Annotated in this window: 55 protein-coding genes (1 of these 55 running past the window's edge); 24 read left to right on the plus strand and 31 right to left on the minus strand. The window is 62.8% G+C overall.

Features of this window, described 5'->3' with window-relative positions; genetic code table 11:
• A partial coding sequence (locus CKY51_RS14465) for a threonine/serine exporter family protein (RefSeq protein ID WP_170292334.1) occupies positions 1-588 on the minus strand: 588 nt, incomplete at its 3' end.
• Between the two features lie 143 nt (positions 589-731).
• Here CKY51_RS14465 and CKY51_RS14470 point away from each other — a divergent pair.
• The 4 genes from CKY51_RS14470 (at position 732) to CKY51_RS14485 (ending at position 4,339) form a co-directional block, all read left to right on the plus strand.
• Entirely contained in the window at positions 732-1,844 is a 1,113-nt protein-coding gene (locus CKY51_RS14470) for an MlaE family ABC transporter permease (protein ID WP_022971029.1), read from the plus strand.
• Between the two features lie 85 nt (positions 1,845-1,929).
• On the plus strand, positions 1,930-2,769 hold the full coding sequence (locus tag CKY51_RS14475) for an ABC transporter ATP-binding protein (protein WP_022971031.1): 840 nt from the start codon (positions 1,930-1,932) through the stop codon (positions 2,767-2,769).
• A gap of 2 nt (positions 2,770-2,771) precedes the next feature.
• Complete coding sequence (locus CKY51_RS14480) at positions 2,772-3,698, plus strand: MlaD family protein (protein ID WP_022971032.1); 927 nt, start codon at positions 2,772-2,774, stop codon at positions 3,696-3,698.
• A complete protein-coding gene (locus CKY51_RS14485; protein ID WP_022971033.1) occupies positions 3,695-4,339 on the plus strand; it encodes an ABC-type transport auxiliary lipoprotein family protein in 645 nt (214 codons plus the stop codon). Before CKY51_RS14480 ends, CKY51_RS14485 begins: the two co-directional genes overlap by 4 nt.
• A gap of 220 nt (positions 4,340-4,559) precedes the next feature.
• On the opposite strand, the gene CKY51_RS14490 is transcribed toward CKY51_RS14485, so the two are convergent.
• Positions 4,560-5,156, minus strand: a complete 597-nt coding sequence (locus CKY51_RS14490; RefSeq protein WP_022971034.1) for an alpha-ketoglutarate-dependent dioxygenase AlkB family protein — start codon at positions 5,154-5,156, stop codon at positions 4,560-4,562.
• A gap of 116 nt (positions 5,157-5,272) precedes the next feature.
• Here CKY51_RS14490 and CKY51_RS14495 point away from each other — a divergent pair, with 116 nt between their 5' ends.
• Both CKY51_RS14495 and CKY51_RS14500 read left to right on the plus strand, forming a co-directional pair.
• Positions 5,273-6,922 (plus strand): electron transfer flavoprotein-ubiquinone oxidoreductase, encoded by a 1,650-nt coding sequence (locus CKY51_RS14495; protein WP_152249416.1) that lies wholly within the window; start codon positions 5,273-5,275, stop codon positions 6,920-6,922.
• Between the two features lie 7 nt (positions 6,923-6,929).
• Positions 6,930-9,773: a rhamnan synthesis F family protein gene (locus CKY51_RS14500; RefSeq protein ID WP_152249417.1), complete on the plus strand. Its 2,844-nt coding sequence runs from the start codon at positions 6,930-6,932 to the stop codon at positions 9,771-9,773.
• Between the two features lie 6 nt (positions 9,774-9,779).
• Here the strand turns inward: CKY51_RS14500 and CKY51_RS14505 are convergent, their stop codons facing one another.
• Positions 9,780-10,418: a CoA transferase subunit B gene (locus CKY51_RS14505; protein WP_022974473.1), complete on the minus strand. Its 639-nt coding sequence runs from the start codon at positions 10,416-10,418 to the stop codon at positions 9,780-9,782.
• Positions 10,418-11,149, minus strand: coding sequence for a CoA transferase subunit A (locus tag CKY51_RS14510; protein WP_022974474.1), 732 nt, complete (start codon positions 11,147-11,149; stop codon positions 10,418-10,420). Before CKY51_RS14510 ends, CKY51_RS14505 begins: the two co-directional genes overlap by 1 nt.
• A gap of 134 nt (positions 11,150-11,283) precedes the next feature.
• On the opposite strand from CKY51_RS14510, the gene CKY51_RS14515 reads away from it, so the two are divergent.
• Both CKY51_RS14515 and CKY51_RS14520 read left to right on the plus strand, forming a co-directional pair.
• Positions 11,284-12,633 carry a phosphohexomutase domain-containing protein gene (locus tag CKY51_RS14515; RefSeq protein ID WP_022974475.1) on the plus strand — a complete coding sequence of 450 codons (1,350 nt, stop codon included), beginning with the start codon at positions 11,284-11,286 and terminating at the stop codon, positions 12,631-12,633.
• A gap of 34 nt (positions 12,634-12,667) precedes the next feature.
• On the plus strand, positions 12,668-14,071 hold the full coding sequence (locus CKY51_RS14520) for a mannose-1-phosphate guanylyltransferase/mannose-6-phosphate isomerase (RefSeq protein WP_152249418.1): 1,404 nt from the start codon (positions 12,668-12,670) through the stop codon (positions 14,069-14,071).
• Positions 14,072-14,479: 408 nt separating this feature from the next.
• Here CKY51_RS14520 and CKY51_RS14530 read toward each other — a convergent pair whose 3' ends face one another.
• The 5 genes from CKY51_RS14530 to rfbB form a co-directional block, all read right to left on the minus strand.
• A complete protein-coding gene (locus tag CKY51_RS14530; protein ID WP_152249420.1) occupies positions 14,480-15,646 on the minus strand; it encodes a nucleotide sugar dehydrogenase in 1,167 nt (388 codons plus the stop codon).
• 337 nt (positions 15,647-15,983) lie between these two features.
• On the minus strand, positions 15,984-16,883 hold the full coding sequence (gene rfbD / locus CKY51_RS14535) for a dTDP-4-dehydrorhamnose reductase (RefSeq protein WP_022974478.1): 900 nt from the start codon (positions 16,881-16,883) through the stop codon (positions 15,984-15,986).
• The gene (gene rfbC / locus CKY51_RS14540) at positions 16,880-17,437 is read right to left on the minus strand and encodes a dTDP-4-dehydrorhamnose 3,5-epimerase (RefSeq protein ID WP_152249421.1); all 558 of its coding nucleotides are present in this window, start codon (positions 17,435-17,437) and stop codon (positions 16,880-16,882) included. The genes rfbD and rfbC overlap by 4 nt, the downstream gene beginning before the upstream one ends.
• A complete protein-coding gene (gene rfbA, locus CKY51_RS14545; protein WP_152249422.1) occupies positions 17,434-18,321 on the minus strand; it encodes a glucose-1-phosphate thymidylyltransferase RfbA in 888 nt (295 codons plus the stop codon). Before rfbA ends, rfbC begins: the two co-directional genes overlap by 4 nt.
• 53 nt (positions 18,322-18,374) lie before the next feature.
• Positions 18,375-19,430, minus strand: a complete 1,056-nt coding sequence (gene rfbB / locus CKY51_RS14550; protein WP_152249451.1) for a dTDP-glucose 4,6-dehydratase — start codon at positions 19,428-19,430, stop codon at positions 18,375-18,377.
• 213 nt (positions 19,431-19,643) lie between these two features.
• Between rfbB and CKY51_RS14555 the strand changes: the two genes are divergently transcribed.
• From CKY51_RS14555 to CKY51_RS14595, 9 genes are all read left to right on the plus strand, one after another.
• Entirely contained in the window at positions 19,644-20,390 is a 747-nt protein-coding gene (locus CKY51_RS14555) for an electron transfer flavoprotein subunit beta/FixA family protein (RefSeq protein WP_022974322.1), read from the plus strand.
• On the plus strand, positions 20,390-21,334 hold the full coding sequence (locus CKY51_RS14560) for an electron transfer flavoprotein subunit alpha/FixB family protein (RefSeq protein ID WP_152249423.1): 945 nt from the start codon (positions 20,390-20,392) through the stop codon (positions 21,332-21,334). The genes CKY51_RS14555 and CKY51_RS14560 overlap by 1 nt, the downstream gene beginning before the upstream one ends.
• Before the next feature lie 12 nt (positions 21,335-21,346).
• Entirely contained in the window at positions 21,347-22,333 is a 987-nt protein-coding gene (locus tag CKY51_RS14565; RefSeq protein ID WP_022974319.1) for a lysylphosphatidylglycerol synthase transmembrane domain-containing protein, read from the plus strand.
• Between the two features lie 103 nt (positions 22,334-22,436).
• Positions 22,437-23,825: a UbiA family prenyltransferase gene (locus CKY51_RS14570; RefSeq protein WP_152249452.1), complete on the plus strand. Its 1,389-nt coding sequence runs from the start codon at positions 22,437-22,439 to the stop codon at positions 23,823-23,825.
• The gene (locus CKY51_RS14575) at positions 23,825-25,132 is read left to right on the plus strand and encodes an FAD-binding oxidoreductase (protein WP_022974317.1); all 1,308 of its coding nucleotides are present in this window, start codon (positions 23,825-23,827) and stop codon (positions 25,130-25,132) included. The genes CKY51_RS14570 and CKY51_RS14575 overlap by 1 nt, the downstream gene beginning before the upstream one ends.
• Before the next feature lie 2 nt (positions 25,133-25,134).
• A complete protein-coding gene (locus CKY51_RS14580; protein ID WP_031340829.1) occupies positions 25,135-25,863 on the plus strand; it encodes an SDR family oxidoreductase in 729 nt (242 codons plus the stop codon).
• Between the two features lies 1 nt (position 25,864).
• Entirely contained in the window at positions 25,865-26,809 is a 945-nt protein-coding gene (locus CKY51_RS14585) for an NAD-dependent epimerase/dehydratase family protein (RefSeq protein ID WP_152249424.1), read from the plus strand.
• Positions 26,810-26,830: 21 nt separating this feature from the next.
• Positions 26,831-28,126 carry an NAD(P)/FAD-dependent oxidoreductase gene (locus CKY51_RS14590; protein ID WP_152249425.1) on the plus strand — a complete coding sequence of 432 codons (1,296 nt, stop codon included), beginning with the start codon at positions 26,831-26,833 and terminating at the stop codon, positions 28,124-28,126.
• Positions 28,123-28,515, plus strand: coding sequence for a GtrA family protein (locus CKY51_RS14595; RefSeq protein ID WP_152249426.1), 393 nt, complete (start codon positions 28,123-28,125; stop codon positions 28,513-28,515). Before CKY51_RS14590 ends, CKY51_RS14595 begins: the two co-directional genes overlap by 4 nt.
• Positions 28,516-28,611: 96 nt before the next feature.
• Here the strand turns inward: CKY51_RS14595 and CKY51_RS14600 are convergent, their stop codons facing one another.
• The 17 genes from CKY51_RS14600 to CKY51_RS14680 all read right to left on the minus strand — a co-directional run bounded on the left by CKY51_RS14600 (position 28,612) and on the right by CKY51_RS14680 (position 47,519).
• Complete coding sequence (locus CKY51_RS14600; RefSeq protein ID WP_152249427.1) at positions 28,612-30,627, minus strand: hypothetical protein; 2,016 nt, start codon at positions 30,625-30,627, stop codon at positions 28,612-28,614.
• Positions 30,628-30,855: 228 nt separating this feature from the next.
• Positions 30,856-31,743 carry an NAD-dependent epimerase/dehydratase family protein gene (locus CKY51_RS14605; RefSeq protein WP_152249428.1) on the minus strand — a complete coding sequence of 296 codons (888 nt, stop codon included), beginning with the start codon at positions 31,741-31,743 and terminating at the stop codon, positions 30,856-30,858.
• Between the two features lie 81 nt (positions 31,744-31,824).
• Positions 31,825-32,859: a GDP-mannose 4,6-dehydratase gene (gmd, locus tag CKY51_RS14610; RefSeq protein ID WP_211904903.1), complete on the minus strand. Its 1,035-nt coding sequence runs from the start codon at positions 32,857-32,859 to the stop codon at positions 31,825-31,827.
• A 44-nt stretch (positions 32,860-32,903) separates the two neighbouring features.
• Positions 32,904-34,199 (minus strand): glycosyltransferase family 4 protein, encoded by a 1,296-nt coding sequence (locus CKY51_RS14615; protein ID WP_152249430.1) that lies wholly within the window; start codon positions 34,197-34,199, stop codon positions 32,904-32,906.
• A complete protein-coding gene (locus CKY51_RS14620) occupies positions 34,196-35,233 on the minus strand; it encodes a glycosyltransferase family 4 protein (protein WP_152249431.1) in 1,038 nt (345 codons plus the stop codon). Before CKY51_RS14620 ends, CKY51_RS14615 begins: the two co-directional genes overlap by 4 nt.
• Positions 35,230-36,264, minus strand: a complete 1,035-nt coding sequence (locus CKY51_RS14625) for a glycosyltransferase family 4 protein (RefSeq protein WP_152249432.1) — start codon at positions 36,262-36,264, stop codon at positions 35,230-35,232. Before CKY51_RS14625 ends, CKY51_RS14620 begins: the two co-directional genes overlap by 4 nt.
• Before the next feature lie 2 nt (positions 36,265-36,266).
• A complete protein-coding gene (locus CKY51_RS14630; protein WP_152249433.1) occupies positions 36,267-37,397 on the minus strand; it encodes a DegT/DnrJ/EryC1/StrS family aminotransferase in 1,131 nt (376 codons plus the stop codon).
• Between the two features lie 9 nt (positions 37,398-37,406).
• Entirely contained in the window at positions 37,407-38,030 is a 624-nt protein-coding gene (locus CKY51_RS14635; RefSeq protein ID WP_152249434.1) for an acetyltransferase, read from the minus strand.
• Positions 38,027-39,874, minus strand: a complete 1,848-nt coding sequence (locus tag CKY51_RS14640) for an FkbM family methyltransferase (protein ID WP_152249435.1) — start codon at positions 39,872-39,874, stop codon at positions 38,027-38,029. Before CKY51_RS14640 ends, CKY51_RS14635 begins: the two co-directional genes overlap by 4 nt.
• Entirely contained in the window at positions 39,864-40,607 is a 744-nt protein-coding gene (locus CKY51_RS14645; protein WP_152249436.1) for an ABC transporter ATP-binding protein, read from the minus strand. The genes CKY51_RS14640 and CKY51_RS14645 overlap by 11 nt, the downstream gene beginning before the upstream one ends.
• Positions 40,608-40,611: 4 nt before the next feature.
• Complete coding sequence (locus tag CKY51_RS14650) at positions 40,612-41,400, minus strand: ABC transporter permease (protein WP_152249437.1); 789 nt, start codon at positions 41,398-41,400, stop codon at positions 40,612-40,614.
• Entirely contained in the window at positions 41,393-42,823 is a 1,431-nt protein-coding gene (locus CKY51_RS14655; RefSeq protein ID WP_244952543.1) for a glycosyltransferase family 4 protein, read from the minus strand. Before CKY51_RS14655 ends, CKY51_RS14650 begins: the two co-directional genes overlap by 8 nt.
• Before the next feature lie 43 nt (positions 42,824-42,866).
• Positions 42,867-44,054 carry a cystathionine gamma-synthase gene (locus tag CKY51_RS14660; protein ID WP_022973525.1) on the minus strand — a complete coding sequence of 396 codons (1,188 nt, stop codon included), beginning with the start codon at positions 44,052-44,054 and terminating at the stop codon, positions 42,867-42,869.
• Between the two features lie 90 nt (positions 44,055-44,144).
• Positions 44,145-45,515, minus strand: a complete 1,371-nt coding sequence (locus tag CKY51_RS14665; protein WP_152249438.1) for a pyridoxal-phosphate dependent enzyme — start codon at positions 45,513-45,515, stop codon at positions 44,145-44,147.
• Positions 45,516-45,708: 193 nt separating this feature from the next.
• Positions 45,709-45,927 carry an HP1242/YdcH family protein gene (locus tag CKY51_RS14670; protein WP_152249439.1) on the minus strand — a complete coding sequence of 73 codons (219 nt, stop codon included), beginning with the start codon at positions 45,925-45,927 and terminating at the stop codon, positions 45,709-45,711.
• A gap of 327 nt (positions 45,928-46,254) precedes the next feature.
• The gene (locus tag CKY51_RS14675) at positions 46,255-47,139 is read right to left on the minus strand and encodes a coiled-coil domain-containing protein (RefSeq protein ID WP_031340414.1); all 885 of its coding nucleotides are present in this window, start codon (positions 47,137-47,139) and stop codon (positions 46,255-46,257) included.
• On the minus strand, positions 47,136-47,519 hold the full coding sequence (locus tag CKY51_RS14680; RefSeq protein ID WP_038222261.1) for a DUF4398 domain-containing protein: 384 nt from the start codon (positions 47,517-47,519) through the stop codon (positions 47,136-47,138). The genes CKY51_RS14675 and CKY51_RS14680 overlap by 4 nt, the downstream gene beginning before the upstream one ends.
• A 98-nt stretch (positions 47,520-47,617) precedes the next feature.
• Between CKY51_RS14680 and CKY51_RS14685 the strand changes: the two genes are divergently transcribed.
• Positions 47,618-48,751, plus strand: a complete 1,134-nt coding sequence (locus CKY51_RS14685) for a PilT/PilU family type 4a pilus ATPase (protein WP_152249440.1) — start codon at positions 47,618-47,620, stop codon at positions 48,749-48,751.
• Between the two features lie 209 nt (positions 48,752-48,960).
• Here CKY51_RS14685 and maiA read toward each other — a convergent pair whose 3' ends face one another.
• Positions 48,961-49,623 carry a maleylacetoacetate isomerase gene (gene maiA / locus CKY51_RS14690; RefSeq protein WP_022973532.1) on the minus strand — a complete coding sequence of 221 codons (663 nt, stop codon included), beginning with the start codon at positions 49,621-49,623 and terminating at the stop codon, positions 48,961-48,963.
• Between the two features lie 67 nt (positions 49,624-49,690).
• A complete protein-coding gene (locus CKY51_RS14695; RefSeq protein ID WP_031340417.1) occupies positions 49,691-50,680 on the minus strand; it encodes a fumarylacetoacetate hydrolase family protein in 990 nt (329 codons plus the stop codon).
• Between the two features lie 379 nt (positions 50,681-51,059).
• On the opposite strand from CKY51_RS14695, the gene CKY51_RS14705 reads away from it, so the two are divergent.
• The 3 genes from CKY51_RS14705 to CKY51_RS14715 all read left to right on the plus strand — a co-directional run bounded on the left by CKY51_RS14705 (position 51,060) and on the right by CKY51_RS14715 (position 53,574).
• Positions 51,060-52,433 carry a DEAD/DEAH box helicase gene (locus CKY51_RS14705; protein ID WP_031340419.1) on the plus strand — a complete coding sequence of 458 codons (1,374 nt, stop codon included), beginning with the start codon at positions 51,060-51,062 and terminating at the stop codon, positions 52,431-52,433.
• A gap of 225 nt (positions 52,434-52,658) precedes the next feature.
• On the plus strand, positions 52,659-53,012 hold the full coding sequence (queD, locus tag CKY51_RS14710) for a 6-carboxytetrahydropterin synthase QueD (protein WP_022973535.1): 354 nt from the start codon (positions 52,659-52,661) through the stop codon (positions 53,010-53,012).
• Positions 53,013-53,202: 190 nt separating this feature from the next.
• Positions 53,203-53,574: a phasin family protein gene (locus CKY51_RS14715; RefSeq protein ID WP_022973536.1), complete on the plus strand. Its 372-nt coding sequence runs from the start codon at positions 53,203-53,205 to the stop codon at positions 53,572-53,574.
• Between the two features lie 125 nt (positions 53,575-53,699).
• Here the strand turns inward: CKY51_RS14715 and bioD are convergent, their stop codons facing one another.
• Complete coding sequence (gene bioD, locus CKY51_RS14720; protein WP_022973537.1) at positions 53,700-54,377, minus strand: dethiobiotin synthase; 678 nt, start codon at positions 54,375-54,377, stop codon at positions 53,700-53,702.
• A 113-nt stretch (positions 54,378-54,490) separates the two neighbouring features.
• Here bioD and CKY51_RS14725 point away from each other — a divergent pair, with 113 nt between their 5' ends.
• Both CKY51_RS14725 and CKY51_RS14730 read left to right on the plus strand, forming a co-directional pair.
• Positions 54,491-54,973 (plus strand): GAF domain-containing protein, encoded by a 483-nt coding sequence (locus CKY51_RS14725; protein ID WP_022973538.1) that lies wholly within the window; start codon positions 54,491-54,493, stop codon positions 54,971-54,973.
• Positions 54,970-55,365: a TfoX/Sxy family protein gene (locus CKY51_RS14730; protein WP_022973539.1), complete on the plus strand. Its 396-nt coding sequence runs from the start codon at positions 54,970-54,972 to the stop codon at positions 55,363-55,365. The genes CKY51_RS14725 and CKY51_RS14730 overlap by 4 nt, the downstream gene beginning before the upstream one ends.
• Before the next feature lie 84 nt (positions 55,366-55,449).
• On the opposite strand, the gene gph is transcribed toward CKY51_RS14730, so the two are convergent.
• Positions 55,450-56,100, minus strand: a complete 651-nt coding sequence (gene gph / locus CKY51_RS14735; protein WP_022973540.1) for a phosphoglycolate phosphatase — start codon at positions 56,098-56,100, stop codon at positions 55,450-55,452.
• 133 nt (positions 56,101-56,233) lie between these two features.
• Positions 56,234-57,313, minus strand: a complete 1,080-nt coding sequence (gene dinB / locus CKY51_RS14740) for a DNA polymerase IV (protein WP_022973541.1) — start codon at positions 57,311-57,313, stop codon at positions 56,234-56,236.
• 334 nt (positions 57,314-57,647) lie between these two features.
• On the opposite strand from dinB, the gene fabA reads away from it, so the two are divergent.
• Positions 57,648-57,671: the start of a 3-hydroxyacyl-[acyl-carrier-protein] dehydratase FabA gene (gene fabA / locus CKY51_RS14745; protein ID WP_022973542.1), read on the plus strand. It continues 492 nt past the right edge of the window; only the first 24 of its 516 coding nucleotides appear in the window; it begins with the start codon at positions 57,648-57,650; the stop codon falls past the right edge of the window.

The following is a 57,671-nucleotide window of genomic DNA, read 5'->3' on the forward strand; positions in this document are numbered from 1 at the left end:
GGTGGCCACCACCCCGGCGAGCAGCCCCGCCAGCGCCTCGCCCGCCTCCTTGGTCGCCGGCCGCCGGTCGGTCAGCTGGGTCAGCAGCCCGATCGACATGCCGATGGCGCCAGCCGTGCCGATGTCCAGCCACGGCAGCTTCCACAACCCGGCCACGCCCGCAGCGGCCAGGCCGAACGCCAGCGTCTGCATGGTCTTGCCGCGGCGCTCGGTTTCCCGATCCAGCCGCCGCAGCGCGGTATGTCCCTGGGCGATGCTCATGCGGCCGTTGGCCACGCTATCGGCGACGTAATCGGCCACGCTCAATTTGTAGAGGTCGTTCTCGCCCGGCGCCAGGCGAATGACCCGGGTGATATCGCTGGAGCCGATCGACTTGGTGGGGTCGCTGAAACTGAGGATGATGCCGGTGGGGTTGGACCAGGGCTCGCAGTCCAGGCCCAATTTTTGCGCCAGGGCGACAACTGCCGCTTCCAGCCGCTGCGCGGTGGTCCCGTACGAATGCAGGCGCCCGGCGATCTCCGAGACGAACGCGACACGCTGGGCATAGGTGGCAGTGGCCGAAGGCTGAACGACAGTGGCGGCGGACATGCGGGGCGGGATCGGCCAGTGGAACGCCACGGGGGCGAGGCCGCCAGTGTATGCCGCTGCGGCCATTCCGGCGCGCCATCCGGTGTCCAGCATCATGCGCTCACGCGCGCCACTGTATGCTGGCGCGACCTATAGGCCGCCTCATGATCAAATCGCAACCGCCTCGCCTAGAACAAGATCCGCAGGATCACGCCCAGGTGCGTCTCGCCGGCAGTTGGGTGCTCGCCACCGCCCTGCCGCAGGCGGAGCTGCTGCAGGCCGTCCCCGATGGGGTGCGACGCATCGACGCGCGCGGCATCCAGCAACTGGATTCGGCCGGCGTGCTGCAGTTGCTGCGCTTTGCCGGGCGCATGGGGCTGAAGGAAGACGCGATCGACTTCCGCGATGAACACCAGGCCCTGGTGTGCACCATCGAGGAACTCAACGACGAGCGCCCCAAGCCCAAGCGCGATTACGGCTTCGTGGCGGCGTTGGATCGCCTTGGCCGGGCGACGCACCGGGTCGGTCAGGACATCCTGGAACTGAACAGCTTTCTGGGCGAGAACCTGGTCAAGATCATGCGACTGATCCACGAGCCGCGTCGCTTCCGCCTGACCTCGACCGTGCATCACATGGAACAGGTCGGCCTGGACGCGGTGCCGCTGGTGGTGCTGCTGTCGTATCTGGTCGGTGCGGTGATCGCCTTTCTCGGCTCGACGATCCTGCGCGACTTCGGCGCAGAGATCTACGTGGTCGAGCTGGTCTCCATTGCCTTCCTGCGCGAATTTGCGGTGCTGTTGACCGCCATCGTGCTGGCTGGCCGCACCGCCAGCGCCTTCACTGCCCAGATCGGCGCGATGAAGTCGCGCGAGGAAGTGGATGCGATCCGCACGCTCGGCCTGGATCCGATCGACCTGCTGGTCATTCCGCGGCTGCTGGCCCTGATCGTCACCCTGCCGCTGCTGACCTTCATTGCGATGATCGCCGGCCTGGCCGGTGGCGTGACCGTGGGTGCATTCGATCTGGACATCCCGCCGCAGATGTATCTGGCACGCATGCACGAGACGATCCAGCTGCGTCACTTCCTGGTCGGCTTGTCCAAGGCGCCGCTGTTCGCGCTGGTGATCGGCCTGATCGGCTGCCTGGAGGGACTCAAGGTCAGCGGTACCGCGCAATCGGTCGGCGAGCGCACGACCTCCTCGGTGGTACAGACGATTTCCCTGGTCATCATCCTCGATGCCATTGCGGCGTTGTGGTTCATGAAGATGGGGTGGTGATGGGAACGACCGTCGACAGCTACGACTCGCCGTTCGTGCACGCCAAACGTGCCGACAGTGCCATGAGATTCGAGAGGAACCTGCGTTGAGCAATCCCGAATCCCAGATCCCGCCTCCCGAGACAGACGAGACCGACGACGACCAGTTGGCGATCTCCGTGCGCGGGCTCACCAACCGCTTCGGCAGCCAGACCGTGCACGAAGACCTGGACCTGGACGTGCGCCGCGGCGAGATCCTCGGCGTGGTCGGCGGCTCGGGCACCGGCAAGTCGGTGCTGATGCGCAGCATCCTGGGGCTGCGCGAACCCGATGCCGGCCGCATCCACGTGCTGGGCGCCGACGCGCGCTCGGGGCGTCTGGCCGACCGCCAGCACATTACCCGCAACACCGGCGTGCTGTTCCAGGATGGCGCGCTGTTCTCGTCGATGACGGTCGGCGAGAACGTGCAGGTTCCGTTGAAGGAACACCACGGCGAGTTTCCCGAGCGCTGGTATTTCGAGCTGGCGCTGCTGAAGATCAAATTGGCCGGCCTGCCCGCCGATGCACTGGACAAACTGCCCTCGCAGCTGTCCGGTGGCATGCGCAAGCGCGCCGGACTGGCGCGTGCGTTGGCGCTGGATCCGCCGCTGCTGTTCCTGGACGAACCGACCGCCGGCCTGGATCCGATCGGTGCGGCCGCGTTCGACCGCTTGATCCGCACCCTGCAGCAGGCGCTGGGCCTGACCGTGTTTCTGATCACCCACGACCTGGACACGCTCTACGCCATCTGCGATCGCATCGCGGTGCTGGCCGATCGCAAGGTGATCGCCAATGCGCCGCTGGCCGAGGTCGAGCACATCGATCACCCCTGGATCCAGGAATACTTCCACGGTCCGCGCGCGCGCGCTGCGCGCCAGGCCCGGACCGCCACCACCGAGACCGCCTGAGCATGGAAACCAAAGCCAATTACGTCCTGATCGGCGCCTTCACCATCGTGGCGGGCCTGGCCCTGCTGCTGTTCGGGCTCTGGGCCGCCAAGTACTCCTCCGACCGCACCTGGCAGCAATACCGGGTGGTGTTCCGCGAGGCAGTGACCGGCCTGTCGGTCGGCAGCCCGGTGCAGTACAACGGCATCGCGGTCGGCTCGATCACCGAGCTGACGCTGGCGCCGAACGATCCGCGCCAGGTGGTCGCGCATGTGCGCGTCAATTCGACCACGCCGATCAAGAGCGACACCCGCGCCAAGCTGGCGATCACCAGCCTGACCGGCCCGTCGATCATCCAGCTTTCCGGCGGCACCCCGGAGGCGCCGGCGCTGACCAGCATCGACAAGAGCGATGCGCCAATCATCCAGACCACCCCGTCGGCGCTGCAGAACATCACCGACACCGCCAATCGCATCGTCGAACGCCTGGACGAAGTGCTGTCGGACAAGAACGTGGCCAGCATCTCGGCCACGTTGCAGAACCTGGAGAAGATCAGCGGCGGCATTGCCGACCGCGACCAGGGCATGCAGTCGTTGATCGTCAGCGCGCGCGATGCGGCGCGCAATCTCGATGCCACCCTGACCACCACCAACGGCACCATCCAGCGGCTGGACCAGAATCTGGTCCAACAGTTGCCGGGGATCGTCAACAAGCTCGACGCCACCCTGGCCAAGCTGGATTCGGCCGCTGGCAATGCCGACAACATCCTTGGCGAGAATCGTGCCGCCATCAACAGCTTCGCCACCGACGGACTCGGCCAGCTCGGTCCGACGCTGACCGAGTTGCGTAGCCTGATCCGCGACCTGCGCCGGGTCAGCGACCGTCTGGACAACAATCCCGCGCGCTACCTGCTCGGTCGCGATGCCCCCAAGGAGTTCGAACCCAAATGACCACCTCGCGTCTGTTGCGTCCCCTGCTGTGCGTGTCGTTGTTGGCGCTGGGCGGCTGTTCGGTGCTTGCCGGCGGCGACCGTGCGCCGGCCACGATCTATGCGCCGACGGTGCGGGTCAACCCCAACCCGGCCTGGCCGCAGGTCAGCTGGCAGCTGTCGGTGATCAAGCCCACCGCCGCACGCGTGGTCGACAGCCCGCGCATCAATGTGCGCCCGACGCCAGGCGAGTTGCAGGTCTACCACGGCGTGAGCTGGGCCCAGCCGGCCACCGATATGCTGGAAGACAGCGTGGTGCGGGCGTTCGAGGACTCCGGCAAGATCGCCGCGGTCGCTCGCGTCGGCACCGGCATCCGCTCCGATTACAGGCTGGCGATCGACCTGCGCCGCTTCGAATCGGACTATGCCGGCCAGACGCTGCCCTCGGCGACCATCGAGGTCAATGCCAAACTGCTGCATGCCTCCGATCAGCGCGTGGTCGCCTCGCGCACGTTCCTGGTCGCCCGGCCGGCCACTGCCACCGGCACAGCCGAGGTCGCGACGGCATTCGAACAGGCGCTGACGCAGATCACCACCGAGCTGGTGGGCTGGACCCTGGTCACCGGCCAACAAGACAGCCAGACCCAGCAACGCACACCGTAAATCGTGCACCGGGCCGTGACGTGTGCAGCCGGCACACGGCCTGGGGTTCACCCGTGCATTTCAGCGGAGGCCTTCCTTACCGAAGAGCCATCGGCGGCACGCGGGATCACGCGGGCAGCGCAATGCCGCCCCCGCAGGTATGCCATGCAGCAGCGACAGCGCGGAATCGTTCGCAACCGGGCGGAAACGACGGTCGGCACTGCCTGGGCCATGCGTCGGATCAGCGCCCGGGCAGCGGCAGGATCTGGCGAAACGTCAGGTTGATCCGCTCGCCGACCGGGCGCGCGGTGCGCGGCAGCGCATGCTTGTACAGGCGCTGGGTGTGCCCGGCCATCAGCAGCAGATCCCCGTGTCCCAGCGTCAGCACGTGGCCGAGTGCAGGATCGTGCCGGTGCTTGAAGGCGAAACGACGCGCTGCGCCCAGGCTCAACGAGGCGATGATCGGCTGCGGCCCCAGCTCCGGCTCATCGTCGCTATGCCAGCCCATCGCATCGCGGCCGTCGCGATAACGGTTGAGCAAGACGCTGTTGTAGGCGCAGTCGGTTTCGGCGTGCAGCCGCGCGCGCAGCGGCAGCAACGCCTCCAGCCATGGACGTGGCACGAAGCGCGTGCCCGAATAGCGATAACTGGCCTCCGGATCGCCAATCCAGCAACTCAATCGCGGCGAATCGACCATCCGGCCGAACATGCGGATGCGATGGACCTCCCACGGCGCCTGCGCCTGCAGCGTGCACAACAAGGCATCGGCCTGATCGGCGGCCAACCAGCCCCGACACCAGCCAATCTGCGCTCCTGGCAATGCCACCGTCTCCTGCATGGACGCACGCTAGCACGGGTCTTGCGCCACCAGCGTCACTGAATCGGGCGGATTTGCCGCCATCACATCGAATCCCGGAAAATACCGGCAGCCATCGAGCCAACGGGAGCGGAACAATGTCGGAAACGGGAGTCGGCGCAAGCGCGCCAGAGACGGTCGAACGCGACGTCATGGAGTACGACGTCGTCACCGTCGGTGCCGGTCCGGCCGGCCTGGCGTTCGCGATCCGGCTCAAGCAGCTCGATCCTGGCATCAGCGTATGCGTGATCGAGAAGTCCAGCACCATCGGTGCACATATCCTGTCCGGCGCGGTGATCGAGCCGGGTCCGCTCGACGCGCTGCTGCCCGGTTGGCGCGACACTCCGCCGCCGATTTGCGTGCCGGCCAGCGAAGACGAGTTCTGGCTGCTCGGCAAGGACACCGCGCGCAAGTTCCCGATCGTGCCTCCGGGCATGCGCAACCACGGCAACTTCATCGTCAGCCTGGGCGCGATGTGCGCCTGGCTGGCGCCGCAGGCCGAGGCGCTAGGCGTGGAGATCTATCCCGGCTTTGCCGCCGCCGAGACCTTGCACGACGAGAGCGGCCAGGTGGTTGGCGTGCGCATCGGCGACATGGGCGTCGCCAAGGACGGCAGCCACAAGCCTGGCTATACCGCCGGCATCGACATTCGCGCCAAGGTCACCGTGCTGGCCGAAGGCGCGCGCGGCCATCTGACCAAGCGGCTGCTCAAGCGCTTCGAGCTGACTGCCGGCGTCGATCCGCAGGCGTATTCGATCGGCATCAAGGAACTGTGGCAGGTACCGGAGGGCCGCGTGGTGCCGGGCAAGATCGTGCATACGCTGGGCTGGCCAGCGGACAACCGCACCTATGGCGGCAGCTTCCTGTATCACCTGGAAAACAACCAGATCGCGCTGGGCTATGTCAGTGGGCTGGATTACAGCGACCCGCAGTACCAGCCCTGGGAAGCCTTCCAGCAATGGAAGAACCATCCACTGATCAAGCCGTTGCTGGAAGGCGGCAGCATTCTGTCGGCCGGCGCCCGCGCCATTGTGACCGGTGGCTGGCAATCGCTTCCCAAGGTGGAGATGCCCGGCGCACTGTTGATTGGCGACACCGCCGGTCTGCTCAACGTGCCCAAGATCAAGGGCACTCATCAGGCCATCCGCAGCGGCATGCTGGCGGCCGAACATTTGGTCCAGTCGCAGCTGGCACCGCAGGGTTTCGACGCGAAACTGCGCGCGTCCGACGCGATGGCCGAACTGAAGCAGGTGCGCAATATCAAGCCTGGCTTCAAGAAGGGCTTGTGGTTCGGCATGCTCAACGCCGCCTGGGAGACCGCGCTCAAGGGCGCCTCACCGTGGACGCTGAAGAACACCCCCGACTGGTCGGCCCTGCAGAAGATCGGCCAGTACGAGCAACCCAAGCGCGACTATGTGCAGCGCGAGCTGGCACCGCGCGACCGCCTGCAGGGCGTGTATTTCGCCGCCACCGAGCACGACGAAGACCAACCAGTGCACTTGCACGTGCTCGACACCGACATCTGCGCGACCCGCTGCGTGCAGGAATACGACAACCCGTGCACGCGCTTCTGCCCGGCCAATGTCTACGAGATGGTGGCCGACTCCGCCAGCCCGTCCGGCAAGCGGCTGCAGATCAACGCCGCCAACTGCGTGCACTGCAAGACCTGCGACATCAAGGACCCGTACGAGATCATCAACTGGGTGACCCCGGAGGGTGGTTCCGGGCCGAACTACCAGAACTTGTAAGCACTTGATGAAATCACTACTGCAACGTCTGGCGCGTTGGAGCGCGGCGATCCGCCTCTCTATCGCCCGTCACGGCGGCGGAGCCACCGGGCTGTTAACGGTGGCGACCAGAGCCGTTAAGGTGATCCGTGCGCTTGGGGTTCGCGGCTTCTGGCAACGCGTCGCACTAGCCACCCGCAAGCCCAGTCCGATCACCACCCGTCTGGCAACGCATCGTTTTGCGGCTCCGTCGCCACTGTCCGAAGTCCGGTTGCGCGTTGGCATCATGGCACATGTCTTCTATACCGACCTGCTGGACGAGTTTGCAACGGCCTTGGAGAACATGCCGCTGCCCTTCGACCTACTGGTCTCGGTTATGGACGCGACGGCTGCAGAGCAGGCTCGGCATGGCCTTACGGGTATTTCAAAGCTCCACACTCTGCACATCCGGGTCGTTCCCAACCGAGGGCGCGATATCGCGCCTCTGCTGGTCGCTTTCCGTGAGGAGATTCTCGCGCTCGATCTGGTCTGTCACATCCATACCAAAAAGTCGCTCTATACCGGAAGCGAACAGAGCAGTTGGCGCCAATACTTGGTCAATTCCTTACTGGGCAGTAGTGAGCGAATCGGCTGGCTATTGGGAATGTTCCAGGCCGAGCCGCGCCTTGGAATCATTTATCCGGAAAGCCACGAGAGCGTCCCTTTATGGGCGCATACCTGGTTGAGCAACTTCTCCGCGTGCAATGCACTGGCCATGCAGCTGGGATTTTCCATTTCGCAGAATCAATACATCGACTTTCCAGCAGGATCGATGTTTTGGGCCAGGGTAGATGCGTTGCGACCGCTTTACGAATTGAATCTTCGATTGGAGGACTTTCCTCCCGAAGAAGGACAGATTGATGGGACCCTCCACCATGCGATGGAACGCATGTTCGTTGCCGTTGCAAGGCAGAGTGGCTTCGTTGCGGGTGTACTCCCTGCGGATGGTGGCCTGGCGTTGAGCACGGAAGGAGCACGCAACTGGCATAGTGCTCTGAGTACGCCGCTATCAACGCGCCTGACACTATCCGCACTCGAAGCAGAACTGATATCGCTGGACGTCTTCGACACTCTCGTCACCCGACCCTTTCTGACCCCGGAAGCAGCCCGCAACTATCTGGCGAACAAGGTCGAGAGGACCTTCGGGCTCTCTGGCTTCCATGCGTTGCGCGAGCTCGCTGAAGCCCGCGCACGTGTTCGGCTCGGGCACGACGTCGACATCTCCGCCATTTATGAAGACCTTGCCGCACTTTCCGAAGCTGCCGCCCCGATTCGGCAGGCGCTGCTGGAATACGAGATCGCATTCGAGCAGTCGTTGCTTCGCCCACGACGTGGCATGATCGAAGCCGCTGCCGCGGGGCAAGCGCGGGGCAAGCGCCTGATCGCGATTTCGGACATGTATCTCGACCATGTGACACTCAAAAAAATTCTCCCGAATGAGGTCACCGCGCTTCCTGGCAACTGGTATGTTTCATGCGAAACGCATTTGCGCAAGGACGATGGAGGCATATGGGAATGGGTATCCACACAGGAAGCTGTCGAAAAAGCTAGGTGGCTGCATGTCGGAGACAATGAACTCAGCGACATCCAACGCCCCCAACTGCATCGGTTATTGACGCCGGTTCACGTCATCCGCCCGTCTGCCTTGCTGGACATCGTGCCCAGTCTGCGTCCGCTGCGACCTGCGGATGGTCCACAGGCTCGTTGGCAGGACCAGCTCTGGCTGGGACTTCTTGCCAATCACTTCGCTGACATCGCCGATACCGCTCCCGAGCAGCTGTTGCCCAAACCGGTGTTGTCGGAGTTTTCCTTCGGCTATGCAGTCATCGGCCCACTGGTCCTTGACTATCTGGCCTGGCTGACAAGAACCGCGCTGGCGCAAGGCCACCAGCACTTGCTGTTCCTGAGCAGGGAAGGCTATCTGCTCGAGAAGGCGTTCGCCGTACTCAAGGGGGTCTCACCGGCACTGGCTCAGCTCAGCGGACATTATTTTCTCGCGTCACGCCGCGGTACCGGCACTCCATCGCTGCATGTCGCAAGCGATCTGCGCTCGCTGCTGGGTAGCACTTATGTTGGCAACCTGCATGGCCTAGTCCGCGCACGTCTCGGCGAAGCCGCGGGTGACGTGGTGGAAGCCCATCTCGACATGGAAGCCCTAAAGCAGGACATCTATCTACCAGAGATGCAGGACGCAACAATGGAGATGCTCGCCCCGGCCACCGCGGCTTTGTTGAAATTGGCTGCCGAGGAACGAGGGCATTATCTCGACTACTGGCACAGCGTTGTTGGCAGCGGCAGTGCGCTTGTCGCAGACATTGGTTATGCCGGCACAATCCAAGCCAATCTTGCACGCATGACAGGTGAGACCGTAAACGGCGCCTATTTCGCCCTGAATGCCGGCGCCAACAGGCTGGCGGACAACAGCCTGGCTAGCGCACGCTATTTCGATGGCCGGCACGGCGAGGATGCAGACAGCTCGGCAATCCTTCGCCACGACCTACTGCTGGAGACGCTGCTCACCGCCCCGACCGCGCAGTTTTCGCACTTCACTGCGGGAGAACACGCTCCGACAGCCGTGTATCTTCAAACGGAATCGACTCCGTCATATTGGAACTGCATCGAAAAGGTACACGCCGGCGCGCTCGCGTTCGTCAACGCAGTGTGTTCGATAACGGGTGATGAAAGCCATCTACTGAGTCTCGATCGCACATTGGTGCAGCAACCCTTAATTTGTGTCGGTACTGGCGAATGGTCTGCCCCCTGGCTGGCAGACCTCGCTGTTGCCGATCAATTCACCGGGCGCGGACTGGTGAGTGCCAGCGCCCTCGCGTAGGGTGATTCACCCACAGCCGATTGTGAACTCCACCCCGGTCTTGACCCGCAATTCCTCGAGTTCCACGCCGTCGGCACGCTCCACCAGCACCAGGCCATCGGCGGTGACATCGAACACCGCCAGATCGGTGATGATGCGATCCACCACGCCCACACCGGTCAGCGGCAAATCGCATTGCGGCAGGATCTTGTGGGCTCCGTCCTTGGCGACGTGCTCCATCAGCACGACCACGCGCTTGACGCCGGCCACCAGGTCCATGGCGCCGCCCATGCCCTTGACCATCTTGCCGGGCACCATCCAGTTGGCCAGGTCGCCCTGCGCGGTGACCTGCATGGCGCCAAGAATGGCCAGGTCGATATGGCCACCGCGGATCATCGCGAAGGAGTCGTGGCTCCCGAAATAACTCGCACCGGCACGCGCGGTCACCGTCTGTTTGCCGGCGTTGATCAGATCCGCATCCACGTCTTGCTCGGTTGGGAACGGACCGATGCCAAGGAGACCGTTCTCCGACTGCAACCACACGTCCACTCCTTCGGGGATGTGGTTGGCCACCAGGGTGGGCAGACCGATGCCCAGGTTGACGTAGGCGCCATCGGTCAACTCGCGCGCTGCGCGTGCGGCCATCTGCTCGCGGGTCCAGGCCATCAGTGTTCTCCCTGGCGCACGGTGCGCTGTTCGATGCGTTTTTCCGGCGTGGCGTTGAGGACCAGGCGATCGACGTAGATGCCCGGCAGGTGCACGTGGTCGGGATCGATCGCGCCCAGTTCCACGATTTCCTCGACCTCGGCGATGCAGATCTTGCCAGCCATTGCGCAGGCCGGATTGAAGTTGCGCGCGGTCTTGCGGAACACCAGATTGCCTGCAGTATCCGCGCGCCAGGCCTTGACCAGCGCCACGTCGGCCTGCAACGCGGTTTCCAGCACATAGTGCTTGCCATTAAAACTGCGCGTTTCCTTCCCCTCGGCGACGATCGTGCCGTAGCCGGTCGCGGTATAGAACGCCGGGATACCAGCGCCGCCGGCACGCAAGCGCTCGGCCAGCGTGCCCTGCGGATTGAATTCCAGCTCCAGCTCGCCGCCCAGGTACTGGCGCTCGAACTCCTTGTTCTCGCCCACGTAGGACGAAATCATCTTGCGGATCTGCCGGGTCGCCAGCAGTTGGCCCAGTCCGAAGCCATCGACGCCCGCGTTGTTGGAGATCACCGTCAGCCCGCTCACCCCGCTCTGCCGCAGCGCGTCGATCAGCGCCTCGGGAATGCCGCACAACCCGAAGCCGCCGACCGCCAGGGTCTGCCCATCGGCGACCACGCCGGCCAAGGCCGTTCTGGCGTCGGCGTAGCGCTTGCCGCCAGCCGTCCCATGTCCATCGTTGCTCATCACCGCCCTCACCTCGCTGATGTGAAGCACGCATTCTAGCCGCTGACTGTTCCCTGTCCTCGGTCGCCCCGCAGCCACACCAAATACACGGGCCAGCCGCTACACTCGGCTGTCCCCCACCCAAGGATCTGCCCATGACGCTACCCGCCTTCAAGGCCTACGACATCCGGGGCCGCGTGCCCGATGAACTCAACGAGGACTTGGCCCGCCAGATCGGCGTGGCATTGGCGGCGCAGCTGGGCGAAGGGCCCGTCGTTCTCGGCCACGACGTCCGGCTGGCCAGTCCGGCCTTGCAGGATGCCCTGGCGGCAGGCCTGCGCGCCAAGGGCCGGGAAGTCATCGACATCGGTCTGTGCGGAACCGAGGAAGTGTATTTCCAGACCGATCACCTCGGCGCCGCCGGTGGCGTGATGGTCACCGCCAGCCATAATCCGATGGATTACAACGGCATGAAGCTGGTGCGCGAACAGGCGCGCCCGATCAGCTCGGATACCGGCTTGTTCGCCATCCGCGATGTGGTCGCCTCCGGTTCAGTCGAGGTCGGTGCGCCCACCGCCGCCCAGCATAGCCGTACCGACAAGACTGCGTACCTGGAACACCTGTTGAGCTATGTCGATCGTAGCGCGCTCAAGCCGCTGAAGCTGGTCGTCAATGCCGGCAATGGCGGCGCTGGCTTGATCATCGATCAGCTTGCGCCGCATCTGCCTTTCGAATTCGTGCGGGTTTTCCACGAGCCCGATGGCAACTTCCCCAACGGCATCCCCAACCCACTGCTGCCGGAAAATCGCGACGCGACCGCGAAGGCGGTCAAGGACCACGGCGCCGACTTCGGCATCGCCTGGGATGGCGACTTCGATCGTTGCTTCTTCTTCGACCATACCGGCCGCTTCATCGAGGGCTATTACCTGGTCGGCCTGCTGGCCCAGGCCATCCTGGCCAAGCAGCCGGGTGGCAAGGTGGTCCACGATCCGCGCCTGACCTGGAACACCATCGAGCAAGTCGAGCAGGCCGGTGGCGTCCCGGTGCTGTGCAAGAGCGGCCATGCCTTCATCAAGGAAAAGATGCGCAGCGAAAACGCCGTCTATGGCGGCGAGATGAGCGCCCACCACTATTTCCGCGAGTTCGCCTACGCCGACTCCGGCATGATCCCCTGGCTGCTGATCGCCGAGCTGGTGTCCACCTCTGGCACCACGCTGGCCGACCTGGTCGAAGAACGCATGCAGAAGTTCCCCTGCAGCGGTGAAATCAACTTCAAGGTCGCCGATGCCAAGGCCGCCGTCGCCCGGGTGATGGAGCGCTACAGCGGCGACAACCCGGCCCTGGACTACACCGATGGAGTGAGCGCCGAGTTCCCGCAGTGGCGCTTCAATCTGCGCAGCTCCAATACCGAACCCCTGCTGCGTCTGAATGTCGAGACGCGCGGCGATGCCGCGCTGCTGCAGCAGCGCACGGACGAGATTTCGGCGATCCTCAAGCAATCCTGACCGTACCCCCTTGACCCACGGAGCTCCCCCATCCATGTCTGACGTCCTTCCCATCATTCTTTCCGGCGGCTCCGGCACGCGCCTGTGGCCGCTGTCGCGCGAAACCTATCCGAAGCAGTTCCTGCCGCTGGTTGGCGAGCAGACGATGCTGCAGTCGACCTGGCATCGCGCCGCGCCGGTCGCAGGCCACGCGCCGATTATCGTGGCCAACGAGGAGCATCGATTCATCGCCGCTGAGCAACTGCAACAGCTTGGCGTCAAACCGTCCGCGATCCTGCTGGAGCCGAAGGGGCGGAATACCGCTCCAGCCATCGCCGTGGCAGCGCTCGAGGCGACCCGTGACGGCAGCGATCCGCTCTTGTTGGTGCTGCCTTCGGATCATGTCATCCGTGACGAGGCAGCCTTCCAAGCAGCAGTAACGCAGGCAGCGCAAGCCGCTAGCCAAGGCAAGCTTGTGACCTTCGGTATCAAGCCGACGTCGCCGGAGACCGGCTATGGCTATATCAAGGCTGCTGGTGGCACAGGCGTCAGCCCGGTTGAGCGTTTTGTCGAAAAGCCCGACCTGACGACCGCCCAGGGCTATCTGGCATCCGGCGAGTACTACTGGAACAGCGGCATGTTCCTGTTCCGTGCCTCGCGTTATCTGGAGGAACTGCGCAAGTTTCAACCCGCGATCGCAGAGGCCAGCAGGAAAGCCTGGGAATTGAGCAAGCGCGACGCCGATTTCACCCGCCTGGACAAGGATGCGTTCGCTGCCAGCCCTTCGGATTCGATCGACTATGCGGTGATGGAAAAGACTGCCGACGCCGTCGTCGTGCCGCTGGATGCCGGCTGGAACGACGTGGGCTCCTGGTCTGCCCTACTGGAGGTTTCCGAACAAGATGGTGCCGGCAATGCGCATCACGGCGATGTCATCCAGATCGACTGCCGCAATACCTACGCCTATGGTTCGCGCCTGATCGCCATGGTCGGCCTGGAGGACGTGGTGGTGGTCGAGACACCGGACGCCGTCTTGGTCGGCCATCGCGACCGCATTCAGGAAGTCAAGGACGTAGTCGGCCAGATCAAGTCCAACGGCCGCTCAGAAGCGACCTGGCACCGCAAGGTCTACCGGCCCTGGGGCGCCTACGATTCGATCGACAATGGTCATCGCCATCAGGTAAAGCGCATCACCGTCAAGCCGGGGGCGGTGTTGAGCCTGCAGATGCACCATCACCGGGCCGAGCACTGGATCGTGGTCAGCGGCACTGCCGAAGTCACCCGCGGCGAGGAAGTGTTGCTGCTGACCGAGAACCAGAGCACCTATATCCCGCTCGGCGTGACCCACCGCCTGCGCAATCCGGGCAAGTTGCCGCTGGAGTTGATCGAAGTGCAGTCCGGCAGCTATCTGGGCGAGGACGATATCGTGCGTTTCGAGGACACCTACGGCCGCGCTTGATCGCCTAGATCAGCGCACGTCGCACGCAAGACGGCGGCCCATGGCCGCCGTCTTGCGTTACATGCCTGACTGGTCGCGATTCGAGGACGCCATCTCGTGACCGACAAGCAACGACTCCTAGAGCGTGTGATGCACGTCGATGAGATGCGTTGACCGTCAGCGGTGCGGAGCGGGTGCTGGGTGGCGCCGGCTTAGCTGGCGCCAAGGCAAGCCGCGCGGCGCACGCCTTGTCTCGACGCGCCGCAGGACGCTTCGCACTCACCTCAAAGTGCATAACATGCTCTAGCCCTCGCTAAACGGAAGCGCGTTGCGAACACTCGCAGTAGTGACCTCCGCTCCAGTCAACATTGCATGGACAGGCGGGTAGCGAGCCACCCACCTGCGTCGTGGCCGGCAGGATCGCCAGACTCAGTTATCGCCGAACAGATCGCGGGTATAGACCTTGTCCTGCACGTCCTGCAGCGCATCGGCCATGCGGTTGCTGATGATGACGTCGGCCTCGCGCTTGAACGCCTCCAGGTCGTTGACCACGCGCGAACGGAAGAACTCCGGCTCGCTCAATGTGGGTTCGTAGACGATGACTTCGACGCCCTTGGCCTTGATCCGCTTCATCACGCCCTGGATGCTTGAAGAACGGAAGTTGTCCGAGCCAGCCTTCATGATCAAACGATAGATGCCGACCACCTTCGGATTGCGGCGCAGCACGTCGCTCGCAATGAAGTCCTTGCGGGTGGTATTGGAATCGACGATCGCCCGGATGATGTTCTGCGGCACGCTCTGGTAGTTGGCCAGCAACTGCTTGGTGTCCTTGGGCAGACAATAGCCGCCGTAGCCGAAGGAAGGGTTGTTGTAGTGGCTGCCGATACGCGGATCCAGGCAGATGCCCTCGATGATCTGGCGGCTGTCCAGACCATGGGTGAGCGCATACGTGTCGAGTTCGTTGAAGTAGGACACCCGCATCGCCAGATAGGTGTTGGCGAATAGCTTGATCGCCTCGGCCTCGGTCGGCTCGGTGAACAGCACCGGCACGTCGGGCTTGAGCGCGCCTTCCTGCAACAGCCGCGCGAAGGTTTCCGCACGCGCCGAGCGCTCGCCGACGATGATGCGCGAGGGGTACAGGTTGTCATACAACGCACGGCCTTCGCGCAGGAATTCCGGCGAGAAGATGATGTTGTCGGTCCCGAACTGTTCGCGCACCTTGGCCACGTAGCCAACCGGAATGGTGGACTTGATCACCATGGTCGCCTGCGGATTGATGTCCAGCACCTTGGCGATCACCACCTCGATCGAGCGGGTATTGAAGTAATTGGTGACCGGATCGTAGTCGGTCGGCGTGGCGATGATCACGAAATCGGCCCCGGCGAAGGCCTCCTCGGCGTCCAGCGTTGCCTTGAAGTTCAAGCCACCCTGGGCCAACGCGGCCTCGAGTTCCTTGTCGACGATCGGCGAGCGGCCCTCGTTGAGTAGCTTGACCTTGGCCTCGACGATGTCCAGCGCCACCACCTCATGGTGCTTGGCGAGCAACACGCCATTGGACAGACCGACATAGCCGGTACCCGCGACAGCGATCTTCATTGGAATTCCTTGCGACATTGGATGGGGGAGGATGCAGCGCGCTGCATGCAGGCCCTGGTGTGTTGCGACACGGCCGAGCCCGCAATGGACGGCCCAGACGCATGGGGGACACGCAAGACCTGCACGGTGCCGATGGATACGATGGCGCGCTCACCCACCAGGCACGCATTGCGCATGCATCGGGGACCCACCATCCATCTGCGGCACATCCACGCCGACCGTCGACCACGACACAGGTGTTCGCCCGGCACAGATCAGCCCCCGATGGTAGCCGAACCGATGTGCAAGGCATGAGTCGGCGCTGAAGCGACACCGCCCCACGATCCCAATATGCGACTCAGCGCAGTACCAGGGTGTCCAGTACCTGGCCCAAGCCGTCCTGCCACTGCGGCAGCCGGACGCCGAATGTGTCTTGCAGGCTGCGCGTGTCCAATCGCGAATACGCCGGGCGCTTGGCCGGGGTTGGGTAGTCGGCGGTGGTGATCGCCTCGATGAACGGCCGACGAGCGATCAGGCCACGCGCCAACGCGTGAGTGAAAATGGCCTCGGCAAAACCATGCCAGCTGGTTTCGCCCGCCGCGGTGAGGTGCCAGAGGCCGGAGGGCTGGTCAGGGTGGCGCAGGGCCAACGCGGTGAGATCGGCGATCAACGCCGCCGGGGTCGGCGTGCCGATTTGGTCGGCGACCACACGCAACAGGTCGCGTTCGGCGCCGACGCGCAGCATCGTGCGCAGAAAGTTATTGCCGTGAGCGGCATAGACCCAGGCGGTGCGGAAGATCAGATGACGCCCGCCGGCGGCCTGCACTGCCTGCTCGCCGGCCAGCTTGCTCTGCCCGTACACGCCCAGCGGCGCAGTGGCATCGTCCGGCCGGTACGGTTGCGTGCCCTGGCCATCGAACACATAGTCGGTCGAGTAATGCACCATCGGCACGCCGGCACGCGCGCACCATTGCGCGATCACCCCGGGGGCTTCGGCATTGGCGCGAAATGCAGCATCGCGCTCCTGTTCGGCACGATCGACCGCGGTGTAGGCGGCGGCGTTGATCAGCACCGTCGGCCGTACCCTATCCAATACCAAGTCGAGCGATGCAAGCTCGTCCAGATCGATCCGCTCGCAAACACGTCCGTCAGGCAGATGGCCTGAGCGGCATGCCGCTACCACCGTCCCCAGCGGTGCCAGCGCCCTCAACAACTCAGTACCTAGCTGCCCGTTGGCGCCTATCACCAGCGTGGTCACGGCTGATAGACCGGCAGTCGCTCTTCGGCAATATCCTCAAGCAACGGTGCAGCTCTGTCCTTCGCTGACAGGATGGGCGAGCTTATCGGCCAATCCACACCGATACTGCCGTCGTCCCAGCGAACACTGGCGTCGGCTTCATGCACATAAATATCAGTGCAGAGGTAGCTGAACACAACACGTTCAGACAACACCGCAAACCCATGGGCGAACCCCTCAGGTATCCAGAACTGTCGCTTATTTTCCGCGCTCAGGACAGCAGCAGTCCATTGACCGAAATACGGTGAGCCGCGCCGGATATCCACTGCGACATCGTAGACCTCCCCCTCTAGCACGCTGACCAACTTCCCCTGTGGGCGCGGCCATTGGTAGTGCAGGCCTCGCAGCACGCCCCGGGTCGATGTGGATACGTTACTTTGCAGGAAACGTAACGGCAGGCCATGTTGATCAAAACGCTCGGCGTTCCAGGTTTCAAAAAACTGACCGCGCTCGTCACCGAATACTCTTGGCTCTATGACTAGGCAACCAGGCAAAGAAGTCTCAATGACTTTCAAGGAACTACTCCACGTTGTGCGAGCGAGTGTAGATATTGGCCGTAGGCGTTCTTGCTCAGCGGCGCAGCCAATCGCTCCAATTGGGACGCATCGATCCATCCCTGAGCAAAGGCGATCTCTTCGGGACAACAGACCTGTAAACCCTGCCGCATCTGAATCGTCTCGATGAAATTGGAGGCCTCGTGTAGGGACTGATGCGTGCCGGTATCCAGCCATGCATAGCCGCGCCCAAGCGACTCCAAGTGCAGATCGCCCGTCTCAAGATAACGCCGATTGAGATCCGTGATTTCCAGTTCCCCTCGACTGGACGGCATCAATTCTGCGGCATAGTCACATGCCCGTCCATCGTAGAAATACAGGCCAGTAACAGCATAGTTTGACCGAGGGCGCAGGGGCTTTTCCTCGATATTGATGACCTTCCCCTGAGAATTGAATTCGGCGACTCCATAGCGCTCGGGATCGTTGACCCAATAGCCGAACACGGTTGCCCCATGCTCACGCGCGCTGGCGCGGCGCAACACGTCGGTCAGACCGTGCCCGTGAAAGATGTTGTCTCCCAGCACCAGGCAACTGGGCTTGTCGCCGACGAAGTCACGCCCAATCAGATAGGCCTGAGCCAAACCATCCGGACTCGGCTGCACCGCGTAGCGAACATCGATTCCCCACTGTGCACCATCGCCTAGCAATGCCTGGAACAGGGGCTGCTCGTGGGGCGTATTGATGATCAGAACCTCACGAATGCCGGTCAGCATCAGCACACTGAGCGGATAGTAGATCATCGGCTTGTCGTAGACGGGCAATAGCTGTTTACTTATCCCTTTGGTGATGGGATACAACCGCGTCCCGGAGCCGCCCGCCAGGATGATGCCTTTTCGTTGTGTCATAGATTTCCCTTAATGAGGTCATCGGCCTGCGTGCGAGCTAGACAAATGCCGCGTCAAGCAGATTCGCCAATCCGCTCGAGGCGATAACTGCCGTCCAGCACGCTCCGCACCCAGGCTTGGTTGTCCAAGTACCACTGCACCGTCAGGGCGATCCCTTGTTCGAACGTGTAAGCAGGATGCCAGCCCAGTTCATTGCGAAGTTTGCTGGCATCGATGGCATACCGGCGATCATGGCCGGGACGGTCGGCCACATAGGTAATCTGGCTAGCGCGCGGCTGGCCGTCGTCACGTGGCTGCAACCGGTCCAATAACGCGCAAATGGTGTGAACAACCTCGATATTCTGCCTTTCCGCGTTGCCTCCAACGTTGTAGGTCTGGCCGATACGCCCCTTCTCCAGCACGGTGCGAATCGCATCACAGTGATCGCTGACAAACAACCAGTCGCGCACCTGTTTGCCATCGCCGTAGATAGGAAGCGCCTCACCCGCTAGGGCCTTCGCGATGACCAAGGGAATCAACTTCTCCGGAAAGTGGTACGGCCCATAGTTGTTGGAGCAGTTGGTCGTCAGGACCGGCAAACCATACGTATGATGAAACGCGCGCACCAGGTGATCAGACGCTGCCTTAGACGCCGCGTATGGGGAATTTGGCGCGTAAGGAGTCGTTTCAGTGAACTGACCGGTCTCCCCCAAGGTTCCGTAGACCTCGTCGGTCGATACATGCAAGAAGCGAAAGGCGGCGCGCTCGAGCGCCGGCAAATTCCGCCAGTAATCCCGAACAGATTCCAGCAAAGCGAGCGTTCCGACCACATTGGTCTGGACGAAGGCCGCAGGCCCATCAATGGAACGATCCACGTGCGACTCTGCAGCGAAATTCACCACCGCCGCAGGCCGATGCTCGCCAAGCACGCGACTCACCAGAGTGCGGTCGCCAATATCCCCTTGGACAAACAGGTGGCTCGGATGGTCCCGCAGGGAAGCCAGCGTAGCCAGATTGCCGGCATAGGTCAGCGCGTCGAGCGTGATCACCCGCACTCCCCGGCGCACCGCCTCCAAAACGAAATTGCCGCCGATGAAGCCGGCTCCGCCGGTCACGAGCCACGTTGTCACGGTTTGCCGCTCTCCCCGATCACTGATCGCGCTGATTTCAACGTCACAGAATATACGGTCGCGTGACCCGGAGCCTGAAGCCACCACATGACTCCTGCCGACACCCCCCATACGCCATCGCATGGTTACCGCTGCCCGGTTAGAATTACCCGCACTCCCGAGCCAGCCGCCGCGGCCGGGCCTTCCCGTAATCGCTGAAGGATCTCGTACACGATGAAAATCCTCGTCGCCTACAAGCGCGTGGTGGACTACAACGTCCGCATTCAGGTCAAGCCGGATGGCTCCGGCGTGGTGACCGAAGGCGTCAAGCTTTCGCCCAACCCGTTCGACGAAATCGCCCTGGAAGAGGCCCTGCGACTACGCGACGCCGGCACTGCCAGCGAGGTCGTGGTGGCCACCCTGGCCCCCGCCGACGCGGCCGCCCATCTGCGCAACGGCCTGGCCATGGGCGCCAATCGCGCCATCCACGTGGTCACCGACAACGCCGTGCAGCCGCTGACCGCCGCCCGCGCCCTGCTCAAGCTGGTCGAGAAGGAGCAGCCGGATCTGGTGATCCTGGGCAAGCAGGCCATCGACGACGATGCCAACCAGACCGGCCAGATGCTGGCCACCCTGTGGGGACGTCCGCAAGCCACGTTCGCCAGCAAGCTGGTGATCGCCGACGGCAAGGCCACCGTGACACGCGAGGTCGATGCCGGCCTGGAGACGCTGGAGATCGATCTGCCGGCCGTGGTCACCACCGACCTGCGTCTGAACGAGCCGCGCTTCATCAAGCTGCCGGACATCATGAAGGCCAAGAGCAAGCCGCTGGAAACGCTGGCCTTCGCCGATCTCGGGGTGCAGGCGCACGACAGCCTCACCACCACCCATTACGCCGCTCCGTCCAAGCGCAGCCGCGGCGTCATGGTCAAGGATGCCGCCGAACTGGTGGCCGCACTCAAGCAGAAGGGGTTGCTGTAATGGCCAAGATCCTCGTCGTTGCCGAACATCTCAACGGCCAGCTCAATGCGGCCACCGCCAAGACCGTCAGTGCCGCCCAGGCGGTATCGCCGGACGCAATCGACGTCCTCGTGCTGGCGGCCGAACCGGCAGCTGTCGCCAGCCAGGCCGCCCAGCTAGCCGGCGTGGCCCGCGTACTGACCGTGACCAACCCCGCCAACGCGAACGCCATCGCCCAGGTGCTGGGGCCACAGGTGGCCCAGATCGCCGGCCAGGGGTATTCCCACGTGTTCGGCCCCTCGACCACCTTCGGCAAGGACCTGATGCCGGTGGTGGCCGCCCTGCTGGGCGTCAACCAGATCTCCGACCTGATGGCGGTCGAGGATGCCTACACCTTCAAGCGACCGATCTACGCCGGCAACGCCATCATCACCGTGCAGGCACCGTCCGATCAGCCCGTGGTGGCGACCGTCCGTAGCGCCTCCTGGCCGGAAGCCGCCAGTGGCGGCAACGCGGCGGTCGAGGCCGTTTCGGTTGACGCCGCCTTGCCAAGCCACTCGCGTTTCGTCGCATTGGCGGCCGGCAGCTCCGATCGTCCGGATCTGCAGAGCGCCAAGCGCGTCGTCTCCGGCGGCCGCGGCGTCGGTTCGGCGGAGAACTTCAAGCACATCTACAGCCTGGCCGACAAGTTGGGCGCGGCGGTCGGCGCCTCGCGCGCAGCCGTCGATGCCGGCTATGTGCCCAACGAACTGCAGGTCGGCCAGACCGGCAAGATCATTGCGCCGGAACTGTACGTGGCCATCGGCATCAGTGGCGCGATCCAGCATCTGACCGGCATCAAGGACGCCGGCACCATCGTGGCGATCAACAAGGATCCGGAGTCTCCGATCTTCGAGATTGCCGATATCGGACTGGTCGGTGATCTGTTCACCCTGCTGCCCGAACTCGAAGCTGCCCTGGGCTGAAGCCGAGTCGAGATGTTATCGAGCGCTCGGTCACACAACGGCGACCCCAAGCCTCCGCGCTATCGCCTGGATCAGTTGGCGCTGTGTGTGCTCATCGTTTGCGCGGCCTATGTGGCCGCGCTGGTCTGGATCGATCGCGGCAACGGAACCTTCGCGCGGCTCGGCGAGGTGGGTCATCTGCTGGCCCTCGCGACGCTCCCGGTCTCGGCTAGCTATCTGTTCCGCTATTGGCGCTGGCGGTGGCTGTTGCGGCGCCAGGGAAATGCAATCCCCTGGTGGCCAGGCCTGGCCGGCTATCTGGCTGGGTTTGCCTTGACCGCGACGCCTGCCAAGGCGGGCGAGCTGATGCGGCTCCGTTACTTCGCCCGCCTCGGCGTTCCCGCGCCCAGGACCCTGGCAATCTTCGTTTTCGAGCGCGCCAGCGACCTGCTGATTATCCTGAGCGTGTCGCTACTGGCCGCGCCGGTGTTCCCGGCCCTGGGAACGCTGGCCGCAATTGTGCTGGGCGGCGTGCTCGTCCTGTTTGGCGCAGCTGCTTGGCCCGCATTGCTCGACTGGCTGGCACGGCTAGGCGAACGCCTGCCAGGCCGATGGCTCCGTGCCAGCACTCGTTTTTGCTTGGCCGCGGCACTGGAGCTGCGCAGTTGTCTGGGCCTGCGATCAATGGCCCAGAGCCTGTTCGCCGGCAGCCTGGCATGGGGCCTGATTTCCTGCGTCTTCGCCGGGCTTTGTCTGGCGCTGGGCCTTACGCTCGATCCCATCGTCGCGCTTGGCATCTATCCATTGGCGATGCTGGTGGGTGCAGTGTCCTTCGTGCCCGGCGGAGTCGGGACAACGGAATTAGCGATCGTGCTGATGCTCGAGCGACTGGGCGTGGGAACGGCCGATGCCATCGCTGTGGCCGTCGCGGCCCGCCTGGTAACGCTCTGGTATGCGGTTGTGGTCGGCGCCCTCGCCCTGCTCAGCGCAGAACTGGGGGTGCGCCGTGAAGCCGATTGAGCCACTGGGTATAATCGCTGCCCCGTAGCGGAACGCCCTACCGTCGATGTCCTCTCCCTCTTTCACGCCCTCCCGTCCTCCTGGTGCGGGACGCGCCCTGTGCGTGGACCTCGATGGCACGCTATTGAACTCGGACATTCTTTATGAGTCGGTGCTGGCGCTGCTGGCGCGCAATCCGCTGTATCTGTTCGTGTTGCCCTTCTGGCTCCTGCGCGGCAAGGCTGCGCTGAAGCGCGAGTTGGCATCGCGCGTCAGCCTGCCCGCCGAGACCCTGCCCTACAACGCCCAGGTCCTCGACTTGCTGCGCACCACCGAGCAGCGGCCGCGGGTGCTGTGCACCGCCTCGGATGCCCTACTGGTCACGCCGATCGCCGAGCACCTGGGCCTGTTCGAGCAGGTGATCGCCAGCGACGGCAAGCGCAACCTCTCCGGCCACAACAAGGCAGCTGCGCTCGTCGAAGCCTTTGGAGAACGAAATTTCGACTACGCCGGCAACGGCAGCGTGGACTTGCATGTGTGGGACAAGGCCGGCGGCGCCTGGGTCGTGAACAACGACAATGCCCTGCGCAAGGCGGCCGCCCAGCGCACCACCGTGTATGCGCACTGGCCAGCACCACCGCGCGCACGGGCCTGGCTCAAGGCGCTGCGTCTGCATCAATGGTTGAAGAATCTGCTGGTTTTCTTGCCGCTGCTGGCAGCGCACCGCTTTCTCCAACCGACATCGATACTGCAGGCGGTTCTGGCCCTGGTTGCCTTTGGGCTTTGCGCCTCCGGCGTTTATGTCCTCAACGATCTGCTCGATCTTACCCCCGATCGCCAACATCCTCGCAAGCGCGAGCGTCCGTTTGCTGCCGGCCGCATTCCGCTCCTGCACGGACTCTTTGCCGCCCCGGCGCTGACCTTGGCGGGCCTGGCGCTGTCGTTGGCGTGCAACATCGAATTCACGCTGGTCTTGCTCGCCTATTACGTGATGACGCTGGCGTATTCGCTCCGCCTCAAGCGCATTGTGATGATCGACGTGGTGTTGCTGGCAGCCCTCTATACCGTGCGCATCATCGGCGGTGCGATGGCCATCGATATCGAACTGTCGTTCTGGCTGCTCGCGTTCTCGATGTTCATCTTCTTGTCGCTGGCACTGCTCAAGCGCTACACCGAGCTGCACGCCATGCTGACCAGCGGTAAGACCAAAGCCAGCGGCCGTGCTTACTCGGTAGAGGACCTGTCGTTGTTGCAGTCGATGGGCGCTGCGGCAGGCTACATCGCGGTGTTGGTGATGGCGCTGTACATCAACAGCCCCGAGAGCGTACAGCTGTATCGCAATCCCAAGCTACTGTGGATGGTCTGTCCAGTGCTGTTGTATTGGGTCAGCCGGGTCTGGGTGGTCGCCCATCGCGGCGACATGCACGATGACCCCATCGTCTTTGCCGCCACCGATCGGGTCAGCCAGGTCGTCGTCGTGCTGTGCGGCCTGTTCGCCTTGAGCGCCATCTAATGGCCGACGCCGGGCAGTCCTGGGGACGCTATCCGCATGCGACGCAGACGCTGCTGCCGATCGTCGACCGGGCGGCGACCCTGCCGGCCTTCGCAGGCAACGCGCTGCCGCGCGGAAACGGCCGCAGCTACGGCGACAGTTGCCTCAATCCCGACGGCACCTTGCTGTGCGCGCGTGGCCTGGACCGCTTCATCGGCTTCGACCCCGCGTCTGGCCGGGTACGCTGCGAGGCCGGGGTCACGCTCGCCGAGATCATCGATCTGGTCCTGCCGCAGGGCTGGTTCCTGCCGGTGACACCGGGCACCCGCTACGTCACCGTGGCCGGCGCCATCGCCAACGATGTGCATGGCAAGAACCATCATCGCACCGGCAACTTCGGCCACCACGTATGCGCGTTCGAGCTGCTGCGCAGCGACGGCAGCCGCCGTCTGTGCACGCCGCAGGCCGATGACGAGGGCTGGTTCGCGGCCACGGTCGGCGGACTCGGCTTGACCGGGCTGATCACCTGGGCGGAGATCCAGTTGCGCCGAGTGCCGGGACCGGCGCTGGAGACGGAGAACATCCGCTTCGGCTCGCTCGACGAGTTCTTTGCGTTGTCCGCGGCCTCGGCAGACAGCCACGAGTACAGCGTCGCCTGGATCGACTGCCTGGCCAGCGGTCGCGCCCGCGGCCGCGGCCATTTCACCCGCGCCGATCACTGCGCCGGCCTGCCCGAGGAACGCCCGGCCTCGCCCGGCAAGGGCCTGACGATGCCGCTGACCCCGCCCGTCTCGCTGGTCAACAAGCTGTCGCTGCGGCCGTTCAACGCGCTGTACTACTGGCGCCAGCCCGCGCGCAGCAAGCGCCGGCTGAGCCACCTGCTGCCGTTCTTCTACCCGCTGGACGGCATCCGTCACTGGAACCGCATGTACGGCCCGCGCGGCTTCCTGCAATACCAGTGCGTGCTGCCGCCGGCCAGCGCGCGCGACGGCGTGGATGCGCTGCTGGCGGAAATCGCCCGCAGCGGCAGCGGCTCGTTTCTCGCGGTACTGAAGGAATTCGGCGATATCCCCGCACGCGGCATGCTCTCCTTCCCGCGCCCCGGCACTACGCTGGCGCTGGATTTCCCCAACGACGGCGACGACGTGCTGCGCCTGCTGGCGCGCCTTGATCGCATCGTCGACGCCGCCGGCGGCGCTCTGTACCCTGCCAAGGACGCGCGGATGTCCGCTGACTCGTTCAAGCGCGCCTACGCCCGCTGGCAGGACTTCAGTCGCTATCTCGATCCCTGCTTTTCTTCCGGCTTTTGGCGCCGGGTCACGGAGTGAACATGCAACGCGTCCTCATCATCGGCGCCACCTCGGCGATTGCCGAAGCCACCGCCCGGCGTTACGCCGCGCGCGGTGCAGCCATCCATCTGCTCGGCCGCCAAGCCGCACGCCTGGAGGCGATCGCGTCCGACCTGTCGACTCGCGGTGGCAAGGCCAGCTGTGGCCTGCTCGACGTCAACGATAGCGCCGACCATGCGGCGGCCTTGGATGCCGCATGGGCCGCGCTGGGCGGCGTTGACGTTGTGCTGATTGCACACGGCACGCTGCCCGACCAAGCAGCATGCGATGCCTCGGTCGAACTGTCCCTGCGCGAGTTCGCCACCAACGGCACTTCGACGATCGCGCTCTGCGCCGCCCTGGTGCCGCGCCTGGGCGCCGGCGCGACGCTGGCGGTGATTTCCTCGGTGGCGGGCGACCGCGGGCGCGCGAGCAACTATCTGTACGGCAGCGCCAAAGCGGCGGTCAGCGCCTACCTGAGCGGCCTCGGCCAGCGTCTGCGCCCGCTGGGTATCAACGTTCTCACGATCAAGCCGGGCTTCGTCGATACGCCGATGACCGCCGCTTTCAAGAAAGGCGCGCTGTGGGCCAAGCCCGATCAGATCGCCAAGGGCATTCTGCGCGCGGTCGATGGACGTCGCGCAGTCGCCTATTTGCCGGGATTCTGGTGGGCGATCATGTTCGTCATCAAGTCCATCCCCGAATTTGTCTTCCGCCGGATCACGCTCTGACATGACCGATAAACACGCCAAAATCGTCATCACCGGCGCCGCAGGCCTGGTTGGGCAGAACCTGGTCGTCGAACTCGAACAGCAGGGTTACACCCATCTGGTGGCGATCGACAAGCATGCGCACAACCTGCAGATCCTGCGTGAACTGCATCCTGCCGTTCGCGTCATCCATGCCGACCTGGCCGAGCCCGGCGATTGGTCGCGCGAATTCGAGGGTGCGGCCTGCGTGGCGCAATTGCATGCGCAGATCACCGGCAAGACCACCGATCTATTCACCCGTAATAACCTGACCGCTACCCAACACGTACTCGACGCCTGTCGCGCCGCAAACGTGCCTTATTTGGTGCACATCAGTTCTTCAGTGGTTAACTCGGTCGCCAAGGACGATTACACCAACACCAAGCGTGCCCAGGAAGAGATGGTGGTGGCCAGCGGAGTTCGCCACTGCGTATTGCGTCCGACGCTGATGTTCGGCTGGTTTGACCCCAAACACCTGGGCTGGCTGTCGCGCTTCATGGCCAAGACGCCGGTATTTCCCATCCCAGGCGACGGCAAGTTCATGCGGCAGCCGCTCTACGAGCGCGACTTCTGCCGCTGCATCGCCAAGTGCATCGAGCGCGAACCCGACGGACAGATCTACGACATCGTTGGCGACACCCGCGTCGACTACGTCGATATCATCAAGACGATCAAACGGGTCAAGAAACTACGCACCATGATCGTGCATATCCCGATCGGTTTCTTCGCCCTCCTGCTACGCGTGTATTCGCTCTTCAGTTCCAAACCGCCGTTCACTGCCGACCAGCTGAAGGCACTCAGTGCTGGCGATGACTTCAAGGGCGTCGATACCGATGCGGTATTCGGCGTGCGGCAAACGCCGTTCGAGGACGCGATCCGCGAAAGCTATACCGACCCGCGCTACAGCCATATCGTGCTCCAGCGCTGAACCGTCATTACGAGATAGAACATGAGCACATTCGCAATCGTCGGCAGCGGCCCCATGGGCCTGATGGCTGCCATGGAACTGTTGAAGAAAGGCCATCAGGTCGACGTGTACGAACGCGACGACCGCATCGGCGGCATGTCTGCAGATTTCGACTTCGACGGCCTGCGCATCGAGCGCTACTACCACTTCATCTGCAAGACCGATTTTCCACTGTTCAAGCTGCTCAAGGACCTGAAGCTGTCCGATCGGCTGCACTGGACGGACACCAAGATGGGGTATTACTACCAGGGCAAGCTGCACAAGTGGGGAACACCGTTTGCGCTGCTCGGCTTCCCGCACCTGGGATTGGTCGACAAAGTGCGTTACGCGTTACACGTCATGCACACCAAGGGTATCAAGGACTGGGCACCACTGGACAAGGAGAACGCGCGCGACTGGATCACTCGCTGGATCGGCCCCAAGGCCTACGAGGTGATGTGGGAGAAGGCATTCGCGCTGAAGTTCTTCGAGTACCAGAACGACTTGTCCGCCTCGTGGATCGGCACCCGCATCAAGCGCGTGGCGCTGTCGCGGCGCAATCTGTTCAACGAAAGCATGGGCTACCTGGACGGCGGTTCGGCCGTGTTGTTGGAACGCATGGCGGCGGAAGTGACGCGCCTGGGAGGCCGCATCCTGTTGTCGCAACCGATTGAAGAAGTTGCCTCTGTCGATGGCAAGGTCACCGGCATCCGCACTCGCGACGGGCAACACGCCTACGACGGCGTGGTGTCGACAGCACCAATCCAATACGTGCCTGGCATGGTGCCAGGCTTGCCCAAGACCTTCGCCGACCAGGTCACCGCAATCGAGAACATCCCGGTCGCCTGCGTGATCCTGAAGCTGTCCGAGCCGGTCAGTGAGAACTTCTGGATGAACATCAGTGACGACCGGATCGCCATCCCCGGCTTGATCGAATACAGCAACCTCAACCCAGGTAAGGGCGCTGGCGAGCACATCGTCTATGCGCCCTACTACATGCCCAAGACCCACCCGAAGTGGCAGTGGAGCAACCAGCAGCTCATCGACGAAGTCATCGGCTACCTGCCGATGATCAATCCGAATTTCAAGCCGGAGTGGATTCGCGCGAGCCATTGCCATCGCTACGAGTATGCGCAGACGATCTGCCCGCCCGGATTCCAGGACATGCTGCCGCCGATGAAGACGCCGCTGAAGGGCTTCTATATGGCGGATACGGCGTACTACTACCCAGAGGATCGCTCGATCAATGAAAGTATCGCCGTGGGGCAGCGCCTCGCGGCAGAGGCGAAAGCCGGATGAAAAGGCAGGCGTTGCTATTCTTGATGGCCGGCGGCATCGCTGCCGCCGCCAACTTCGGATCGCGCATCGCGCTCAGTCAGATTGTCCCCTATGTGCCTGCCATCGTCACGGCTTACATGATCGGGATGATCACCGCATTTACGCTGAACCGGGCATTCGTTTTCAAGGACGCCACCAACTCGGTGCGCTCCCAGGCAGCCTGGTTTGTATTGATCAATCTGTTGGCAGTTGCCCAGACCGTCTTGATCAGCGTATGGCTGTCGCATTGGCTGGTGAAGGGACTGGCCAGCGAGGAGCTTGCCGAGACGATCGCACACGCGGTCGGCGTGATCTTTCCGGTCTTCACCAGCTTTGCCGGCCATAAGTATCTTTCATTCCGGACGCATTGAACGCAACCAGACACGGCCCGGTGCCCCTGCAAACGCAATGACATCTCCGGCGTCAGTAGCACCGGACACGCATGCAGGGGACCAACAACTACCTAGCTATCGGGCGACCGTTTCACATAGATCGAGCGGAGCATTCTCGCAGCGCTGCATCGGGCCAAGATCCAGTGGAGGTAGTCCGTAGTCATAAGTGAACCATCCAGCCCCCTCTTGCAGTAACTCCAACCGCACCACTGCTCCATTGTCGAACTCGCTTGCCCGAACGCTCAGCACCATCTCGGTGCTCGATCCCGGCTTGATACCAGGAAGCGGGGTACGCAGGAGCTCCGTACGCGGCATGGCACGTTGGCCACCTTTCCCACCAGGCAGCCGCACGATCGCCAGATTGACCGGGTACGCACCATGACCAGCCAACGGCTTGAGTCCAACGTTACTGACGACAATCCGCATGACGAGCAAGCCAGAGTCATGTTCTAAGCGTGGCTGACCGTCGAGTCGCATGACGACAGCGGTTTCCGTCGGCAGTAGCTTGACGTCGGTAGACAAGCTTGCGTCACCGACTTTTGGCGAAGTGCGATTCCCCAGGTTGCCTGCACCTTCTGCCAGGTAATAGCGCACCTGCGGCGTTGCCGCGATCTGCTTGCGCTGAGGAAGGAACTTGCTGCTGACGAGAACGAACTGATGCTTACCGTCTTCGTCGCAGCGATTCTCTTCGTGAAAGAGGATGTGCCAGGACCCCGTATCGATGCAGACGCCGGGATGCTGGGGGTCGACCCGCTTAGCATATGCCAGTAGCGTCGCCGAGTCCGCCCAGCTATCGTCCCATCCGCCTTGCCTATCGATCGTCAGCGCAACTTGTTTGCCTCCCGCTTTCACGGTGAGCACATCAAGCGCCTTTTGATAGACAGCGACCGGCATCGATGCAGGTGTTTGCAATAGTTCGCTGGACTTGGCCCCTAGCAAAACGGCCACGCCAACCGCACTCAGCGCAAGCGCGTATCCGACAGCTGGCCGCCTTTGCTTCCACAAGGCAACAAGGCTAACAACCGTCAACGCGGCCAGAATCGCATAAAACGGCGTGAACCAGTATTCGAGGTAGCGATACTCAAGACTATCGATCCCCTTGCGCGCGTACAGCATCGCGGCGACTAATCCGGCCAGAAAAATCAGCGCACCAACAGAGACGTGACGCCGTTCGACCCTCGCACGCAACGCCCATCCCACCACGATGGCGAGCGGCAACACCAAATACCAGAACGGGACGAAATCGAACACATAGCCGACTACCGCGGGTATCTGATTTGGCTCGCGATGACCGGCGAAGGCAAAGTACTTGGGAAATTCGCCAGGCCAATGCACCAATGTTTGCGCCAGCAAAGGCGCAAGCAATGCAATGATCAGCAGCGCACTGATGAGCAACGTCGACTTGCTGAGCGTGTTGAGTGGCGCCATCGCCCATTGACCTGAGCGCCAGGCAATCACGCACCCCGCCACCAGGACAAAGCAGATGATAGGAACCAGACCGACAAAGCTGGCGTGCCCGTGTATTAGTCCTCCCGCCCCCAGGATCAGCCAGGGAAGCCAGCGCCAGCCAAGCAACAACAAACCAGCAGCCCCGACGACGAAGACAACCGAAGCGCCGACGTAAAGAAATGGCGGCCAGGGCGCAGTGAAACTATAGGATTTGGCTAGTAGCAGTACCACCGTGAATACCGAAGCGCCAAGCAACGCTTCGGCAACGCTGCCGGTGAGCCGATGCATGAACGCAACGACCAAGGCGATTGCCAATGCAGCAAAGCTCAAGCTTGCAAAAACCTGCGCCGCGAAGGGCGAGTGGAAGATAGGAATCAGGTCGAAAAAAAGCAGTTCCGACCATGCCATAAGCTGAAAGAAAAACGGCCCGGGATGATAGAAGCCAACGCGGCTGTAGTTACCATGCCAAAGCGCTAAATGCTTCGCTTCGACCACCAGCATATCGTTGGACGCATAGTCGGTGAACGGCAGCACCGCGTCGTGGAAGAAGAACGATCCCTTGGTGATCAAGACCGCTGCGACGATCGCCACGAACGTTGCGACGGCCAGAAGGAACGTGACACTGAGATATTTGCGTATCATTTGGCCGATGACGTCTATGGAACGGTGCTTACGAATCCGGCACTCGGCTAAATGTGTGCCCAGAGGCAAGCCGACGCCGAATCATTCAGCCACGCGCTCATGCATGGAAGAGCTGGAATTGAATGCTAGGCCAGTACACTCCCTCCTGTCCACCGCCTCAGACTGCACGAGGCTGCAATGACCGCTCTGCATCGCCGCCGGCCCCCTTACGACAGAAAGCTCAGCAGGCTACGGCGCCGACAGCATCCATTCCAGAGTATCGCGGAGCGGGCGGAATGACACTTCCCCGGTCAAGGCAAGCAAGTGCTCGTTCGATCCTGCCAGCCGATTGACCTCATTGATACGCATGAATTCGGCGTCACTCTGGATTTGGAAAGAGACGCCCGAAATGTTCTCGACGAGTTCGATCACGGCACGCAAACTCGTTGATCGCCCACTGCAGATATTGACCGTTTCTCCGCCGAGCTTTCTGGCTATCAGCAGCCCATAGCATGCCACCAAATCGCGTACGTCCGTGAAGTCACGCTCGACATCAAGGTTACCCAGGCGCACGACCAATTCGCCTCTGCGCGCGTGATCCACCAACTTGGAGACGAAAAAAGACGGCGCCTGACCGATACCGATGTAGTTGAATGGCCGCGTCAGTACGATGGGCAAGCGGTCCATGTAAAGCTGGGCCACATACTCCGCAGCTACCTTGCTGACGGCGTAGTCGTTGAACGGTGCCATCGGCGACTGTTCGGTCAGCAGGGTATGCGACGATGGTCCGTAGACATGCGCGCTACTGGCGATCAGCACGCTCGACGGAGCCTGCTTCAGTTGACTCAAAGCATCAAGAAGGTTTCTCGTACCGACGACGTTGGTTTGGTAGATCGCTGAAATATCCTGATGGGCGACGTGGGAGATGCCGGCCAGATGCACTACGATCTCCGGACGTATCCGCTCGACTACCTCCCCGAGGCGAGGACGATCCAGCAGATCAACCGCGGTCACGTCGGCGGTCGAGCCGCCCGAGCGACGCAGGCCGTGCACCCGATAGCCCCTGCGCTGTAGTTCTTCGGCCATGTAGGGCCCGGTGAAACCATCTACACCGGTGACAATTGCAGTCGGCGTCATTGAAACAGTTTCCTTGCAACTTGTAGGGCATTGGATGCCCCCCGATGACGCCGACGCCAGCGAGGGGATGACGCGACAAACTCAGAATGAGGCTCCAAGCTCGTTGCGGCGCAGATCGGCCTTCACCATCATCTCGCACAGCTCTTCCAACGAGGTCTTCGCTTCCCAGCCGAGCTCGCGTCTCGCCTTTCCAGAGTCGCCAATCAATAGATCCACCTCTGCGGGACGATGGAATTTCGGATTGATCTTCACCAGCAACTTGCCAGATTTGGCACACAGCCCGGTCTCTTCGAGCCCGGCCCCACTCCAATTCAGTTCGACATCGATCGCCTTGAAGGCCATAGTGACGAAATCACGCACCGTTTCCGTTCGATTGGTCGCCAGGACGTAGGTATCTGGTTCATCCGCCTGCAGAATGCGCCACATGCCTTCCACGTATTCCTTAGCAAAACCCCAGTCGCGTTTTGCATCCAAATTTCCAAGCTCCAAAATGTCGAGCTTACCCAGCTTGATCTTGGCAACGGAGTCCGTGATCTTGCGCGTGACAAATTCGCGCCCCCGTAGCGGAGACTCATGATTGAAGAGAATTCCGCTGGAACCGAACAGGCCATAGGATTCGCGATAGTTGACCGTGATCCAGTGGGCGTACAGCTTGGCAACGCCATAGGGGCTGCGCGGATAGAAAGGTGTACGCTCGGTCTGCGGCACTTCCTGTACCAACCCGAACATCTCAGAGGTCGATGCCTGGTAGAAGCGGATCGCAGGATTGACGGCGCGAATGGCCTCAAGCATGTTCAACGCACCTACTGCAGTGATCTGTGCAGTCAGTACGGGCTGGTCGAACGAAACACCGACGAAGCTTTGCGCCGCCAGATTGTAGACCTCAGTCGCCTGGCTGGCCTGCAACAACCTGACCGTCGAACCGATGTCCTGCAGATCATGCTCGACAAGATGCAGATTCGGATGCTTGTCGATTCCCAGCTCTTCAATGCGCCAGAAGTTCACCGAACTCGTACGCCGGTAGGTGCCGAAGACACGATACCCCTTCTCCAGAAGCAACTGGGCAAGGTAGGCACCATCTTGACCGGAGATGCCGGTAATCACTGCTGATTTCATTGTATTCATCCTGAGAAGTACTAAGCGGCATTGGCAGCCGGCGATTAGAGCGAGAACATTGATTCGAGTGTGCGAGACACCCGCTGGGCGGCGCTGGAGCTACCAGATAGGCGCATTCTACCGAGTTGACCGCCGTACATCCTGGCTGTGCGGATGTACGGCTCGGCGGCGATGTATTCCGGAATGATGCGCTCCAGGCCGTCGACATAGCGCCGAGCAGAGAACTCTTCTGCCGCCCACGCCCCGGCGCGTTCGGCGAGCTCCCGTGCCAGCGGCCGATTGGACCAGACGAATTGCAAATGCTCCAGGAGCTCTCTCCTGCTATCTCCCGCCGGCACCTTGAGTACCAGATCGTCGGGAAGTTCAGCATAGAACCCCGCATTGCTGACGATCACCGGCGCACCGGACTGCATGCCTTCGATCGCAGATGCCGAAGCACCCTCGACGGCGGGGTCGCGTAGACAACAGATGACGTCCGCCTCGGCCAACCCTTCCAACAAACGCTCGTGGCTGACCCGGCCCTCAAGAGTCAGACCTTGGAACCCTACCTCTTCGCAGATGCCGTGCAAGCGCGCCCGCTCATCGTCGCTGCAAGGGCCCAGCACTCGGTAATCAACATGGCGTGCCAGCTCCGGGTCGGCCGCAACGGCGCGAATGACCCACTCCACCCGCTTATTGGGATTGACGACTCCGAAGGTGCGAATCGCAAGACGCTCCGACCCGGAGACGCCCACGCCGACGCTCGGCTGCACCTGCTCGACTGGGTAGGCGAGAGAGAGTTTATGCACCGGTCCCGGTGACGACGCACGCACGCGAGCGCCGTAGAAGTTCGAGTGAATAATGCATCCCAGCGTATTTCCAGCCACCCATTCGGTCAGAGGAAATAGACGGGTTGCCCTCTCGTAGAAATTTTCGGCGTTTGCGCTTGCGCATTGATGGCCGGCCTCGCCCCCATACATCTGAGTAACGATGCGGGACGCATCCTGAACTCGGCCGATCGATTGCAGCCAACCCAGGAACAGGCCGAGCACACACCAGTCGTGGAGAACTGCCACATAGGGCCGAATCGTCGCCAGCTCGAAAAGGCGCCCGTGATAGGCGAAATAATCCCCCACGTTGGCAATGATCAGATCGGCCTGCAACAACCAGTCCATTTCTGCGCGGGACCCAGGCTCGAGTACGCCCACGTCCGCTCGCGGCGGCACGGCTAAATCTTCACCGACCTCGGTGCGATAGATAGCGACATGATGCCCCCTGCTGCGCAACTCGTTGATGACCGCTTCGCTGTAACGTCCGATCGCGGACTGTTTGCAATATGGAGTGGCCCAGACGATCTTCATCGAGTCAGAGTCTCCACCGTCGTCTTCCAGTTGATTGCCATCCCTGTCCAGCGCTCATAAGCGGCCTGCCCACGCTCCATCGTTTCAGTACGATTAGCGAAGACAGCGCCGATCGCGGCCGCGAGCTGCGCAGTGTCGTCCTGGCAGACCCAACCTTGACTTCCGTCGTGGATCAATTCGGTCAGATCGCCCGAATCATCCACCGTAATAACGGCTTTTCGCGCCTGGCACGCTTCCATCGTCACGTAGCCATAGGAATCTTCGTTGAAAGGCAGGTAGGCGCAGGCCAGTGCGCCATTGACATAACTAGCGATGGTTTCGCGCGGGAGAAAACCGATATCCAGTTTTACTCGGTCATGCAGCCCATGCTTTTCCACCAGCTCGCGGAGGCGATCTGCGTCGGCGAGCCCATCCGGCGGACCTGCGATGATCAGACGTGCGTTTCCGGGCGCCTGCGCCAACGCTTCGACAAGACGGTGCTGGCGCTTGCTCAAATTGATGCGTCCGCCGGCGAAAATATAATCGCCGTATTCGCCTCCAGCAAACATTTCTTCATCGTTGAGCGGTGCGCGCAGAATCGACGAATGCACGTGGTTATAACGCAGCAGCCGCTCCTGCACGGTGCGGCCGACCGCATATACCTGTTTGACGGTGTCGAAGCACTGATTATCGGTTTCGATGATGGCGCTACGGATCTGTCGCCCCTCGGCAGTGTCCGGAATGTTCGAATGGCCGGCATCCCAGAGGTCGTAAGCCTGGCGATACTGGTGCGCCAACCACATCACCTTGTCCTCGAACGGGAGCAGATAGGCTGGAAACTTCATCGCGATCACGCGATCAACATTTCCGATGCGGAAGTTCTGGCACATGAGCATCTCGCCGATCAAACGCTCAGGCGGATCCCAAGTGAAGGGAATCCTCAACAGTTCGGAGTCATGTCCGTGCATCCTGAGATTGGCAACCAGCCGGTCGGCCAGCTCTTCAGCACCGCCGCGGATCCCGGGGACCATATTGTTCAAGACGAGGATCTTCACGACAGTACTCGCTCGATGATATGACTCCAATCAATACGTAACTCCCGCACGCGCTCGCGTGCACCAAGACCCATCCGTGAAGCGTGCCCGCGATCCGCCCAGAGGCGATCGATCACTTCCGCCAGTGCGCGAGGATCTGGCTCGGCGATGAGGCCGCTGCGTCCGTCCTCGACAAACTCCACCACGCCTCCCGAGTCGGTCGTGGTCAGAATGGGCTTGCCGGCTGACGCCGCCTCCAACGAAGGATAACCGTACGAATCCTCATCCTTGGGCAGATAAGCGGCCGCCAGCGCGGTAGAAAGCCAGGAGATTTTCTCTTCCTCGCTGATCCAGCGATTCACCAACACCACACGCTCGGCAAGCCCATGCTCTAGGATTGTCGCATGCAGTTGATTGACGTAATCCACGCTACCTGCACCGCACAGTCGCAACTTCACTGGCGTGCGCACATAGCGAAATGCTTCCAGTAGAAGATGCTGGCGCTTATGAGGCTCGATGCGGCAAACGCACACGATCTCATCGCCCTGGCCGGCATCATGGAACTTCGAAACATCGTGCAGTGGTGGATATAGCACCTCCGCAGACACGTTGTTATAGCGCTTGAGGCGATCGGCGACGACCTGCGAATTCGCAAATACTCTGCGCGCCTCGTTAAGCGCGGTCGTATCGGCGCGTACGATTGCATTGCGCAGAGACCGATGTCGCTCATCGTCGGGAAACGCGCGGTATGGCGAATCCCAAAGGTCGTAGAACAAACGAAAATGGTGAATGAACCACACCACTTTGTTCGGATGCTGGATCAAATGCGCAGGCGGTCTGGTCGTGATGATCCGGTCGACCGAATGGCTCAAGTCCATCAGCCGATAGCTCGCCATCTGCGGCAGCATGGAATCTGGCTCCTCCCACATCGGAAGATAGACGATCTCCACCTCATGCCCATGTTCGCGCAGCCGGGTTCCGAGCCACTCGACGATGAAACGCGCGCCCCCATTAATGAAAGGGACGAACGATGAGCAGATCGCGATGCGCAATGTCAGCGTCCCAGTTCGCGCATCGCCGAAGCGAGCGATGCAACGATACGGTCAATATCCGCCTTCTCCAGCGCGGCGTGGGTGGGCAGGTTGATGCCTCGACGCGCCTGATCGTTGGCAACGGGAAATTCGCTGCCATCCTGGAAGTAAGGTGGCAGCACGTGCATCGGATAAAACACTGGACGGGTCTCGACCCCATCTTGGTCCATCAGCGCCATGACGCGATCGCGCTGTTCTTCAGTGACACCCTTGAGCAGCACGGTGTACATCCAATAAACGTGCTTCGCATAGTCGGCTACGAAGGGGGTCTCGGCCAAATCCCGCTGCGAGGCGAATGCTTCTGCATACCAGGCTGCGACGCGTTGACGTGCGGCCAGTGCGTCGTCGACCCGCTCCATTTGCGCCAAACCGATTGCAGCAGCGATGTTGGTCATCCGATAGTTGAAACCCACCACCGGAAACCAATAACGGCGCTTGGGATCCATCCCCTGACCGCGGTATAGCCGCAACCGCGCGGCCAAGTCGTCGTCGTCGGTCGTCACCATGCCGCCTTCTCCGGTGGTCACGATCTTGTTTCCGAAGAAGCTGAAGGTCGCGCAATCGCCGATCCCGCCGACCGGCCTGCCCTTGTACAAGGCACCATGCGCTTCGGCAGCATCCTCGATGACACGCAGACCATGGCGCTTGGCCACCTCAAGGACGGGATCCATATCGACGGGGTGGCCATAGAGATGGACCACGATGATCGCCTTGGTTCGCTGTGTAATCTTGGCTTCCAGGCTGGATGCGTCGATGTTCATCGTGCCAGCCTCGGAATCAAGCAGCACCGGCGTCGCGTTGCAATAGGCAACTGCGTTGGCCGTAGCAATATAGGTCAGGGTCGGAATGAGCACCTCATCCCCCTCTCCGATCCCTAGCGCGACGAGAGCCAGATGGATGGCAGTGGTGCCATTATTGATCGCGACAGCGTGCCGTACACCGCAAAAGCGCGCAAATGCGCTTTCAAATTTGCCGATAAACTCGCCAGCCGATGAAATCCAGGTGGAGTCAAGACACTGGTTGACATATTCCTTTTCATTACCGCCCAGATTCGGCACAGCCACTGGGATGCGCTTGTTCGCCAAGGTATTCATCAGTCTTTCCTATTTGATTTGCTGTGCCGGCATACCGACCCAAACGCCGGCTGCATGAATGTCTCGCACCACGGTAGCTCCCGCGCCTACAACCGCTGCCGCAGCGATGGTGATACCGGGGATGACGCGCGATCCCGCACCCAGGAACGCACCCTCCCCCAGCGTCACACAACCGGCCAGGACTGTGCCTGGTGCAACGTGTGCGTAGCGCCCGACCACGCAATCGTGGTCAATCGAGGCATTCGTGTTAACAATAGCAAAATCCCCAAGCACTGCGTCCGCGTTCACCACCGCGCCCTCCATGATGGCGCAACCCGCACCGATCTTCGCGGACGGCGAGACGACAGCAGATCGGCCGACGGCCGTCACGAATTCGAGGCCGAGGCTCCTGATGCGCTCCACGACTTTTTTCCGCAGCCTGTTGTCGCCGAGTGCCACGAACACGCCATCGACTCCATCTGCATGCAGCCTTGGTAAGTGCTCGTCCTCGCCACCGATCACTTCTACACCATTGACCCATTGGCCAGTCAGGGGAGCGTCCAGGCACGCAACCACCTCATGCCCGTTGCAGCGCAACAGATCGATGACGACCTTGGCGTGCCCACCGCCGCCTACCACGGCGACGCGACTCATTGCCCACCTCCAGAAGCGGCCGCAAGCGGAGATTGCGGGCGGCAGAACAGCAGATTGGAGCTTGCCCGGCCACTGAGCACCCCGAAATCATCGATCCTTGCGTATTCACCTGTCAGGTCATCGATTAAATACATCAAGAATCCATGCTTTGCCCGCATCTGCTCCCAGGCTTCGCGCGTCGTACCTACGCGCTCGAGATGCGATTCCGCATACTCCAGCACCAGCGCAGCATCCGGGCAGCGCTTCAACAGCATCTCCATACCTGCAATGACCTCGAGTTCGGCACCCTCCACGTCGATTTTGACTAGGTCCATTCGGTCCGTCTCAACGATCAAGTCCAAGGGACGAACGTCGACGCAGACGACATCGACTGCGTCTGGTAGCGCGTAAAGCGAACTGTGCCCGGAGATCGCCCCAACTTGAAACTCCTGCCCGTCTTCTGCGCGTGCCGCTGCTGCGAACGGCAAGATACTAATGGTATCCCCGACCCCGCTCAACCGCACGCTGGCTCGCAGGTGATCTAAGGTGCGCGGCATCGCCTCGATGGCGAAAACACGACCGGAAGGACCTACCGTCTTCGCGCCCACTACCGTATGCAAGCCGATGTTGGCTCCTACATCGACGAAGACATCTCCCTTGCGCAAGACGTTCTGCAGAAACAGCCGAAGTCCGCGCTCTACATCCCCATACTCGACCAAGCAAAGTGCAAGCAGGTCGTCGCGCTCATCGCACGAGAAATACCCGAATTCAGTACCGATGATCCAGCCCGAACTCTTTCGAAGAACCATCCGCGAACCATTGCGCGAGTGCGGCAGATTCGCCTCGATCAGCGCCTCCCTCTGAACTGAGCGCGCTATTTCGGTCCTGCCTTGATCTATGGCAACACCTGCCAAATCCAGCTTCACATGCGCGGCGGTGACGAGTTCGGCGACAGCAGCACCGGAGTCCGTCAACGCTGCGACCTGCCGGGCAAGCGCAGTGCACTCATTTCTCAGCGTCTGTATTTCATGCGCGCTGGACTGCAACAGAGCGAGCGCCTCTTGGCTTTGAACAGAAGATGCCACAGAAGGAGCGTTTTGCAATTGCATATCGGCAAAACGCCGCATGAAAGCCATTTGCTCTTGAAGTGCAATCAAGCTCCGCGATACACGGCGCATCCAACGAATCAGCCTCACCACGGGGTTCTTGTCGAGCAAGATGTTCCTCAAAATAGGATTTTTGGCTGCAAGACGGTGTATCAGCGGAAGCCGCTGACCATTCGAAACCCCTGGCACCTGATGATTTAGTCCAAGCCGAGCCGCGGCCTGCATCCGCCCACGTGCAGCAGTGTCGACAATCTGTAGCGCGGCAATCTTCACTCCCAGTGTTCGGTCATCGCCCCCTATGCCCAGGGAGCGCGGAGAGGACGGGTTATTGACCTGAAATTCGACTTGGACGAACCCCTTCCTACCAAGCATCCTAACCTGGCACTCGACTTCGACGACCTCCCATCCCTGCGAACGCTGCAATACGGGTTTCGATGGCCCGCCGTTAACGCTCATGCTGATTGAAGCGCGATGATTTCCGGCCTCGAACGGCATCGCCGTGATCACTAGCCAATAACGCGTTTCAGGCGTGACGGCACGCAAGCGCACCTCGAGTTCGGCGCACGCGTTAATGGACCAGACACCATCCGGCTCGGGAGCGCCAAAGCCACGCAGAGAGAGAGCTGACATCTGCGGCTGTTGGCCATCCGAGAGCACGACCTCCTCGCCGAGCAACAAGGCTCCATCTCTTTCAAGCAGATAAGCTGCCGAGTCGGCCGCAAATTTCAAGGCATTCGGAAGCTTGAGGCTATCCGCCATAGCCTTCTGCCTTCAATTGGTCGACGGATATTTCGCGCAAAGTGCCATGATTCAGCACGAAGATTCGATTGCAATACTCAGAAATTGCAGCGAGAGAGTGCGATGCAAGGCAGAAGATTTGCGATGACTTGATGAAATTGCGCATGCGAACCGCGGCACGCTCCTTGAAGGCCTCATCGCCCACGTCAAAAACTTCGTCAACCAGCAGAACTTCCGGCTTTGTGCAAGTAGCGACTGCGAACATCAAGCGCATGGTCATGCCCGCAGAGTAGGTACGCACGGCCAGCTGCAGAAAATCACCCAGATCAGTGAACTCTTCTATTTCAGGGATCCGCGCCTGGATTTCCTGTCGCGATAAGCCCAACATCATCCCCATCCGCATAATGTTCTCGTAGCCGGACAACTCAGGATCCATGCCTGCGCCCACCTCGAACATCGTCGCGACACGACCAACGCGTTCGATACGGCCTTCGAGCGGGATATAGATACCAGCCATTGTCCGCAGCAGCGTGCTCTTTCCTGCACCATTGTGGCCAACGATTCCAACCGCATCCCCCTGTTTGAGCGCGAAAGAAACCTTATCCAGCGCGGTCACCTGAGTGACCTGCCCGGTATTAGCCAGCAACTTCCCGCCAGTGGCAATACCAACCAGATTGCGACGAAGCGAAAGGCTGTGATTGTTATAGATGGGATACCGCAGCGTGACATCGTGGAATTCAAGCTTGGCTGTCATCGTTCTAGATCCAGAAGGGAAGGCGCAGCTTGGCCTTGTGAAGAAACCAGAATGCCGCGATCCAGCCGATCACCGCCATTACTGTCAACACCACATACGTCACCATACTCGGCGCATGACCGAGCATCGGCGCCCGAATGCCCTCAATAAGATAAGTAAAGGGATTGAATTCCAAAATTACTGAAGAAAACGGCAGCGCCTCCAACCGGTACATCACTGGACTTATCAAGAATAGCATCGGCATCACCGATGACACACCGTACTCAAGATCGCGATAGCGAGCCCCCAGCACACCGAAGACAAAACAAATCCAAAGCATATTGAGCGTCACCAACAAAATCCCTGGAATAAATAGCAATGTGTACCAGGTCACGGGAATATGAAAGAAGACCGCAACAATCAGAAATACGACCAAACTGTGTACGAAGTTGACTATGTATCGCGTGACAACACTCGTCGGATGGACCGAAAGCGGCATCACCACATTACGAATTAGTGGCGCCTGCCGCACAAAGAGGCCGCAGCTCTCGATAAGAACGCCGGATAACATCTGCCAGATGATCAGACCGGCGGTCAACGTCGGAATGAACTTTTGGCGATCGATATTGAGCAGCTGACTCCATAACAGACCAAGACCTAGTACGCCAACAGCTGTAGCCAAGGACTGCCAGAAGGGGCCCAGCACGCTCCGACGGTAACGGGCACGGATATCGCCCTGTGCGATATAGAACGAAACCCGAGCAGCCTTCATGCCTTCGACCAAGTCATTGAAGGTGGATGAATAACTATGCATTGGAATTGTCGACCTGCGAGGAAGAGTAAACAACGGAACTGGGGGACGTAGGAACGATCGCGCTCCGCTGACGATGGAGGTGGATACGCTCGAACCAATCGATGAGTGAACTTGCCGCGCGCTCTGCGGACAATGTTTCAAGAACGGACGCCTGCGCGCGCTCGCCTAACTGCTGGGCCAGAACAGGGTTATCAGCCAACTGTCGCATCCATCTAGCAGCGTCACCAACATCTGCACGAGCCCAGCGCTGGCCTTCATGGTGGGCATATTCGCCCTCTCGCACAGGCACCAGCGTGTAGCCCACTAGCGCGCTGTTATCCGCGTCCATGAAAGCAAGATTTCCGGACCAACCAGTGCCGATCACAGGCTTCCCTTGCGCCATGCACTCAGCTAGTCCGAGGCCAAATCCTTCCGCATGATGCAACGAGACGTAGACGTCCGCACACCGCTGCAGCGCATGCACATCAGCACGATCCAGTATCTGATCGCGCACGACGATGCGGTCATCTGCTCGCGCTTTTTCCAGAAGAGCGCGCAAACTCTGCGGATTTCGATGACCATTACTCGTCTTGACCAGAAGACGGACATCCTTTCGCTCTTTAGGGAACGCTTGCGCGAAAGCTTCGATTACCGCAAAGGGGTTTTTGCGATAGAGATACGAGTTGAAATCAAAACTGGTTAGGAACACGAAAGCTTCTGCATCTATGTCGAAATCGACACGCTGCAGACCGCTGTCACCAACTTCGCTCAGTGGAAGGGGAACACAGACCACCGGCTTATCTGTCACGCGAGAGAAAGCGTCGCGCACGAACTCCGAGGCGACAAGGATTTCGTCGACCAATTCGATTGATGGCAACCAAGTGTCTGGAATGATCTCCAGCTCCCAAAACCAGCAAGCGACGATGTGCTTTCCACGCAAGCGCGCCTCCCCGATACTCTCGAATGCAGGAGCGAGGTAATCAGGATTGATGAAGACCAGGTGGATGTCATAAGGGGCTTCGTCGCTGATGTAGCTATCCAGACTTCGGTCGTCCAGGCCATGTGGCAGATTGAGATCGATGTCGACCAGCGCAGTAGGATATCCCGCACCGAGCAAAGCGCGTGCGTAGAGGCGCGCGCATTCGGCCAGGCCAAATTGCCCGCGTAAATAGGCGAATATGTTGACACCCTGCGCAGTTTCATTGCCGCGCGGCATTGCAAACATACGAACTGGCGCGTCCAGGATCGGATGCCGTTTCGCGGCCCAGCTTTCCCAGCGAGGAAATACGACTACCGGAGCGGGAGGTTCGGCAATCATGCGCTCGACCACCCACGCACGGAGTGATGCAGGGACCCAGCGATAAAGTGCCCGCAACCAGTGGTTGCGCAAGACCCAACGCGCCAGCCGGCTTAGGATCGGAAAAGTATTGACGGTATCTTGCAATGCCTAGCCCTCAGAATGGCCGCTTGTTTATTAGTTCGTCGGCTCAGTCTTTCAGCGCCCGCTCCAAATCCCCCCGCAAATCCCCCACATCCTCCACTCCTACGCTCAAGCGCACCAGCGCATCGCTGATGCCGAGTTGGGTGCGGCGCTCGAGCGGGATCGAGGCATGGGTCATCACGGCCGGGTGGTTGACCAGACTTTCCACGCCACCGAGCGATTCGGCCAAGGTGAACAATTCAGTACGCTCGCAAAAACGCTTGGCAGCTTCGAAGCCTCCCTTCAGGACGATCGAGACGATGCCGCCGTAGCCGTGCATCTGCCGCGACGCCAGCGTGTGCTGCGGATGCGAGGGTAGGCCGGGGTAGATGACCTTGTCGATGGCAGGATGGGTGTCGAGCCACTGCGCCAGCGCCAGCGCGTTGTCGCAATGGGCGCGCATGCGCAACGGCAGGGTCTTGAGCCCGCGCAAGGCCAGGAAGCTGTCGAACGGTCCTTGCACGCCACCGACGGAGTTCTGCAAAAAGACCAGCTGCTCGGCGAGTTCGGCGTTGTCGCCGACCACAGCAATGCCGCCGACCATGTCCGAGTGGCCATTGAGATACTTGGTGGCCGAGTGCACGACGATGTCCGCACCCAGGCTGAGCGGCCGCTGCAGCATCGGCGAGGCGAACGTGTTGTCCACCACCACCAGCAGGCCATGCTTGCGCGCGATCGTGGCGATCGCGGCGATGTCGACCAGCTTGAGCATCGGGTTGGTCGGCGTCTCGATCCACACCATCCGCGTCTGCGGGCCGATCGCGGCCTCGAACGCGGACGGGTCGGTCAGATCGACGAAACTGAAATCCAGCCCGGCGGTGCGTCGGCGCACCCGCTCGAACAGGCGGAACGAACCGCCGTACAGGTCATCCATCGCCACCACGTGGCTGCCGGCGTCCAGCAGTTCGATCACCGTCGCGGTGGCGGCCATGCCGGACGCGAAGGCGAAGCCACGGCTGCCGCCTTCCAGCGCTGCGACGCAGCGCTCGTAGGCGAAGCGGGTGGGGTTATGGGTGCGCGAATACTCGAACCCCTGGTGCTCGCCGGGGCTGGACTGCGCATAGGTGGATGTCGCATAGATCGGCGGCATCACCGCCCCGGTGCTGGGGTCCGGCGCCTGCCCGCCATGGATCGCCAGCGTGGCGAGCGCCAGCGCGCGCTCGTCCTGTTGGCCGGAAGTGCTGCGATTGGACATGGGGATCCCCGGAAAAAGTTTGCGATTGTAGCAAGCGGGCCTGAACGCCCTGTGCGGGGCGTCTCAGCGCGACGCCCCGCACAGCGGCCGCTATTGCACGCGGCGGCGCAGGTAGTTGAGCAGATCGATACGGGTGATCAGCCCCAGGAATTGCTTGCCATCCATGACGATGGCGACCTGTCCGCGATCGAACACCGGCAACAGGGCCTCGATCGGCGAGGCGACATCCAGGCGGTCGAGTTTGCTGACCATGGCAGTGGAGATCGGGTCGCGGAAGCGTGCTTCGTCGCCATAGACGTGCAGCAGCACGTCGCTTTCGTCGACGATGCCAACCAGTTCACCCTCGTCGATCACCGGCAGCTGGGACACGTCGTACAGCTTCATGCGCTGGTACGCGGTGGTCAGCAGATCCTTCGGGCCCACGACCACGGTATCGCGCTTGTTGTATGGCCGCAGGATCAGGTCGCGCAGATCGCCGTGCTGCTCGCGTTCCAAAAAACCGTTGTCCAGCATCCAGTAGTCGTTGTACATCTTCGACAGGTACTTGTTGCCGGTATCGCAGACAAACACCAGCACGCGCTTGGGTGTGGTCTGCTCGCGGCAGTACTTCAACGCGGCTGCCAGCAGGGTGCCGGTGGACGAGCCGCCAAGGATGCCCTCCTTGGCCAGCAGCTCGCGAGCGGTGTGGAAGCTTTCCGCATCGCTGATCGAATACGCCTTCTTGACCCGGGAGAAGTCCGAGATCGACGGCAGGAAATCCTCGCCGATGCCTTCGACCAGCCAGCTGCCGGACTTTTCGCTGACGGTGCCTTCTTCGATGTACTGCGTCAGGATCGAGCCGACCGGGTCGGCCAGTACCAGTTCGGTGTGCGGCGAGGCGGTGGCGAACGCACGCGACAGGCCGGTCATGGTGCCGGAGCTGCCGCAACCGAACACGATGGCGTCGAGCTGGCCATCCATCTGCGCCAGGATCTCCGGGCCAGTGCCGAATTCGTGCGCAGCCGGATTGTCCGGGTTGCCGAACTGGTTGATGAAGTAGGCCCCCGGCGTGTCTGCAGCGATCTTGGCGGCCAGGTCCTGGTAGTACTCCGGGTGTCCCTTGGCCACGTCCGAGCGTGTCAGCACCACTTCGGCGCCCATCGCCTTGAGATTGAAGATCTTCTCCCGACTCATCTTGTCCGGCACCACCAGGATCAGGCGATAGCCCTTCTGCTGGGCGACCAGTGCCAGCCCGAGGCCGGTGTTGCCGGCGGTTCCCTCGACCAGGGTGGCCCCGGGCGCGAGCTCCCCACGCCGTTCAGCGGCTTCGATCATCGACAAGCCGATGCGATCCTTGATCGATCCGCCCGGATTGGCCGCCTCCAGCTTGAGGAACAGCTCGCAGACGCCGGTGTCCAGGTGCTGTGCCTTGACGATCGGCGTATTGCCGATCAACGCGAGTACGGAGGAATGGATCGCCATCGGGAATTTCGTCGCTACGCCGCTCGGGCTTGACCGCGCATTATCCGACGAACTGCCGGGGAATGCTCATTCAGGCAAAGCCGCTGGCGGCCGTGCGGCCTTGCAGGGGCCAGAAAAGGCGACGCGGACGGTGGCGAGCCGACGAGGAGGCTGCCACCGCCCGCGACGGTGAAGTGGTTCTAGGTGGGAGAGGTCAGTGTGTTCGCTGGTCGTACATCCGCGTCAGTTTTTCCTTGGCCTGCAATTTCTCGCGCTTCATCTGGCCCAAGGTCACATCGTCGATGGGGAGTACCCCGAGCTCGGCATCCATGCATTTCTTGTTCAAGAGCCTGTGGCGCTGATACAGCTGCTTGAACTCAGGATCGGACTTGATCAACGCGTCGATTTCGGTCTGCGATTGCCCTTCGAACATGGGGTTACCTCCTTCACTGAAACAAGAACGCCCCGGCCTGCACAGGCACGGGGCGCCGCTTGGGAAAGGAAGAACGGGTGGTTGCAGGAGCGCGTGTGCAGCAGGAATGCAGCGTGCCTTCATCCCGTTGCGTCGATACGTGCCTCTGCGTCACCGGCCCGGCCCTCCGTCTGTCCGGCGGGCGGGTTGCCCCCCGGACGTACGACCCTACGCCGGTCGGAAGGGGGGTTCAAGACCATCGACCCCACTTTCGCGCTCTTCTGTGGCGGCGGTTCAAGAACCCGTCATCCGCGCAGAAATCCTTTCACCTACAACTACTTGCCACACTCAGGGAAGTACCACGACCTCAGCCGCACGGGCCTTGCTGGCCGCGCCCTTGCCGGCACTGACCTGCAACCGAGCGGCGGACACACCGCCAGCGACCAAGGCGTCGCGCAGCGCTTCAGCCCGTTTCTTGGCCACCGCCGAATCGCTGTCGTAGCCAACGATGTTGACGCGCCCCTTCTTGCCGATCTGCAGGTATTCGGCCAGCGCCTTGGCGGTGCCGCCCGACGCCGACGCCAGCGCACCACCGCCGCCGAAGGCATCGTTGCCGAGAGCGAAGACCTCGCCGCGACTCTCGAACTTGGCCGGCGGCAGCTTGGCGCCGGCAACCAGCTCGGCCTCTTCATGGGCCAGCTGCACGGCCTTCTGCTGGGCCGCGTTGAGCTTGGCGGTCTGCTTGCCCGCCACGCTGTTCAAGGCCAGCTCGGCATCCTGGCGGGCCAGGGCTTCCTGTTCGGCCGCCTGGCGCGCCTGCTCGGCGGCCTCGGTCTGGATCTGCGCCTGCATCCGCAGCCGCTCGGCCTCCTGCCGCGCCCGCGCCGCATCGCGGCGGCTGGACTCGATCAGCAGGTCATTGCGGGTACTGTCCAGCTGATCCAGCTCGCGCCGCGCCAGCGCGGTGCGGGCGGTGAGCTCGGCAATCTCGACCCGGCGGTCGGCCAGAAACAGCATTTCATCGCGGTCGCGGCGCTTGGCATCAGCCACGGCTGCCACCGCCTGCTGCGCCTGTAGCCTTTCGTAGCGGGCCACATCACCGGTCTGCGGGTCGTTCTGCAAGGTGGCCAGACGCCGGTTGAGTGCGTCCACCTGCGGATCGTCCTTGGCCAGGGCCGCCAGCGGCACCAGCAGTGCCAGCGCCAGCAAGCTTGCCATCGGGCGTGCGCTCATCGGCTGCCCTCCCCGGTCGTGAGGGTGTTCTGCAGCTGGGCCACCTCACGGCGGCGCTGCTCCAACTGGGCACCGACCACGGCCGCGTCGCTGCGCGCCTTGGCCAGATCGGCATCGGCGGCCGCACGCAGCGCGATCTGCGGCACCTGCTTGCGCTGGCGCCTGTCCTGTTGAGCCTGCTGGGCCTGCATCAACTCCTGGCGTGCCAGGTTGACCAAATCCGGGGCGTACTGGTCGGCATCGGCCTGGGTGGCGCGCTGCACGGCCTGTTCGGCGGCGGTGAGCTCGGGCGCCACCTGGGCGACGGCCGGAGCGGAAAGAACCATGAAACAGGCGATGCCATACAGGGATCGCCGCAAGTGTGCGAAGCTAGCCGTCATTAGGGGAGCCGTAGCGAGAAGTTTCGAGCACGGTCATTGTCGGAAGCCAGCGGCGCGCTTGCAACGGGACGCTGCTGTTTGTTGGGGAACCATTGCGCATGGATATCGGCTACTTCCTGAAGCTGATGACCGAAAAGAATGCCTCGGACATGTTCTTGACCACCGGTGCGCCGGTGTACATCAAGATCGAGGGCAAGCTGTATCCGCTCGGCAACACCGGCCTGCCGCCGGGCATGGTCAAGAAAATCGCCTACTCGCTGATGGACGAGGGCCAGGTGCCGCAGTTCGAGCGCGAGCTGGAACTGAACATGGCCATCGCCCTGCCCGATGCCGGCCGCTTCCGCGTGAACGTGTTCAAGCAGCGTGGCGAGGTCGGCATGGTGATACGCGCCATTCGCAGCCGGATCCCGAGCATCGAGGAGCTCAACCTGCCGCAGGTGCTCAAGGACGTCATCATGACCCCGCGCGGCCTGGTGCTGGTGGTTGGCTCGACCGGCTCCGGCAAGTCGACCTCGCTGGCGTCGATGATCGATCATCGCAACAGCACCACCACCGGGCACATCCTCACCATCGAGGACCCGATCGAGTATCTGCACAAGCACAAGATGTCGATCGTGAATCAGCGCGAGGTCGGGCTGGACACCCACGCCTTCCAGAGCGCGCTGAAAAACGCCATGCGCGAAGCGCCCGACGTGATCCTGATCGGCGAGATCCTGGATGCCGAAACCATGGAGGCGGCGATCGCGTTCGCCGAAACCGGCCACCTGTGCCTGGCCACGTTGCACTCCAACAACGCCGACCAGACCATCGAGCGCATCCTCAACTTCTTCCCGGAAAGCGCGCACAAGAACGTGCTGATGAACCTGGCGCTGAACCTGCGCGCGGTCATCTCCCAGCGCCTGGTCAAGGGCATGGACGGCCGTCGCCGACCGGCCACCGAAGTCCTGCTCAACACGCCGATGATCCGCGACCTGCTGCGCCGTGGGCAGGTGCACGAGGTCAAGGCGGCCATGGAAGAATCGCTGGAGGAAGGCATGCAGACCTTCGACCAGTGCCTGTTCCGCATGGTCAAGCAGGGCGAGATCGAGCAGGAGGAGGCGCTGCGCGCGGCCGATTCGCGCGATGGGCTGGCACTGAAGTTCCGCCTGTCCGAAGGCAGCAGCGGCGAGCACGACCCCTACGCGGACTACGAGGCGGCAGCGTCTCCGAAGATCAGCCACGGCTTCATCTGACTGCCGCCACGGGTCGGTCGCGCCCGCTGGCGTCGACCGACCCGCCGTGTTGTTTGCCAGCCGCCAGCGCGCTGAGCCGACGTTGCAGGCCAGCGCTTGACGGGGTCGAAAGCGGGGCTGCCGCATGCGAGGGCGCCGCTGCACGCCGATAGACGATCTGCGCGCAGACGACCTGCGCGCGCTCGCGATTGACCCAAGACAGCTGCGGCTTACGCCGCTGCGTCAGGCTGCAGCTCAGGCCGTGCCGCGGCAAACGCCGGCAGCGCCAGGCAGGCCTGTTCGATGCGTTGCAGGGTCGGATATGGCGCCAGATCCAGCTCGAATCGACGGGCGTTGTAGAGCTGCGGCACCAACACGCAGTCGGCCAGGCCGGGGGTGTCGCCGTGGCAGAACCGCCCGGTCGCGGTCTCGCTGGCCAGCTGCGTTTCCAGCGCAGCGAACCCGCGCTGCATCCAGTGCCGCGTCCATTCCAGCCGTTGCGACGGCTGCAGCTGCCACTGTTGCTCCAGGTACTGCATCACCCGCAGGTTGTTGAGCGGATGCACGTCGCAGGCGATGGCCTGTGCCAGGCCACGCACTCTTGCCCGTTCGACCGCAGTGGGCGGCAACAGCTGCGGCGTGTCGGCGAACGCCTCGTCCAGGTATTCGAGGATGGCCAACGATTGCGGGACCAGCACCGCTCCATGCCGCAGCAACGGCACCAGCTCCTGCGGGTTGAGTTGCGCATAGGCCGGCGCATGCTGCTCGCCACCATCGCGCACCAGGTGCACCGGATGCAGCGTGCAGGCCAGCGCCTTGAGCTGCAGGCCGATGCGCACCCGGTAGGCGGCGCTGGAGCGCCAGTAGCTGAACAACTCCAACGGCGCGCTCATCGGCGAGCTCGCTGTGCGCGCAACCCACGCCGCACCGCATCCCGGGCCAGCCCCTGGTAGAGGACCCTCATGGCAGCGGCTGCCGCTCGACGCGCTGCTCGATCGCCCCGAACAGGCTGGCACCGGCAGCGTCGAGCATCTCGATCCGCACCACGTCGCCGAAGGACAGGAAGGGCGTGCTCGGACTGCCGTCGCGCAGGGTTTCCACCACGCGTTGCTCGGCGAAGCAGGACGCACCGCGCGAGGTGTCGTGGTTGGCGATGGTGCCGGAGCCCACCAGGGTGCCGGCCGCCAACGGCCGCGTCTTGGCGGCATGGGCGACCAGCTGGGCGAAATCGAACTGCATGTCCTCGCCCGCCTCGGGCGCACCGAACCAGGCCCCGTTGATGTGGGTCACCAGCGGCAGATGCACCTTGCTGTCGCGCCAGGCATCGCCCAGTTCGTCGGGGGTGACGAACACCGGCGACAGCGCCGAGCGCGGCTTGGACTGCAGAAAGCCGAAGCCCTTGGCCAGCTCTCCCGGGATCAGGTTGCGCAGCGAGACATCGTTGACCAGCCCGATCAACTGGATATGCGCGGCCGCCTGCGCCGCCGAGGCGCCCATCGGCACATCGTCGGTGACCACCAGCAACTCGGCTTCCAGATCGATGCCGTAGTCCTCGCTGACCACCTTGATGGCGTCGCGCGGACCATAGAATCCGGCGCTGGTGGCCTGATACATCAACGGATCGGTGTAGAAGCTTTCCGGCACGTCGGCGCCGCGGGCGCGCCGGACGCGCTCCACGTGCGGCAGGTAGGCGCTGCCGTCGACGAACTCATAGGCGCGCGGCAGCGGCGCCGCCAGGGCCTGCAGGTCCAGCGCAAACACGCCGTCGGCGCTGCCATCGTTGAGCGCGGCCGACAGCGCATTCAGCCGCGGCGCCACGTTGCTCCAGTCCTCCAGCGCGCGCTGCAGGGTCGGCGCGATGCCGGTGGCCCGCACCGCGCTGCGCAGATCGCGCGAGACCACGATCAGGCAGCCGTCGCGGCCACCTTCCTTCAGAGAACCTAGCTTCATGACCATCCCGTGCAGTGGCTGAGCGGCCGATTGTACGGCCAGGCGCAATCGATGGTTACTTTTGAAACGACTGAGCGGCAACTGACCGCCCGTCACAAATTTTTGTGCGCCGCGCCATTCAAGCGTACACTGGCTGGGTCTGCATGCGGCCGTCCGTTTCCCTTAGGGACCGCCGGCGAGGTCAGGATCGCGTGATCCGCTCGCCCGCCCCGCCCGACGCCTTTCGTGGTGCCGACAACCCATGCCAGTTCGCATCGGGTCGATCCACCCTCTCGCAGCGCGGTTCACGGGAACGCTCCGAGCCTCACCTATTGCGTCTGCGTCGCGTCCGTTTCTCCAGGCCATGGCCTGGCGGCGGCGCTTTATCTGGAGCTTCCTGATGTCATTCGAATCCCTGGGCCTGGCCCCCTTCCTGCTGCGCGCGCTCGCCGAGCAGGGCTATGAAACCCCCACCCCGATCCAGCAGCAGGCGATCCCGCTGGTGTTGGAAGGCCACGATCTGCTGGCCGGCGCGCAAACCGGTACCGGCAAGACCGCTGCCTTCGGCCTGCCGCTGCTGCAGCACCTGGGCACTGCGCCGCAGACCGTCAACGGCCCGCGCAAGCCGCGTGCGCTGATCCTGACCCCGACCCGCGAGCTGGCCACCCAGGTCCACGACAGCCTGCGCGGCTACAGCAAGTACCTGCGCATTCCCAGCGCGGTGATTTACGGCGGCGTCGGCATGGGCAACCAGCTCGATGCGCTGCGCCGCGGCGTGGACCTGCTGATCGCCTGCCCGGGCCGGCTGATCGATCACATCGAGCGCCGCAGCGTCGACCTGTCCGGCATCGAAGTGCTGATCCTGGATGAAGCCGATCGCATGCTCGACATGGGCTTCCTGCCCTCGATCAAGCGCATCCTGGCCAAGCTGCCGCGGCAGAATCGCCAGACCCTGCTGTTCTCGGCGACGTTCGAAGAGAACATCAAGCAGCTCGCGCTGGAGTTCATGCGCAACCCGATGCAGGTGCAGGTCACCCCGAGCAACACCGTGGCGACGACCATTACCCATCGCGTGCACCCGGTCGACGGCGGCCGCAAGCGCGACCTGCTGCTGCACCTGCTGGCGCAGGACAGCCGCGAACAGACCCTGGTGTTCGCCCGCACCAAGCACGGCAGCGACAAGCTGGCGCTGTTCCTGGAGAAGTCCGGCATCAAGACCGCGGCCATCCACGGCAACAAGAGCCAGGGCCAGCGCCTGCGCGCGCTGGGCGACTTCAAGGCCGGCCGGGTGACCGTGTTGGTGGCCACCGATATCGCCGCGCGCGGCATCGACATCAACGAGCTGCCCAAGGTCATCAACTACGACCTGCCGATGGTGGCCGAGGACTACGTGCACCGCATCGGCCGCACCGGCCGCAATGGCGCCACCGGCCAGGCGATCTCGCTGGTGGCCCAGGACGAGGCCAAGCTGCTGCGCCAGATCGTGCGCATGCTGGGCCGCGACATGGACATCCGCGACGTACCGGGCTTCGAGCCGCAGACGCCGATCCGTTGGGGCAATAGCGCGCCGGGTAAGGCCGAGCAGCCCGGCGGCGAGCGGGCGCCGCGCAAGAACCATGCGCGCCGCCCGCATGGCGACGCCCCGCGGCATGCCCACGCCGGCCCGAAGAAGTCGCCGGGCGCCCAGCCAGCTGGCGGTCGACGCCAAGGCCAGGGCCAGGGTCGGCGCCAGGGCAGCGGCGGTCAGGGCCCGCGTCCGAGCGCTGGCCGCTAAGCGAGCGATCGCCGCAGCACCGGCGTGACGCATTACACGAACCTGGGTTCGCCAGAACGCGCTGCCCGCGACGTCGCCCTCGGCGACGACTGCTATCCCGCCGATACTGGCGCGACGGCGCGATGACCGACGCCTGATGGCGTCGGCATCCACTGCTACAGACCGCCTTGGCGCATCAGCGCCCGGGCGCGCGCCCTGCTCCTTTCCTTTCGTCAATGCCTGCCCATGGACATCTTCAAAGTATTCACCCTCGAAGCCGCCCATCGCCTGCCGAATGTTCCTCCCGGCCACAAGTGCGCCCGTCTGCACGGCCACTCGTTCCGGGTCGAACTGCACGTCAGTGGCGAGCCTGGTGCCGAGACCGGCTGGGTCATGGACTTCGGCGACATCAAGGCCGCGTTTCAGCCGATCTACGACCGTCTGGACCATCACTACCTCAACGACATCGAGGGGCTGGAGAATCCCACCAGCGAGCGCCTGGCCATGTGGATCTGGCAGCAGCTCAAGCCGGCCCTGCCGGCCTTGAGCGAGGTGGTGGTGCACGAAACCTGCACCTCGGGCTGCCGCTATCGCGGCTGAGGCCTGCGCATTGGCGTGTTGCAGAGGCCGCCTCGGGGCGGCCTCTTGCATTTGCGGGCCGCTTCAACGGTCTGATTTCCCAAAGAAATCTGACCTGTTTCGCAAAACTTCAGAAAACATGTTGCGCCGCAGCACAGCAGGTGTATGCTGCATCGCAACAACGGTCACAGGCTTCCCCAAGGGGTTCGCGATGTCGGCACAGTTCGAAAACAGCTTCAGCAGCTACACCAGTCAGTTCGCTTCGGCCGCAGTCCGTGCCAATCAGCTGGCATTGGAACATGCAGAAAGTGCGTTCGGCCTGCAGTTGAAGGCCTTCGAGCAGAACGCCAGCGCGACCGCCAGCTTCCTGGGAGAAATCGCCCAGGTGCGCGATCTGGACAGCTACCAGACCTTGTGGCCGAAGGGCTTGCAGTTGGCACGCGACAGCATGGAGCGCCTGGCCTCGACCGGGCAGGAAATGGTCGGGCTGAGCTGGAAGGCCTCCGAGGCGATCGGCCAGTTGGCGCGCCAGCAGTTCAATGCCGGCAGCGCGCAAGCCAGCGGCAAGACGCAGCGCAAGTAAGCGTCGTCACACAATTCAGCGTCTTTGCATGGGTCCCTCCCCCCATGCAACCGGGCCCGACAGATCCCTCCCTCTGTCGGGCCCTTTCTTTTGCGTCGGCTGATCGCAGCGGTCGCCGGTGACCGTCAGTCGTCGGGCAACAGGATGCCCTGCGCCTGCAACGCGGCGTCGGCCTGGGGGCGCCAGGCGATACGCCCCCAATAAGGCATCGCCAGCCGTTGTTGCAGCATCAGGACGTTGTCCTCCAGCCGCTCCATCTGCGGATCGATCTCGTTGGCGACCCAGCCGATGCACTCCAGCCCATCGGCTGCGATGGCCGCGGCGGTCAGCCGTGCATGGTTGATGCAGCCCAGCCGCACGCCGACCACCAACACCACCGGCAAGCCCAGCGCGCGTACCAGGTCGGCCTGGTCGAGGGTGGCGCTCAACGGCGCGGCCCAACCGCCGACGCCTTCGACGACCACCACCTCGGCCTGCGCGCGTAGGCGGGCGAACGCGCGCTCGATCGGCTCCAGTTGCAGTTGCACGCCGACATCGGCGGCCGCCAGCTCCGGCGCCAACGGGGCCGGCAGGGCGTACGGGTTGACCGTGGCGTAATCCGGCTGTGGATCGCTGGCGGCCTGCAAGGCCAGCGCATCCTCGTTCTGCCACCCCGCTGCGGTCGGTGCGCAGCCACTGGCCACCGGTTTCATGCCGACCGCGCGGCGTCCGCGCGCGCGCATTGCGTGCAGCAGCGCGGTGCTGCCCATGGTCTTGCCGATCCCGGTATCGGTCCCGGTGACATAGAACGCCGATACGTTCATGCGCCTGATCCTGCGGACGCGCCGCTGCGTGGTGGGGCGCGCAGCATAGCGTGCACGCTGCGTGCCGACAGCGGCGCTACGACACCCCCGATCGCCGCTGTTAAACTGTGGACATGTTCGCAAACGCCCCGCTGACCGGCAGCAAACCGGACCAATACGCCCAGCTCACCGCCCAGGCCCAGGCCCTGGTCCACGGCGAGCCGGATCGCATCGCCAATGCCGCCAACCTGGCCGCGTTGATCTTCAATGGGCTGCCATCGCTGAATTGGGCGGGTTTCTATTTCTACGATGGACGCGAACTGGTGGTCGGCCCGTTTCAGGGCCTGCCGGCCTGCGTGCGGATTCCGCTGGACAAGGGCGTCTGCGGCGCCGCCGCCAGCACCCGGCAGACCCAGCGCATCGCCGATGTGGATGCCTTCCCGGGCCATATCGCCTGCGACTCGGCCTCGCGCTCGGAACTGGTGATCCCGCTGGTGCACGGCGAGCAGCTGATCGGCGTGCTGGATCTGGACAGTCCGGAACTGGATCGCTTCGACGCCGACGATCAACGCGGCCTGGAAGCCATCGCGCAGGTCTTCATCGGCGCGTTGGCGTGAGCACCGAGCGCCTGCGCAACATCGGCCCCAAGAGTGCCGCCTGGCTGCGCCAGGTCGGTGTGCGCAGCGGTGAGGATTTGCAGGCACTGGGCGCGGTGGCCGCGTTCGTCAAGGTGCGCCGTGCCGGCTTCAAGCCCAGCTTGAACATGCTGTACGCGCTGGAAGGAGCGCTGCAGGACTGCCACTGGCAGGAGATTCCCGAAGCGCGCCGGCATGCCCTGCTGGCCGAATACGAGACCGCCAGCGCGGCGTTGCCGTCGGTGCGCGGACGTCCGGTCGGCGGGCCGGTGGAAACGCGGCACTACGATGGCGAGAGCCAGCGAGCCGATCACGACGATGCCGAGCCCGCACACGACGAGGACGACGCGCCGATGCGCGACCGCGAGGACTGATCGCGGCGCATGGCACCGCGTTACGCTCCCAGCGAGCCGCTGCCATCCGCTCTCCCATCGATGGCCTTGTGGTCCCCAGGCGGCTCACGCCAACGCCAGCAAACCGCGCATATCGTCCAGCAAGGCGACCGCGCCGGCAGCCCGCACATCGAAGCCACGCAGATAGCCATAGCGCACCATCGCCAGCGGCATGCCGGCCGCCTGTGCCGCGGCGGCATCGGTGGCCGAGTCGCCCACCATCAGGCACTGCGCCACCGAATAGTGAAACTGCTGCGCCAGATGCAGCAGCGGCAGTGGATTGGGCTTGCGCTCGGCGAGCGAATCGCCGCCTAGCGTGGCGTCGAAGTACTGCGCGATACCCAGATGCACCAGCAGCGGCTGGATGAAGCGGGCAGGTTTGTTGGTGCAGACCGCCAGGCGCACCCCGGCTGCCTGCAACGCCGGCAACGCCTCGGCAACGCCGGGATACAGCTGCGGATGATGCAGCAGGCAGGCCTCGTAGTGACGCATCATCACCGGCATCTGCGCATCCACATCGTCGGCGCTACCAGCCGCGCGCAAGGCGGTGGCCAGCAAGGTCCGCACGCCTTCGCCGATCCAGCCACGCACGGTCTGTTCGTCGACCTGTGGCAAGCCGAGTTCCTGCAAGGTACGGTTGAGCGCCTCGGCGATATCCGACGCACTGTCCACTAGCGTGCCATCCAGATCGAAGATCACCAGCGGATAGGGAAACATCGCAAACCTCATCGGGGGAGTTGGACGGCAGTGTAAACATGCGCATGCACAGAGCATGTCGGCGCGACACGCGCGTATCGCCGGCGACGTTCGACTGCGCCACAGCCACCCACTCACCAACCATCGAACAGGCTCAGGGCGATGCCGCGCGATCGTCGAACAACTCGCCCTGCACGGCTTCGTCCTGGACATCGCTGAAACCGCTCAGCCCCACGCCGACCAGGCGATAGCGTGTCTGCGCAGACAGTTCGACTCGGCCGGTCAAGGCCAGCGCGATCTCGGTAAAGGCCTGCAGCGAGCTCGGCGGCTGCTCCGGCGTATGCGAACGGGTAAGGATGCGGAACTGCGAGGTCTTGAGCTTGAGCACCACGGTGCGTGCGATGCGCTCGGTGCGGCGGGTGGCGTTCCAGGTCTTTTCCGCCAATCGCACGATATGCGGATCCAGCGCCTCCAGCGCCAGGTCCTCGCTGAAGGTGTCCTCGGAGGAGACCGACTGCACGTCCTGATGCGGCTCGACCGGGCGCTCGTCGATGCCGCGCGCACGTCGGTACAAACTCTGCCCGAAACTGCCGAACTGCGCCTGCAGTTCCTCCAGCGGGCGCTGCCGCAGGTCGGCCACGGTAACGATCCCCAGCGCAGCGAGCTTAGCGTTCATCACCTTGCCCACGCCGGGAATGCGCTCGACCTTGAGCGGCAACAGAAAGGCATCCACGCGGCTGGGCGCGATCACGAACTGCCCGTCTGGCTTGCGCCAGTCCGAGGCGATCTTGGCGAGGAATTTGTTGGGCGCGATTCCGGCCGAGGCGGTGAGCTGGGTTTCTTCGCGGATCTGCGCGCGGATCTGCTGGGCGATGTCGCTGGCCAGGGCGACGCCGCTCTTGGGCACGGTGACATCCAGATAGGCCTCGTCCAGCGACAGCGGTTCGACCAGATCGGTGTGGCGGTGAAAGATCTCGCGCACCTGCCGCGAGACCGCCTTGTAGCGAACGAAATCCGGCGGCACGAAGATCGCGTCCGGGCATAGACGCTCGGCACGCAACGCCGGCATGGCCGAGCGAATGCCATAGGTCCGCGCTTCGTAGGAGGCAGCGCAAACGACCGAACGCGCACCGCGCCAGGCCACCACGACCGGTTTGCCGCGCAGCGACGGATCGTCACGCTGCTCCACGGACGCGTAAAACGCATCCATGTCGACGTGAACGATCTTGCGCATCGAACCGGCTTCTCCTTCCACAATCACGTGTCCGATGATAGACCACCGGCGTCTCATCGCCTGCGTCACCTGCATCGCGACGTCCCAGCGGCAAGCGGTGTCGATCGCAAGCCACTGCTGAGCGAGCTGTGCAGCGCAACACTTCCGCAGGGCGACCGCTCCCATTGCAGGCGGCTGCACGCGCTGCGCGGACCGGTAGAGAGGCATGGCTGCCTGCCGATGATGCGCACCTGCAACAGCACGCTGGCGTACGGATAAAACGTTTGATTGAACCACGCGCCCTCATGCACCCTTGCCCGCCTCGCTACTTTGCTGCCTGCAGGATTCGTTCGTCATGACCCAACTCAGTGCGTATTCG

It is taken from the genome of Xanthomonas maliensis, assembly GCF_009192945.1.
GTDB lineage: Bacteria > Pseudomonadota > Gammaproteobacteria > Xanthomonadales > Xanthomonadaceae > Xanthomonas > Xanthomonas maliensis.

Coding starts and splice junctions, on each gene's coding strand:
- CKY51_RS14470 (WP_022971029.1), top strand. CDS start 732: ATGATCAAATCGCAACCGCCTCGCCTAGAACAAGATCCGCAGGATCAC.
- CKY51_RS14480 (WP_022971032.1), top strand. CDS start 2,772: ATGGAAACCAAAGCCAATTACGTCCTGATCGGCGCCTTCACCATCGTG.
- CKY51_RS14485 (WP_022971033.1), top strand. CDS start 3,695: ATGACCACCTCGCGTCTGTTGCGTCCCCTGCTGTGCGTGTCGTTGTTG.
- CKY51_RS14490 (WP_022971034.1), bottom strand. CDS start 5,156: ATGCAGGAGACGGTGGCATTGCCAGGAGCGCAGATTGGCTGGTGTCGG.
- CKY51_RS14495 (WP_152249416.1), top strand. CDS start 5,273: ATGTCGGAAACGGGAGTCGGCGCAAGCGCGCCAGAGACGGTCGAACGC.
- CKY51_RS14500 (WP_152249417.1), top strand. CDS start 6,930: ATGAAATCACTACTGCAACGTCTGGCGCGTTGGAGCGCGGCGATCCGC.
- CKY51_RS14505 (WP_022974473.1), bottom strand. CDS start 10,418: ATGGCCTGGACCCGCGAGCAGATGGCCGCACGCGCAGCGCGCGAGTTG.
- CKY51_RS14510 (WP_022974474.1), bottom strand. CDS start 11,149: ATGAGCAACGATGGACATGGGACGGCTGGCGGCAAGCGCTACGCCGAC.
- CKY51_RS14515 (WP_022974475.1), top strand. CDS start 11,284: ATGACGCTACCCGCCTTCAAGGCCTACGACATCCGGGGCCGCGTGCCC.
- CKY51_RS14520 (WP_152249418.1), top strand. CDS start 12,668: ATGTCTGACGTCCTTCCCATCATTCTTTCCGGCGGCTCCGGCACGCGC.
- CKY51_RS14530 (WP_152249420.1), bottom strand. CDS start 15,646: ATGAAGATCGCTGTCGCGGGTACCGGCTATGTCGGTCTGTCCAATGGC.
- rfbA (WP_152249422.1), bottom strand. CDS start 18,321: ATGACACAACGAAAAGGCATCATCCTGGCGGGCGGCTCCGGGACGCGG.
- CKY51_RS14555 (WP_022974322.1), top strand. CDS start 19,644: ATGAAAATCCTCGTCGCCTACAAGCGCGTGGTGGACTACAACGTCCGC.
- CKY51_RS14560 (WP_152249423.1), top strand. CDS start 20,390: ATGGCCAAGATCCTCGTCGTTGCCGAACATCTCAACGGCCAGCTCAAT.
- CKY51_RS14565 (WP_022974319.1), top strand. CDS start 21,347: ATGTTATCGAGCGCTCGGTCACACAACGGCGACCCCAAGCCTCCGCGC.
- CKY51_RS14575 (WP_022974317.1), top strand. CDS start 23,825: ATGGCCGACGCCGGGCAGTCCTGGGGACGCTATCCGCATGCGACGCAG.
- CKY51_RS14580 (WP_031340829.1), top strand. CDS start 25,135: ATGCAACGCGTCCTCATCATCGGCGCCACCTCGGCGATTGCCGAAGCC.
- CKY51_RS14585 (WP_152249424.1), top strand. CDS start 25,865: ATGACCGATAAACACGCCAAAATCGTCATCACCGGCGCCGCAGGCCTG.
- CKY51_RS14590 (WP_152249425.1), top strand. CDS start 26,831: ATGAGCACATTCGCAATCGTCGGCAGCGGCCCCATGGGCCTGATGGCT.
- CKY51_RS14595 (WP_152249426.1), top strand. CDS start 28,123: ATGAAAAGGCAGGCGTTGCTATTCTTGATGGCCGGCGGCATCGCTGCC.
- CKY51_RS14600 (WP_152249427.1), bottom strand. CDS start 30,627: ATGATACGCAAATATCTCAGTGTCACGTTCCTTCTGGCCGTCGCAACG.
- CKY51_RS14605 (WP_152249428.1), bottom strand. CDS start 31,743: ATGACGCCGACTGCAATTGTCACCGGTGTAGATGGTTTCACCGGGCCC.
- gmd (WP_211904903.1), bottom strand. CDS start 32,859: ATGAAATCAGCAGTGATTACCGGCATCTCCGGTCAAGATGGTGCCTAC.
- CKY51_RS14615 (WP_152249430.1), bottom strand. CDS start 34,199: ATGAAGATCGTCTGGGCCACTCCATATTGCAAACAGTCCGCGATCGGA.
- CKY51_RS14630 (WP_152249433.1), bottom strand. CDS start 37,397: ATGAATACCTTGGCGAACAAGCGCATCCCAGTGGCTGTGCCGAATCTG.
- CKY51_RS14635 (WP_152249434.1), bottom strand. CDS start 38,030: ATGAGTCGCGTCGCCGTGGTAGGCGGCGGTGGGCACGCCAAGGTCGTC.
- CKY51_RS14640 (WP_152249435.1), bottom strand. CDS start 39,874: ATGGCGGATAGCCTCAAGCTTCCGAATGCCTTGAAATTTGCGGCCGAC.
- CKY51_RS14645 (WP_152249436.1), bottom strand. CDS start 40,607: ATGACAGCCAAGCTTGAATTCCACGATGTCACGCTGCGGTATCCCATC.
- CKY51_RS14650 (WP_152249437.1), bottom strand. CDS start 41,400: ATGCATAGTTATTCATCCACCTTCAATGACTTGGTCGAAGGCATGAAG.
- CKY51_RS14660 (WP_022973525.1), bottom strand. CDS start 44,054: ATGTCCAATCGCAGCACTTCCGGCCAACAGGACGAGCGCGCGCTGGCG.
- CKY51_RS14665 (WP_152249438.1), bottom strand. CDS start 45,515: ATGGCGATCCATTCCTCCGTACTCGCGTTGATCGGCAATACGCCGATC.
- CKY51_RS14670 (WP_152249439.1), bottom strand. CDS start 45,927: ATGTTCGAAGGGCAATCGCAGACCGAAATCGACGCGTTGATCAAGTCC.
- CKY51_RS14675 (WP_031340414.1), bottom strand. CDS start 47,139: ATGAGCGCACGCCCGATGGCAAGCTTGCTGGCGCTGGCACTGCTGGTG.
- CKY51_RS14680 (WP_038222261.1), bottom strand. CDS start 47,519: ATGACGGCTAGCTTCGCACACTTGCGGCGATCCCTGTATGGCATCGCC.
- CKY51_RS14685 (WP_152249440.1), top strand. CDS start 47,618: ATGGATATCGGCTACTTCCTGAAGCTGATGACCGAAAAGAATGCCTCG.
- maiA (WP_022973532.1), bottom strand. CDS start 49,623: ATGAGCGCGCCGTTGGAGTTGTTCAGCTACTGGCGCTCCAGCGCCGCC.
- CKY51_RS14695 (WP_031340417.1), bottom strand. CDS start 50,680: ATGAAGCTAGGTTCTCTGAAGGAAGGTGGCCGCGACGGCTGCCTGATC.
- CKY51_RS14705 (WP_031340419.1), top strand. CDS start 51,060: ATGTCATTCGAATCCCTGGGCCTGGCCCCCTTCCTGCTGCGCGCGCTC.
- queD (WP_022973535.1), top strand. CDS start 52,659: ATGGACATCTTCAAAGTATTCACCCTCGAAGCCGCCCATCGCCTGCCG.
- CKY51_RS14715 (WP_022973536.1), top strand. CDS start 53,203: ATGTCGGCACAGTTCGAAAACAGCTTCAGCAGCTACACCAGTCAGTTC.
- bioD (WP_022973537.1), bottom strand. CDS start 54,377: ATGAACGTATCGGCGTTCTATGTCACCGGGACCGATACCGGGATCGGC.
- CKY51_RS14725 (WP_022973538.1), top strand. CDS start 54,491: ATGTTCGCAAACGCCCCGCTGACCGGCAGCAAACCGGACCAATACGCC.
- gph (WP_022973540.1), bottom strand. CDS start 56,100: ATGTTTCCCTATCCGCTGGTGATCTTCGATCTGGATGGCACGCTAGTG.
- dinB (WP_022973541.1), bottom strand. CDS start 57,313: ATGCGCAAGATCGTTCACGTCGACATGGATGCGTTTTACGCGTCCGTG.